This window comes from Pseudomonas paraveronii, assembly GCF_963681955.1.
Taxonomy (GTDB): domain Bacteria; phylum Pseudomonadota; class Gammaproteobacteria; order Pseudomonadales; family Pseudomonadaceae; genus Aquipseudomonas; species Aquipseudomonas paraveronii.
The window spans coordinates 2,797,769-2,854,587 of the sequence record NZ_OY817130.1 but is presented as its reverse complement, the minus strand read 5'-3'; the positions used below and the strand labels follow the sequence as shown (position 1 = coordinate 2,854,587).

Genomic DNA, 56,819 nt, shown 5'->3' with positions numbered 1-56,819 from the left:
CTTAACGGCTATGAAGTGCTGCGCCATCTGCCGGCTTGATGGCCGGGGGGGGGCTTAACGCCCGCCGCCCAGGTCAACGAACGTCCCGGTGGCATAGGAGGCCTTGTCTGACAACAGCCAGACAATCGCCTCTGCCACTTCATCCGGCCGGCCGCCACGGGCCATCGGGATCCCGGACTCCAGCTTGCTGACCCGGTCCGGGTCACCGCTCAGGGCGTGGAAGTCGGTGAAGATATAGCCGGGACGCACCGCGTTGACACGAATACCCTCGCCCGCCACTTCCTTCGCCAACCCTACGGTAAAGCTGTCCAGCGCGCCCTTGGAGGCGGCGTAGTCGACATATTCACCCGGCGAACCGAGACGTGCCGCCACCGACGACACATTGACGATACTGCCGCCCTGCCCGCCATGCCGAGGCGACATACGCAGCAGCGCGTGCTTGGCGCACAGGATCGGCCCGAGTACGTTGGTCTTCAGGACCTTCAGGATGCGGAACTCGGACATCTCATCAACGCGAGATTTATGCCCCACCGTGCCTGCATTGTTGACCAACGCCGTGACGCGACCCAGTTCAGTGTCAACGCGGTGGAACAATGCGATCACTTCGTCCTCGATGCTCACATCGGCGCGCACCGCAATGGCTTGGGCGCCTAGCGCGCGGACCTGTTCGAGAACGCGGTGAGCGGCTTCTTCATCCGACTGGAAATTGATGCAAATGCGATAGCCCTGGCGAGCGGCCAGCAATGCCGTCGCAGCGCCAATCCCACGACTGCCCCCGGTGATGATGAGGACTTTGTCCATGCCTACAGTCTCCTGAATCAACCAAATGTTTAGCGTTGGCGCCAAGAATACCCGTCAAGTGCTGTGCTTGTCAGGCGTCTGCGCTGGATGTCCGCCATAAAACCATCCTCCGGTAACAGATGCCGGCATCATGCGCAGCACAGTAATGTCCAGGTCAAAGCCGAGGGCGAACGGCAGCCTGAGCGCCAACATGCCGATAAAGAGCATGAACCACACGCCCACTCCCATCGCCAATGCCCCGCCCTGCATCCACAAATAGATCGCGCGACCCTTGGCCTTGGCGATGCGTCCAGCGGGGGGGAGTAACTAGCAATAAGCATGGGCCGACTCTAGACCGACGGGCTGAAAAAGCCCGCGCCGGATGGAAAAGTCGCGGATTGTAGAGAGACTAATTCTTGAACAGGTGATTAATTATCAGAGGCCCATTAATCGCATTTTGACGCGAATCTACCGACTCAGAGCCACCCGATAACTTGCAGGTATGGTCCTACAAAATATAGCGAACGGCCCGACATAAAAACCGGGAACTAATCCCCAAGCTCTTTCACCTCTATCGACCCACAGGTGAAAGGATGCCAAGCGATTTCCTGCGTAGCGGTGTGCCGGATGCGCACACCACCACCCGTCAACGACTGACGAGTCTATTGGACCTGCCCAAACTCTATCGAACCATCGACGCCGATCCCGCCATCGTTGGAGCCGGGGTGGTGCATATCGGCAGTGATTATCGGGTGACGGTGTTACGCGAGTTCATGCCGCTGTGCAGCATCAAGCCCAAGCGCGTGATTTTGCGGGAGGTGGCGGGAGGTGGCGGGACCGTTGGTGACTGCCGATGAATATGCGCAGTTGGCGGCAAGTTCGCCGCGAGAATCACAGCTATGGAAGGAGGCAGCAGGGATGGTGCTTTCCTGTGGAGGGGCTGTGATTGGCTATATCGTTGCAAAAACAGGCATTGCAGCGGCGCCTTTTACTGCCGGCCTCAGTCTCGCTGTGACCTACATTGCTTACACGGCTGCAGCTGCAAGCGCATTGCAGTGCGGCAATGGGCTATGGAGAACCGCCACAGAAATAACTAATCCCGCCCAGAACGACTATTACGACAGTCTAGCCTGGTATCAAGCCATGACCGTTGCTTTGGATGGTATTTCACTAATAGGAGCAGGGGCCACGACCTTCGCTACAGTCAAAACAGTGATGGCCATCAAAAGCTCGACGGGCCGCAACTTGACAGACATCTTGAGACGCATGAGCCGCCAAGAGCGTGCAAAACTGACCAATGAAGTTCTGCGGCTGCAAAACCCTCGCCATCCTCGCGAGATAATTCGTTTAAAGCAGCTTGCCGGGAAATTGCCTAAACGCTACAGCAATGCACAATTGCGTTTGGGTATCCTCACTCAGATCAGTGATCACGTTGGAGCCACTTTAGGTATTGGAGGCAGCACGCTTAGTGGAAACATCAACCATGTACTCATCGCGCTGTATGAAGAGTTCAACGATCATGACTTATAGCATTGACCCCTTCCGGGAATATCGAATTTGGCGCCGGTACGCGTATCGATTCCTGCCGTCCTTTGGCGGTGGTCTGCTGCTTGGCCTGAACAACATCACGACCAATATGGCGCTTAGCCTGCCTTATTACGCAGAGATCTTTCAAATGCCAACCGAATTGGCTTTCGGTATCGGCATGGCACTTTGTGTGATTTTTAACGTAGGGCAAATAATGTTATGTGAGGGATTTCGTTATGCGCCACGAATACTCGTACCCATAGCGATCGTAAACACCCTGCTCGCAATAGGTTATTTGAGCAGCCACCCGCTGACGCTGATCAGCGTGTTCCCTCTGTTTACAGCCCTACTCTACATCTTGGTCCTCAACTCAAAAAACCACCGCCGCTACACCAGCATGTTGCGCGTCAAACGTCGGCGCAAAATCAGAGCCAATGCGGCATTTCCGTAGCCAACCGCAGGAGAGTGGTTGAGCAGGCAACCCAACTACTTTCGGTCGCGTATGGCCTAGCAGGATCAATCCTTCTCGGCAATCGGCGTCTGCCCATCCCAACCGCCACCCAACGCGGCGATCAGTTGCACACTGGCCACCAATCGCGTCTGCAGCAAGGTCAGCACGGTGCGTTCGTTACTCAGCGCCGTCGCCTGCACGGTGACCACATCCAGATAAGCGATCAGCCCCGCCTTGTACTGATTCTGGGTCAAGCGCAGCGACTCGCGCGCGGCCTCCAGCGCTTCGTTGCTGACCACGGCTTCGTCTTCCAGCACCTTGAGCTGGACCATGTAGTTTTCCACTTCGCGGAAACCGTCCAGTACGGTCTGGCGGTACTTGGCCACGGTTTCATCGTAACTGGCGACGGTGCGGTCGACTTCCGCCGAGCGCTGGCCACCGTCGAACAGGGTCGTCGCCAGTTTCGGCCCGACCGACCAGAAGCGGTTCGGCAGGCTGATCCAGTCGGCGTAGGTGCTGCTGGAATAACCACCGGCCAGGCTCAGGCTCAGGTCCGGGTAATAGGCGGCCTTGGCCACGCCGATATCGGCGTTGGCGGCGATCACCGAGCGCTCGGCGGAGGCGATGTCGGGGCGGCGTTCGAGCAATTGCGACGGTAGGCTCACCGGGATCTGCGGCAAGGCCGGGATGTCCTTGCTGACGGCCAGGTTGAAGTTGGCTGGCGCCTCGCCGATTAACACGGCGATGGCGTTTTCCAGTTGGGCACGCTGCCAGATCAGGTCGATCAGGCTGGCCTGGGTGGACTTGAGCTGGGTTTGCGCCTGGGCCACGGCGTCCTTGCCGGAGACCCCGGCGCGGTATTGGTTTTCGGTCATCTGCAGGGAGCGCTGGTAGGTGTCCAGCGTGGCTTGCAGCAGACGGGTCTGCTCATCCATGACGCGCAGTTGCAGGTAGCTTTGCACCAACTCCGACTGCTGGCTCAAGCGCATCGCGGCCAGGTCCGCCGAGCTGGCTTCGGCGCTGGCTTCTTTGGCTTCCAGGCCCCGGCGCAACTTGCCCCAGACATCGGCTTCCCAGCTCACGCCCAACTGCGCGTTGAGGGTGTCGCGGATGCCGCTGCTGGAACTGCTGAGGCTGGCGTTGCTGCTGCCGGTGCCCTGGCTGGCGCGGGTTTTCCCGACACTCAGGTCCACCGTCGGGTAAAACGCCCCACGGGAGCTGCTCACCAGCGCCTGGGCCTGACGGAAGCGCGCTTCGGCCTGGGCCACGGTCTGGTTGGCGTTGTTCAGGCGCAGCACCAGGTCATTGAGCTGACGGTCGCCGTACAGTTCCCACCAGGCGCCACGGGCCAGTGCGTCGCTCGGCGTGGCCTGGCGCCAGCCCTCGGCTTGTTTGAACTGCGCAGGCTCGATGACGGCCGGACGTGTGTAGTCGGGGCCGACGGCGCAAGCGCTGAGCAACACCCCGCAGAGCAGCAGGCTGGCGACGCGGGAACCACGGGTCATGGCCAATGTGGCAAAGGTCGAATCGGTCATAGCGCAGAGTCCAGGGCAGCATCGGTACGCACGCCGCGCCAAGCGTTGAAACGATGGCGCGCGCGGTCGAGATAAAGGTAAACCACCGGAGTGGTGTAAAGGGTCAGGATCTGGCTGAAGACCAGCCCGCCGATGATGGTCAGGCCCAGGGGCTGGCGCATTTCCGCGCCTTCGGCCCTGCCGAGCAACAACGGCAAGGCGCCGAGAATCGCCGCCAGCGTGGTCATCAGGATCGGCCGCAACCGCAACAGGCAGGCGCTGCGAATCGATTCCAGCGGGCTCAGGCCGTCATGGCGCTCCAGTTGCAGCGCCAGGTCGATCATCAGGATCGCGTTTTTCTTCACCACCCCGATCAACAGGAACAAACCGAGCAAGGAGATCAGGCTGAACTCGCCGCCCAGCAGGTAGATGGAGAGCAAGGCCCCGACGCCAGCCGACGGCAAGGTCGAGAGGATCGTCAGCGGGTGGATGTAACTTTCATACAGAATGCCCAGCACCAGGTACACCGCCACCAGCGCGCCGAGGATCATGAACGGCTGGCCCTTCTGGGTCGCCGCAAAGGCATCGGCGGTGCCGGCCATCTTGGCGATGACGTCCTCCGGCAAGCCCACCTTGGCAATCGCCCGCTCGATGGCCGCAGTGCCCTGCTCCACCGTCACGCCGGGGGCTATGTCGAAGGCGATGTTTTCCGAGGCGAACTGGCCTTCGTGACTGACCCGGTCGTCCGCCAGGCTGTTCTCATAATGGGCAATGGTCGACAACGGCACCCGCGCGCCCGTGGAGGTGATCACCTGCATCTGGTTCAGGGTGATCGGGTCCTGGGCGTATTTCGGGTTGACCTCCATCACCACCTGATACTGGTTGAGGCTGTCATAGATCGTGGAGATCTGCCGCTGGCTGTAGGCGTTGTTCAGCACCGCGGTGACCATGTTCATGTCGATACCCAGGCGCTTGGCCTGGTCGCGGTCGACGACCAGCGTCACCTGGGCCGCACCCCGGCCTTCGCGGGCGTCGATGGCGGTGAGTTCGGGTAACGCACGCAGTGCGGCCACGACCTTCGGGTACCACAGGCGCAGCGCAGACAGATCACCGCTTTGCAGGATGTAGGAATACTGCGCACTGGTCTGGTCACGGCCACCACCAAATTGCAGGTCCTGGTCAGCCATCAGGAACAGCCGCCCGCCCGGCACCAGTGGCACGCTCTTGCGCAGGCGCTCGATCACCGCCTGGGCGGAGACCTTGCGTTCGCTGATGGGTTTGAGTCGAACCAGCATCACCGCGTTGTTGGTGCCGCTGTTGCCGCCGATGAAACCGGCCACGCTGAGCACCGCCGGGTCTTGCAACACGGCCTTGCGGAAAATTTCCATCTTCGGCTGCATCACGCTGAACGACAGCCCGTCGTCGCCGCGCACAAAGCCGATCAATTGCCCGGTGTCCTGCTGGGGCATGAAGGTTTTCGGCACCACCACATACAACGCGATATTCACCCCCACCGTGATCAGCAGGCTGAGCAAGGTCAGGCGCCGATGGCGCAGCACCCAGTCCAGGCTGGTGGCGTAGGCCGAGACCATGCGGTCGTTGACCTTCTGACTCCAACGCTGCAAACCGGTCAGTTGCCCTTTGATATGAGGCTTGAGCCAACGCGCGCAGAGCATCGGCGTGAGGGTCAGCGAGACCACCAGCGACACGATGATCGCCGCCGACAAGGTGATGGAAAACTCACGGAACAGGCTGGTGACGATCCCGCCCATGAACAGGATGGACAGGAACACCGCCACCAGCGACACGTTCATCGACAGCAAGGTAAAGCCGACTTCCTGGGCGCCCAGGTACGCCGCCTTCATCGGCGGCACGCCCTCGTCGATATGCCGGGAAATGTTCTCCAGCACCACGATGGCATCGTCCACCACCAGGCCGGTGGCGAGGATCAGCGCCATCAGCGAGAAGTTGTTCAGCGAGAAACCGAACAGGTACATCACCGCGAAGGTGCCCACCAGCGAGACCGGCACCGCCAGGGTTGGAATCAGCGAAGCGCGGAAGTTACCGAGGAACAGGTAGACCACCAGGATCACCAGCCCAACGGCAATCAACAAGGTCATTTCGGCCTCGTGCAAGGTGGCGGTGATCACCGGCGAGCGATCCATCGCCAGGCTCAGCTTGACGCTGGACGGCAGCACCGCCTGCAATGCCGGCAACTGCGCCTTGATCTGCCGGACGGTCTCGATGATGTTGGCACCGGACTGGCGGTTGATCACCAGCAGCACCGCCGAATCGTTGTTGAAGAAGCCGCTGTTGTAGCGGTCTTCCACACCGTCGCTGATCTTGGCCACATCGCCCAGGCGCAGGGCCGCACCGTTCTGGTAGCGGATCAGCAGCGGCTCATAGTCCTTGGCTTTTTCCAGCTGGTCGTTGGCCTGGATCTGCCAGTTGCGCTCGGCGTCTTCCAGCGAGCCCTTGGGCCGACGCTGGTTGGCGTTGGCGATGGTGTTGCGCACATCGTCGAGGGCCACGCCGTACTGGTCGAGCGCCTTGGGTTCGAGTTCGATGCGCACCGCCGGCAGCGAACTGCCGCCGATCTGTACTTCACCCACGCCCGGCACCTGGGACAGGCTTTGCGAAAGGATGGTCGAGGCCAGGTCGTACAGCTGGCCCTTCTGCAACACGTCCGAGGTCAGCGACAGCACCATGATCGGCGCCTGGGACGGGTTGATCTTCTTGTAGGTCGGCATACTGCGCATGCCGCTGGGCAACAGGTTGCGCGAAGCGTTGATTGCCGCCTGCACTTCCCGCGCCGCGCCGTTGATATCACGGTCGGAATCGAACGCCAGGATCACCCGGGTCGAACCCTGGCTCGACGAACTGCTCATGGTGGTAATGCCGGCAATCGCGCCGAATGAGCGCTCCAGCGGCGTGGCCACAGTAGACGCCATCACCTCCGGGCTGGCGCCGGGCAGGCTGGCCGACACCACGATCACCGGGAAGTCGATCTGCGGCAGCGGCGACACCGGCAGCAGATTGAAGCTGACCCCGCCCAGCAGCATGATCGCCAGGCTCAGCAGCATGGTCGCGACCGGGCGGCGAATGAAAGGTCCGGACAGGTTCATGACTCAACCGGCTCCAGGCGTTGCGGCTCTTTGCGCCAGCGCCGACCCAGGCGATCGAAGTACAGGTAGATCACCGGCGTGGTGAACAGGGTCAATACCTGGCTCACCAGCAAACCGCCGACCATCACCAGGCCCAGGGGTTGACGCAGCTCCGCACCGGAACCGGTGGCCAGCATCAACGGCACCGCGCCGAACAGCGCGGCCAGGGTGGTCATCAGGATCGGCCGGAAGCGCAACAGCGCCGCCTGGTAGATCGCGGTCTGCGGGTCGAGGCCCTGGTTGCGTTCGGCGTCGAGGGCGAAGTCGATCATCATGATCGCGTTCTTCTTGACGATACCGATCAGCAAAATGATGCCGATGATCGCGATCATGCCCAGGTCATTGCCACTGAGCAGCAACGCCAGCAACGCCCCTACCGCCGCCGAAGGCAGGGTCGAAAGGATGGTGACCGGGTGGATGTAGCTCTCGTAGAGCACGCCGAGCACGATGTACATGGTGACCACCGCCGCCAGGATCAGCAGCAAGGTGCTCGACAGCGAGGCTTCGAACGCCTGGGCTGCACCCTGGAACTGGGTCTGCACGCCCACCGGCATGCCGATGTCTTTCTGGGTCTGGTTGATCAACTCCACGCCTTTGCCCAACGCGACACCGGGGGCCAGGTTGAACGACATCATCACCGCCGGGAACTGGCCGATATGCGCAATCGCCAACTGCGCCTGGCGCTGTTCCACGCGGGCCAGGCTCGACAGGCGCACCTGGCCGCCGTCGGTGGTCTTGACGTGGATCTGGTTCAGCGCATCCGGCCCCAGGGTCTCGCCCGACTGGGCCTGCAACACCACGCGGTATTGGCTGGCCTGGGTGTAGATGGTGGAAATCTGCCGCTGACCGAAGGCGTCGTACAACGCATCGGTGATAGTCGACACGTTGACGCCCAGGCGCGAGGCGGCATCGCGGTCGATCACCAGGTACACCTGCAGGCCTTTGTCCTGCAGGTCGCTGGCGACGTCGGTGAGTTCCGGCAACTGGCTCAAGGCATGCACCAGCTTTTCGCTCCACAGCGCCAGCAACTCGGCGTCGGGTGACGACATGCTGAACTGGTACTGGGTGCGGCTGACGCGGTCTTCGATGGTCAGGTCCTGCACCGGCTGCATGTACAGGCGAATGCCCACCAGCTTGTCGATTTCCGGCTGCAGGCGGGTGATCACCTGGGCCGCGCTCAAATCCCGCTGCCCATGGGCCTTGAGGTTGATCAGCAAGCGACCGCTGTTGAGGGTGGCGTTATCGCCATCCACACCGATGTAGGACGACAGGCTTTCCACCGCCGGGTCGGCCAGGATGATCTTCGCCAGTTCCTGCTGACGCTGGCTCATTGCAGCGAAGGAAATCGACTGCGGCGCCTCGGAAATGCCCTGGATCACCCCGGTGTCCTGCACCGGGAAAAACCCCTTGGGCACCACCAGGTACAGCACCACGGTGAGGCCCAGGGTAGCGATGGCCACCAGCAAGGTCAGCGGCTGGTGCTTGAGCACCCACTGCAACTTGCGCCCGTAGGCCGCGATCAACCAATCGATCCAGGCCCCGCTGGCCTTGTAGAAACGGCTCTGTTCTGCTTCCTCGGGCTCACGCTTGAGCAGGCGCGCGCACATCATCGGCGTCAGGGTCAGGGACACCACCAGGGAAATCAGGATCGCCACCGCCAGGGTGATGGCGAACTCGCGGAACAGGCGCCCGACCACATCGCCCATGAACAGCAACGGAATCAATACGGCGATCAGCGACAGGGTCAGGGAAATCAGGGTGAAACCGATCTGTTTGGCGCCCTTGAGCGCAGCGGCCAGCGGGGTTTCACCTTCCTCGATATAGCGCGAGATGTTCTCCAGCATCACGATGGCATCGTCCACCACGAACCCGGTGGCGATGGTCAGGGCCATCAGCGTCAGGTTGTTGATGGAGAAACCCGCCAGGTACATCACGCCAAAGGTGCCCACCAGCGACAACGGCACGGCGATGGACGGGATGAGGGTGGCGCTGACGCGGCGCAGGAACAGGAAAGTCACCATCACCACCAGGGCAATGGCGATCAGCAATTCGTGCTGCACATCGGTGACCGAAGCGCGGATGGTCTGGGTACGGTCGGTCAGCACCGTCACATCCAGGCCCGCCGGCAGGTTATCGGTGATGCTCGGTAGCAGCGCCTTGATGCGGTCGACCACCTCGATCACGTTGGCACCGGGCTGGCGCTGGATATTCAGCAGCACGGCCTGGTTTTCATTGGCCCAGGCGGCGAGGCGTTCGTTTTCGGCGCCGTCGACGATCTGCGCGACGTCCTTCAGACGCAGCGGTGCGCCATTTTTGTAGGCCAGGATCAGTTCGGCATACTGCTGCGGCGACACCAGTTGGTCGTTGGCGTCGAGCATCGACACGCGGGTCGGGCCGTCGAAGTTGCCCTTGGGCTGGTTGACGTTGGACGCGGCGATCAGCGTGCGCACGTCCGACAGGTTCAAGCCGTTGGCCGCCAGGGCCTCAGGGTTGACCTTGATGCGCACGGCCTGGCGCTGGCCACCGGCGATGCTGACCATGCCGACGCCGCTGATCTGCGCGATCTTTTGCGCCATGCGCGTATCGACCAAATCATTGAGCTTGGGCAGCAGCATGGTCTTGGAGGTAATCGCCAGGGTCAGCACCGGCGTATCTGCCGGGTTGACCTTGTTGTACACCGGCGGCGCCGGCAAGTCCTTGGGCAGCAGGTTGGTCGCGGCGTTGATCGCGGCCTGCACCTGTTGCTCGGCGACATCCATATTGATGTCGAGGTTGAAGCGCAGGGTCAGCACCGACGCACCGCCGGAGCTGGTCGAGGCCATCTGGGTCAAGCCAGGCATCTGCCCGAACTGGCGCTCCAGGGGCGCGGTGACGGCGCTGGTCATCACATCCGGGCTGGCGCCGGGGTACAGGGTCATCACGCGGATGGTCGGGTAATCCACCTGGGGCAAGGCCGAGACCGGTAACAAGCGGTAGGAGATGATCCCTGCCAGGACAATCGCCAGCATGCTCAGCGTGGTGGCGACCGGGCGAAGGATAAACAGCCGCGACAGGTTCATGAACCGACCTTTTGCGCCTTGCCGGCGTCAGCGCCGGTCTCCCCTTTTGCGGCGGGCTTGCCTTGCAGGTGCTCGGTCGGGGTGGTCGGGACTTGACTGCTGTCGTTGACCACTTCGATTTCGCTGCCGTCTTTCAGGCGGTCGGTGCCTTCCAGCACCACGCGGTCGCCGGCGACCAGGCCTTGCTTGATCACCGTGTTGTCGCCGTCGGTATCGCCGACCACCAGGGGCTGCACCTTGACCTTCTTGTCGCCATCGAGCTTGTAGACAAACGTACCGGCGTTGCCGAACTGGATAGCGGCAGACGGTGCCAGCACCACGTTATGCAGGGTGTCGGCGAGCAAATGCACGTTGACGAACTGATTGGGGAACAGCGCCTGGTCCTTGTTATCGAAGCGTGCCTTGAATTTCAGGGTGCCGGTGGTGACGTCGATCTGGTTGTCCAGGCTCTGCAGCACGCCGGTGGCTTGACGCTTGGCGTCGCTGCGGTCCCAGGCTTCCACGGGCAGTTTGTTGCCGGCGTGGTAACGGGCGAGCACGGTTTCCAGGGTGCTCTCCGGCAGGGTGAAGGCCACGCTGATCGGTTGGGTCTGGGTGATCACCGCCAGCGCGGTGGTGTCGTTGGCGGCCACCAGGTTACCGACGTCGAGCTGACGCAGGCCGACGCGCCCGGCGATCGGCGCGCGGATCTTGGTGAATTCGAGGTTGAGCTTGGCGTCGTCCACTGCGCCCTGGTTGGTCTTGACCGTGCCCTGGTATTGCAGGACCAGCGCTTCGGCGGTGTCCAGGGTTTGCTTGGCGATACTGTCCTGGGCATACAAGCCGCGATAACGCTCGACGTCGACCTGGGCGTTTTTCAACTGGGCCTGGTTCTGCATCAGCGTGCCCTGGGCCTGGAGCAAGGCATTCTGGTAGCTGCGCGGGTCGATTTCCGCCAGCAGGTCGCCGGCCTTGACCATCTGCCCTTCTTCAAAGGCGATTTTCACCAACTCGCCGCCCACCCGGCTGCGCACATTGATGGTGTTGAGCGCGGTGACCGTGCCCAACGCCTTGTAGTACACCGGGAATTCCCCCAACACCGCCGGCGCCACACGCACCGGCACCGGGCCGGTGGAGCCGCCGAAGCCCGGGCGCGCCATGCCCGTTTTACCGGTACGGCCGGCTGGCGCTTCTGGATGGATAGCGCCGGTGGGCCAGAATTTCCAGCACAGGCCGGCGATAACCAGCAGCACGAGCAGGCCGAACAGCCAGCGACGGGAGTTGCGGGGGGAGGATTGCATGGAGTGATCAACCATTGGGCGCGAGAGCTTCTTCTTTGGGAGGCTGAAAGATAAGCACTGGGGCGCGTTAAGAAAAGCGCCTTTACCGGCTATTTACCTTGGGCTTACAACTTTTAACTGTTGAGCTTAGTCCACCGGCTATTTCGCTAAACATCTGACCAGCAAATAAAAACGGCCTGGACTAGGCCAGGCCGCAATTATGTACCGCGCAGTGTTACTGCATAACGACAGTAATGCGCAGAAACAGTTACTTCAAAACAGCCAGGGCTGCTTCGTAGTTTGGCTCTTGGCCGATTTCAGGGACCAGTTCGCTGTGCAGTACGTTGTCGTTTTCATCCAACACGACGACGGCACGGGCGGTCAGAGCCCGGAGTGGGCCGTCGGCAATCGAAACGCCGTAGTCAACGGCGAAATCAGCGTTGCGGAAGTCCGACAGGTTCTGCACGTTGTCCAGGCCTTCGGTGCCGCAAAAACGCTTCTGGGCAAACGGCAGGTCAGAGGAGATGCACAGTACAACCGTGTTGCTCACATTGTTGGCCTGGGCGTTGAACGTGCGCACCGACGTGGCGCAGGTCGGGGTGTCGACGCTTGGGAAGATGTTCAGCACTTTGCGCTTGCCGGCGAAGGTGGCCAGGGTCACGTCCGACAGATCGCCGGCGGTCAGGGTGAAGTCTGGCGCTTTGGAGCCGGTTTGCGGCAGTTCGCCTTCAACTTGGACTGGATTACCACGAAGGGTGACTTGAGCCATGAACGGAATCCTTATGCTGGTTTTGATTAAACGAATTCGAGAGGCGGAAGTTAACCACAAAGTGCCGTGACGACCTACCGCCTGACACAAATTGTCATGTCACGCCGGGCACGCGGGCGGTTGTGGTTTAATTGCGCGGTTTTCGTCCCCGCTCAAGGAATCCGTTGTTGATGAATCAGCCCGCCACCAAAGTCCTGGTCATTGGTTATGTCTGGCCGGAACCGCGTTCCTCGGCCGCAGGCGGGCATATGATGCAGATTCTCGAAACTTTTCTGACACAAGGTTGGGATATTACCTTCAGCAGCCCGGCGACCATTGGCGAACACAAAGCCGACCTACCGGCACTGGGAATCGCCGAATGCGCCATCGAACTCAATAACAGCAGTTTCGATGACTTTATCCGCGAACTGGCCCCGGACATCGTGCTGTTCGACCGTTTCATGATGGAAGAACAGTTCGGCTGGCGCGTCGAAAAGCACTGCCCCGCGGCCCTGCGGGTGCTGGAAACCTCCGACCTGCAAAGCCTGCGCGACGCGCGCCAACAGCGGTTCAAGGACCACCTCAAGGCCCAGCCGGACAACGACGACTTCAGCGCCTTGTTTGCACCGGGCCTGGAAGACGAGTTCCAGCGCATGGCCGACACCGACCTGGCCAAGCGCGAGATCGCAGCCATCTATCGCTGCGACATCAGCCTGATGATCTCCGACATGGAAATCCGCCTGCTCACCGAGCAGTTCAAGGTGCCCGCCGCCCTGCTCCACTGGTGCCCATTGATGCTGGAACCGCCGACCGAGGCGTTCGCACCGTTTGACGAGCGCGCGCACTTCCTCAGCATCGGCAACTTCCGCCACGCGCCCAACTGGGATGCGGTGCTGTGGATGAAGAACAGTGTCTGGCCGTTGATCCGCCAGCAACTGCCGGGCGCCCAATTGCATGTCTACGGCGCCTACACCCCGCCCAAGGCCACCGCGCTGCACAACCCGGCCCAGGGCTTTCATGTAATGAACTGGGCCGAAGATGCGCTGCAAGTGATGACGGCTGCGCGCATCTGCCTGGCGCCGCTGCGCTTTGGCGCCGGGATCAAGGGCAAGCTGGCGGATGCCATGCTCTGCGGCACGCCGAATATCACCACACCGGTCGGCGCCGAAGCCATGGGCGACGAGCAGCCATGGCCTGGCCTGATCGAACAAAGCGCCGCCACCCTCGCCGCCGCTGCGGTGGCGCTGTACCAGGACCGCGAGCGCTGGACCCAGGCCCAGGAGCACGGCCGGCAATTGCTGGCCCGCCGCTATGACCTGCACCGCCACGGCCCCGCACTGGTAGAGTGCCTGGAACACTGTCGCAGCCGCCTCGACGCGCATCGCCGGGACAATTTCACCGGCAGCATGCTGCGTCACCACGCCCACAAAAGTACCCAGTACATGTCCCAGTGGATCGAGGCAAAAAACCGTAACCTTTAAACGCTTGACGCTGGCCGGGTCGCACGCAACGGGGCATTATTCAAATCGCAACCACAATAAAGCGACGGCAGCATGACCCGAGCAACGCGAATCACCGACCCTTCCTACGAGCTGATGGACGATCACAACGGTCTGTCTATCATCTATCGCCAGCACGGTTTCCCTTGCCCCCTGGTGCGCTGGCATTTCCATAAGGAGTACGAGCTGCACCTGATCGTCGCCAGTTCCGGCAAGGTGTTCATCGGCGACTACATCGGCAACTTCTACCCGGAAAGCCTGTTCCTCACCGGCCCCAACCTGCCTCACAACTGGATCAGCCAGGTCGAGGAAGACGAAGTGGTGCCCAAGCGCGACATGCTGGTGAACTTCACCGATGAGCTGCTGGAGAACGGCAGTCACATTTTTGCCGAACTCAAGACCCTGGCACCGCTACTGGAACGAGCGCAATCCGGCATCGAGTTTCGCTGCAAAAAGACCATCGCCCAGGCCATGACCCTCATGCAACGCATCGAGGACGCTCAGGGCATGGCGCGCCTGGGGCACTTCTTTATCCTGTTGGAAGTGTTGAGCGCGTGTGAGGACTACCAACTGCTCTCCGGCGTGACCACGCCGCAACTGGCCGACGAACACAGCATCGACCGCACCAACCGGGCGGTGGACTACATCTTTGCGCATTACGCGCGGGAGTTGTCACTGGAGGAAGTGGCCGACTACCTGGGGATGAAACCGACGTATTTCTCGCGGGTGTTCAAGCAGGCCACCGGGCGCACGTTTATCGAGTTCGTCAATCGCCTGCGCATCAGCAAGTCCTGCGAACTGCTGGCCGATGGCGACAAGGCCGTCACCGATGTGTGCTTCGAGTCGGGGTTCAACAATATTTCCAACTTCAATCGGCGCTTCCAGCAGCTTAAAGGCATGACCCCTTCCCACTACCGGCGCCTGGCGGTGCAGCGGCTCACCGAACAGAACCTGGCTTAAGCGTTTCGGCTTTTTGTGGGCGAGTGCAAAAAAGTATCAGTCCCAGTGCGCCCAAGGATTTGTCACACCCCCCATTTGAGGGCTGTAATCAACGCACACTCTTCCTGGCTCAGCGTGGGAAGACACAACAACAATAATTGTCCTTCTGCAGCCCCTGGGCGCAGAAAAGGAGTGCGCGATGAAGTTCACAGCAAAAACACTGCTTGCCTGTTCTTGCATGACGGCCTGCATGACCCTCAGCGCCGTCAGCCTTGGCGCGCAAACCCTGACCATTGCCACCGTCAACAACAGCGACATGATCCGCATGCAAAAGCTCTCGAAGACCTTCGAGGCCGAGCACCCGGACATCAAGTTGAATTGGGTGGTGCTCGAAGAAAACGTCCTGCGCCAACGCCTGACCACCGACATCGCTACCCAGGGCGGGCAGTTCGATGTGTTGACCATCGGCATGTACGAAGCCGCACTGTGGGGCGCCAAGGGCTGGCTGGAACCGATGAAAGACCTGCCGGCATCCTACGACCTCGACGATGTGTTCCCTTCCGTGCGTGACGGTTTGTCCGTCAAGGGTTCGCTGTACGCCCTGCCGTTCTATGCGGAAAGCTCGATCACCTATTACCGCACCGACCTGTTCAAGGACGCCGGGCTGAGCATGCCCGAGCACCCAACCTGGACGCAGATCGGCGAATACGCGGCAAAACTCACCGACAAAACCAAAGAGCAATACGGCCTGTGCCTGCGCGGCAAAGCCGGTTGGGGTGAAAACATGGCGCTGATCACCACCTTGGCCAACGGCTACGGGGCGCGCTGGTTCGACGAGAAATGGCAGCCTGAATTCAATGGCCCTGAATGGAAGGACGCGCTGAACTTCTACGTCGACAATATGAAGAAGTCCGGCCCGCCGGGTGCGTCGAGCAACGGTTTCAACGAAAACCTCGCGCTGTTCAACAGCGGCAAGTGCGCGATCTGGGTCGACGCCAGCGTGGCCGGTTCGTTCGTCACCGACAAGACCCAAAGCAAGGTGGCGGACCATGTCGGTTTCACCTTCGCCCCGCACGAGAAGACCGACAAAGGCACCTCGTGGCTGTACTCCTGGAGCCTGGCGATCCCGACCAGTTCCAAGGCCAAGGACGCTGCCAAGCTGTTCACCAGTTGGGCGACTTCCAAGGAATACGGCGCTTTGGTCGCCAAGACCGACGGCATCGCCAACGTCCCGCCGGGTACGCGCAAGTCGACCTACAGCGACGAATACATGAAGGCCGCGCCGTTCGCCAAGGTCACCCTGGAATCGCTGAAAGTCGCCGATCCGACCAAACCAACGCTCAAACCGGTGCCGTATATCGGTATCCAACTGGTGACCATTCCAGAGTTCCAGGCAATCGGTACCCAGGTCGGCAAGTTCTTCTCGGGTGCGCTGACCGGTCAGCAAACGGTGGATCAAGCCTTGAGCGCCGCGCAGACCACCACCGAGCGTGAAATGAAGCGGGCCGGTTATCCCAAGTAACCCCCGATTCTGTAGGAGCGAGCTTGCTCGCGAAAAAGGTACATCCGACGCCGACATGCGCCTGAAATACCTTCGCGAGCAAGCTCGCTCCTACAGGAGTTTTGCGCACCTGCCTCTAATCGGTCTTGATCACCATGAATACAATACGCAAAAGCCGCCTGGCCAACCCCGGCTGGTTTCTCGTCAGCCCCTCGGTAGCCTTGCTGCTGCTGTGGATGATCGTGCCGCTGGGCATGACCCTGTACTTTTCGCTGATCCGCTACAACCTGCTCTACCCCGGCGAAAACCAGTTCGTGGGGCTGGAGAACTTCACCTACTTCATCACCGATTCGGGCTTCCTGCCCGGCGCCACCAATACCCTGTTGCTGGTCGGCAGCGTGCTGTTGATCAGCGTGGTATTTGGCGTGTTGATCAGCGCCCTGCTGGAGGCCAGTGAGTTCTTCGGCCGCGGCCTGGTGCGGGTGTTGTTGATCTCGCCGTTCTTCATCATGCCCACCGTCGGTGCGCTGATCTGGAAGAACCTGATTTTCCACCCGGTGTCGGGGATTCTCGCCTACGTGTGGAAGCTGTTCGGCGCCCAGCCCGTGGACTGGCTGGCGCATTACCCGCTGCTGTCGATCATCATCATTGTCTCGTGGCAATGGCTGCCCTTCGCCATCCTGCTGCTGATGACCGCCATGCAGTCTCTCGACCAGGAACAAAAGGAAGCCGCACGCCTCGACGGCGCCGGCGCGATTGCGATTTTCTGGCACCTGACCCTGCCCCACCTGGCGCGCCCGATTGCCGTGGTGGTGATGATCGAAACCATCTTCCTGCTCTCGGTATTCGCCGAAATTTTCACCACCACCAACGGCGGCCCCGGCTACGCCTCGACCAACCTCGCCTACCTGATCTACAACCAGGCGCTGGTGCAGTTCGACGTGGGCATGGCCTCGGCCGGCGGCTTGATTGCCGTGGTCATCGCCAATATCGCGGCGATCATCCTGGTGCGGATGATCGGCAAAAACCTGACTGACAAGCCTTGAGGGCCGCGCCATGACGCTTCAACAATCCCGCCGCCTGCAAAGCCTGTTACTCGGCACCCTGGCCTGGGCCATCGCGATTCTGATCTTCTTCCCGATCTTCTGGATGGTGCTGACCAGCTTCAAGACCGAGATCGATGCGTTCGCCACGCCGCCGCAGTTCATCTTCACGCCGACGCTGGAGAATTACCTGCACATCAACGAGCGCAGCAACTACTTCAGCTACGCGTGGAACTCGGTGCTGATTTCGTTCAGCGCCACCGCCTTGTGCCTGCTGATCTCGGTGCCGGCGGCCTACTCCATGGCGTTCTACGAGACCCAACGCACCAAAAGCACGCTGCTGTGGATGCTGTCGACCAAGATGCTGCCGCCGGTGGGCGTGCTGATGCCGATCTACCTGCTGGCCAAGAGCTTCGGCCTGTTGGATACGCGTATCGCGCTGATCATCATCTACACCCTGATCAACCTGCCGATCGTGGTGTGGATGGTTTACACCTACTTCAAGGACATCCCCAAAGACATCCTCGAAGCGGCCCGCCTGGACGGCGCCACCCTGTGGCAGGAAATGGTCCGCGTACTGCTGCCGATCGCCAAAGGCGGCCTGGCATCCACGGTGTTGCTGTCGCTGATACTGTGCTGGAACGAGGCGTTCTGGTCGTTGAACCTGACCTCGTCGAATGCCGCGCCGCTGACCGCGCTGATCGCCTCCTACTCCAGCCCCGAAGGCTTGTTCTGGGCCAAATTGTCGGCCGTCTCGACCCTGGCCTGCGCGCCGATCCTGATCTTTGGCTGGATCAGCCAGAAACAGTTGGTGCGCGGTTTGTCCTTCGGCGCCGTGAAATAACGGCTTTCCTATAAAAATTCCAAGCGGAGGCCCATCCCATGGCCAACCTGAAAATCAAGAATCTGCAAAAAGGCTTCGAAGGCTTTTCCATCATCAAGGGCATCGACCTGGAAGTGAACGACAAGGAATTCGTGGTCTTCGTCGGCCCGTCGGGCTGCGGTAAATCCACGCTGCTGCGGCTGATCGCCGGCCTGGAAGAAGTCAGCGAAGGCACCATCGAACTGGATGGCCGCGACATCACCGAAGTGACCCCGGCCAAACGCGACCTGGCGATGGTGTTCCAGACTTACGCGCTGTACCCGCACATGAGCGTGCGCAAGAACATGTCGTTTGCCCTGGACCTCGCGGGCGTCGACAAGCAGCTGGTGGAGAGCAAAGTCAGCGAAGCGGCGCGCATCCTCGAACTGGGCCCGCTGCTGGAGCGCAAGCCCAAGCAACTGTCCGGCGGCCAGCGCCAGCGCGTGGCGATCGGCCGAGCGATTGTGCGTAACCCGAAGATCTTCCTGTTTGATGAGCCGCTGTCCAACCTCGACGCCGCGCTGCGCGTGCAGATGCGCCTGGAACTGGCGCGCCTGCATAAAGAGCTGCAAGCGACCATGATCTATGTGACCCACGACCAGGTCGAAGCGATGACCCTGGCCGACAAAGTGGTGGTGCTTAACAGCGGCCGCATCGAGCAGGTCGGCTCGCCGCTGGACCTGTACCACCAGCCGGCCAACCTGTTTGTCGCGGGCTTTCTCGGCACGCCGAAGATGGGCTTCCTCAAGGGCAAGGTCACGCGGGTCGAGGGCCAGGGCTGCGAGGTGCAACTGGACGCCGGTACGCTGATCAGCCTGCCGCTGAGCGGCGCCACCCTGAGCGTGGGCAGCGCGGTGACCCTGGGTATTCGCCCGGAGCACCTGGAACTCGCCGCACCGGGCCAGACTAGCCTGACCGTCACCGCCGACGTCGGCGAGCGCCTGGGCAGCGATACCTTCTGCCACGTCATCACCGCCAACGGCGAGCCGCTGACCCTGCGCATTCGCGGCGACATGGCCAGCCAGTATGGCGAGACGCTGCACCTGCACCTGGACCCGGCGCACTGCCATCTGTTCGACACCGACGGCGTGGCCGTTACCCGCCCACTGCGCGCCGCCGCCTGATTTCGCGAGATTTGTGATGAAACTGAATAAACAGAACCTCACCCAACTGGCGCCGGAAGTGAAAATCCCGGCCTACGCCATTGCCGATACCCGTCAGGGCATCGCCCATATCGGCGTCGGCGGTTTCCACCGTGCGCACCAGGCGTATTACACCGATGCGCTGATGAATACCGGCGAGGGCCTGGACTGGAGCATATGCGGCGTCGGCCTGCGCGCCGAGGACCGCAAGGCCCGCGACGACCTGGCCGGTCAGGATTACCTGTTCACCCTGTATGAATTGGGCGACAGCGACGACACCGAAGTGCGCGTGATCGGCTCGATCAGCGACATGCTGCTGGCCGAAGACGGCGCCCAGGCGTTGATCGACAAACTGGCCAGCCCGCAGATCCGCATCGTCTCGCTGACCATCACCGAAGGCGGCTATTGCATCGACGACAGCAACGGCGAGTTCATGGCCCACCTGCCGCAGATCCAGCACGACCTGGCGCACCCGAAGGCACCGAAAACCGTGTTCGGCTTTATCTGCGCCGCGCTGACCCAGCGTCGCGCCGCCGGCACTCCGGCGTTCACCGTAATGTCCTGCGATAACCTGCCGCACAACGGGGCCGTCACGCGCAAGGCACTGCTGGCCTTCGCCGCCCTGCACAACGCCGAACTGCATGACTGGATCAAAGCCAACGTGACGTTCCCCAACGCCATGGTCGACCGCATCACGCCGATGACCAGCACCGCGCATCGCCTGCAATTGCACGATGAGCATGCTATCGACGATGCCTGGCCGGTGGTGTGCGAGCCCTTTGTGCAGTGGGTCCTGGAAGACCAGTTCGTCAACGGGCGCCCGGCCTGGGAAAAGGTCGGCGTGCAGTTCACCGCCGACGTAACGCCCTATGAAGAAATGAAGATCGGCCTGCTCAACGGCAGCCACCTGGCGCTGACTTACCTGGGGTTTCTCAAGGGGTATCGGTTCGTTCACGAGACCATGAATGACCCGCTGTTCGTCGCGTATATGCGCGCGTACATGGACCTGGACGTCACGCCGAACCTGGCGCCGGTGCCCGGCATCGACCTCACGCAGTACAAGCAGACCCTGGTGGACCGCTTCTCCAACCAGGCGATTGCCGACCAGTTGGAGCGCGTGTGTTCCGATGGCTCGTCGAAATTTCCCAAGTTCACCGTGCCGACGATCAACCGCCTGATTGCCGATGGGCGCGAGACCGAGCGCGCAGCGTTGGTGGTGGCCGCCTGGGCGTTGTACCTCAAGGGTGTCGATGAGAATGGCGTGGCCTACAAAATTCCGGACCCGCGTGCCGAGTTCTGCCAGGAGCTGGTGGGTGATGATGCGCGGATCAGTCAGCGCCTGCTCGGGGTGGAGGAGATTTTCGGCACGGCTATTCCCAAGTCGGCTGAGTTTGTGGCAGCGTTCGAGCGATGCTATGCGAGCCTGCGCGACAACGGCGTCACAAAAACACTGCAGCAACTCCTGAAGAAACCGGCTTAAACCTGTGGGAGGGGGCTTGCCCCCGATAGCGGTGGGTCAGTAAAGAACATTGACACTGAAACACCGCCATTGGGGGCAAGCCCCCTCCCACATTTGGAGCGCATTTACAATCCAACAACAATGCTGAGCAAACCCTCATGACCCAGCAAAACCTGTTCCTCGGCATCGACTGCGGCACCCAAGGCACCAAAGCCATCGTCCTCGACGCTTCCAGCGGCAAAGTGCTGGGCCTGGGCGCCGCGGCACACACGCTGATCAGCGGCGCCAATGGCCGTCGCGAGCAGCACACCCAGGAGTGGCTGGACGCCTTTACCGAAGCCACCCACCGCGCCCTGCAACAGGCCGGTGTGGACGGCCAGGATATCCTCGGCATCGGCGTGTCCGGCCAGCAACACGGCCTGGTGTTGCTCGATGACCACGGCCAGGTGCTGCGCCCGGCCAAGCTGTGGTGCGACACCGAAACCGCCGCCGAAAACGAGCGCCTGTTGCAGTACCTGGGTGGCGAAAGCGCTTCGCTGGAGCGTCTCGGCGTGGCAATTGCGCCGGGCTACACCGTGTCCAAACTGCTGTGGACCCGCGAGCAGCACCCCGAGGTGTTCGCGCGCATCGCGCATATCCTGCTGCCCCACGACTACCTCAACTACTGGCTCACCGGCCGCGCCGTCGCGGAATACGGCGATGCCTCGGGCACCGGCTACTTCAACGTGCGCAGCCGTGACTGGGACGTGGCGCTGCTCCAGCACATCGACCCCAGTGGCCGCCTGCAAGCCGCTTTGCCGAGGCTGATCGAAGCCGACCACGCCGTCGGCACGATCCTGCCGACCATCGCCGAACGCCTCGGTATCAACCCCGACGCCATCGTGTCCAGCGGCGGCGGCGACAACATGATGGGCGCCATCGGCACCGGCAATATCGCCCCCGGCGTGATCACCATGAGCCTGGGTTCATCGGGCACCGTGTATGCCTTTTCCGACCAGCCCAACGTGAGCCCCGAGGCGTCGGTCGCGACTTTCTGTTCCTCCAGCGGCGGCTGGTTGCCGTTGATCTGCACGATGAACCTGACCAACGCCACCGGGGTGATTCGCGAGCTGTTCGACCTCGACCTCAACGCCTTCAACGCCCTGGTCGAGCAGGCGCCGATCGGTGCCGACGGCGTGAGCATGCTGCCGTTCCTCAATGGCGAACGCGTGCCCGCCCTGCCCCACGCCACCGGCAGCCTGCACGGCTTGAGCATGACCAACCTGACCCGCGCCAACCTGTGCCGCGCCGTGGTCGAGGGCACCACCTTCGGCTTGCGCTACGGCCTCGACCTGTTGCGCCAGACCGGCCTGCACAGCCAGAGCATCCGCCTGATCGGCGGCGGTTCGAAAAGCCCGGTGTGGCGGCAGATGGTTGCCGATATCATGCACACCGAAGTGATCTGCACCGAACAAAGCGAAGCCGCCGCCCTGGGCGCGGCGATCCAGGCCGCGTGGAGCCAGTCCGGCGAATCCCTGGCCAGCCTGTGCGAGAAATGCGTGAGCGTCGACCCGGCCAGCCGTACCCTGCCGGTGGCCGACAATGTCAGCGCCTATCAACACGCCTACGAGCGCTATCAGCAGCACGTGGCAACCCTTTAAGAGCGAACGACTATGTATCTGGTGTGTGGTGAAGCGCTGTTTGATTTTTTCAGTGAGGAAGATCCCAGCGGGCAGGCGTCCAAGGTCAATTACAAGGCGATTGCCGGTGGCTCACCGTTCAACGTCGCCGTCGGTTTACGCCGGCTCGGCATCGAGGCCGCGCTGTTTGGCGGCGTGTCCACCGACTTCCTCGGGCGTCGCCTGTTGCAGGTGCTCAGGGACGAAGGCGTCAACCCGCAGTTCCTGGTGGAATTCGCCGCGCCGACCACCCTGGCAATGGTCGCCGTGGGCGCCGATGGCTCGCCGCAATACAGCTTTCGCGGCGAAGGCTGTGCCGACCGCCAATTGACGCGCGCGCACCTGCCGACCCTGGGCGATGAGGTTCGCGGGCTGCATGTGGGTTCGTTTTCCCTGGTGGTGCAACCGATTGGCGACACCCTGCTGGCCCTGGTCCAGCGCGAAAGCGGCAAGCGCCTGATCAGCCTCGACCCCAACGTGCGGCTCAACCCGCAGCCGGATATCCAGCTGTGGCGCGACCGCGTGGCCGAACTGGTCAAGCATGCCGACCTGATCAAGGTCAGCGATGAAGACCTGCACCTGCTCTACCCCGACCAATCGCCGGAAAGCGTGCTTGAGGGCTGGTTGCAACACCGCTGCCAGTTGGTATTCCTCACCCGTGGCAGCAATGGCGCCAGCGTGTTCAGCCGCCAGCACGGCCACTGGTCGCAACCCGCGCTGAAGGTGGTGATGGCCGATACCGTGGGCGCCGGGGATACCTTCCAGGCCGCGCTGATTGCCTGGCTGACCGAGCAGCAGTTGGATTCGGTCGAAGGCCTGCAACACCTGACCCGCGCACAAATCGACGCGATGCTGGGCTTTGCAATTCGTGCCGCCGCGCTCACCTGCGGCAAGACCGGCCCGGACCTGCCGTATCGTCAACAACTGGAATGAACCCGCGATCACCGGCTGCAGCGGGCATAAACAACATTGGGCCTGGTATTGACCAGGCCCATCCATCGACGATACCAACAGCCTTAATAGAGGGCGCGCCCTGCTGCTTTTTGCAGCGCTGGCCCATGCGATTGCTTGAGGTCCTCGCGCAACCCGGTGATCAGGTTGCAAATGGCTCGACTGCTGTCGAGTCTGTCAGCGTTGATACCTTTGACTTCCAGATGCACGCGGTCACGATCAAGGTCGTCATACACCTTGATCGTCAGCGAGGCATCTTCAGCTTTGGTGCATTCACACCGTTTAGGCAGGAAACTTCCTTCAATGATACTGCGAAGTTCTAATTCCGAAAGCATGGTCAACCTCTCCTTTCCAGACTGCCAATCGATTGTTATAAGTCTTGCAGGCGCAAGCCTGCCACGTCCTGCCAACCCTGGAAGACGCTTACAATCAATCAGCCTACTCGGCAAAATCCGTTCTCGTTGTAACTTTTCCTCATAAGCAATACACCGTCTTGTATAAATTGGCCCCACCTCAATTCACTCGACGGCCATCATCGGCGAACAGCTCCGATTAAACGTTTAACCCTGGCCTTGGTATTAACCAACACTGTGCGCTGCCGCTCTTTCAGCAACATGTCGCAAACTATCAAAGTTGATATTCGCCCCCGAGTTGATCGCCACCAGCGTCTGCCCGCGCACACGGTTTTGCGCGACATAGCTGCGAATGCCCGCCACGGCCAATGCGCCGGAAGGCTCGACGATGGAGCGCGTATCGTCGTAGATCAGCTTGATGGCACTGCACAGTTCGTCGTTGCTGACGGTGATGACGTCATCCACCCAATCCCGGCAGATTTCAAAGCCATAGGCGCCGATCTGCGCCACCGCCGTGCCATCGGCAAACCCGTCCACACTGGGCAGTACCACGCGCTCGCCGGCACGCAAGGCCGCTAACAGGCAACTGGAACCCTCGGGTTCGACGCCGACAATACGCACCTCGGGCCGCAGGTATTTGACGTAGGCGGCGATCCCGGCGATCAGGCCGCCGCCGCCCACCGGCACGAAGATCGCGTCCAGCGCGCCCGGTTGCTGGCGCAGGATTTCCATGCCCACCGTGCCCTGGCCGGCGATCACGTCCGGATCGTCGAACGGCGAGACAAAGGTGCAACCGGACGCTTCGGCCAGTTGCAACGCATGGGCCAGGGCAAACGGAAAGCTCTCACCGTGCAGCACCGCGTGCGCCCCTCGCGAGCGCACGCCGAGCACCTTCAACTCCGGCGTGCTGCGGGGCATGACGATCGTCGCCTTGATCCCCAACTCCCGCGCCGCCAGCGCCACGCCTTGCGCATGGTTGCCCGCCGACGCGGTGATCACGCCGCAGGCCTTCTGCTCGGCGCTAAGCTGCATCAGCTTGTTGTACGCGCCACGAATCTTGAAGGAAAAGGTCGGTTGCAGGTCCTCGCGCTTGAGCAGCACCTGGTTGTCGAGCAACAGCGACAGCGCCGGGGCGACTTGCAAGGGCGTGCGCACGGCCAAGTCGTAGACCGGCGCGGCAAGGATTTTTTTTACGTAGTGCTCAAGCAGTCCCGGGGCAGCGGTCTGTGGGACGGGGCAAGTGCGCATGGGTGTCTCCTGGCTTTGGTAAGGGCACCTGGAGACGGAAAAACAAAACCCGCCTCTAGGGCGGGTTTGGGTGCAGCCGAGCGCTATCCCGCCAAATGAGGAATGGCGGTAATAATGCTTGGCTGGCGATACAAGGTTTGAAATGTCATGTGACGAAATTACCCGGCGGCTGCCCGGCAAGTCAATGGCCAGGGGCCATTTAGCTGAGAGGGGCTTTACGAGTGACATACGAAACGTATACGCTTCGTATATCAATCCGACACAGTGAAGCACATGGGCATCGTCAAGATCAGCGACCAATTACACGAACAACTGCGCCTGGCCAGTGCGGCCATGGACCGCTCCATCAACGCCCAGGCCGAGTTCTGGATCAAGATCGGCCTGCTCGCCGAACTCAACCCGCACCTGCCCTACAACGAGCTGATCAACAAGCTGTTGCTGGACAAACCCGACCTGATCCGGGGGCGCAGCTGATGATCAAAACCACCGCACAACTCGCCGTGATGCGCGAATCCGGGCGCTTGCTGGCCCAGGTGTTCAGCATGCTCGACGGTTTTGTTGCCGCCGGGCGCTCCACCCTGGAACTGGACAGCGCCGTCGAAGCCTTCATCCGCCACGAGTTGAAAGCCCGCCCGGCGAGCCTCGGGCAATACGACTACCCCTTCTCCATCAACACCTCGATCAACGAAGTGGTGTGCCACGGCATGCCCAGCGCCACGCAGATCCTCAAGGACGGCGACATCATCAATATCGACATCACCCTGGAGAAAGGCGGCTTTATCGCCGACTCCAGCAAGATGTACATGATCGGCGCCGTCTCGCCGAAGGCACGTCGCCTGGTGGAGATGACCTTCGAGGCCATGTGGGCCGGTATCCGCCAGGTCAAACCCGGCGCACGCCTGGGCGACGTCGGCCACGCGATCCAGAGCCACGCACAGGCCAATGGCTACAGTGTGGTGCGCGAATACTGCGGCCACGGCATCGGCCGGCAGATGCATGAAGAACCCCAGGTCCTGCACTTCGGCCGCCCCGGTACCGGGCTGGAGCTGCGCGAAGGCATGGTGTTTACCATCGAACCTATGCTGAACCAGGGCAGCGCCAAGGTGCGCAGCCTGAAGGACGGCTGGACGGTGGTGACCAAGGACAACAGCCTGTCGGCGCAGTGGGAACATACCGTGGCGGTGACGGCGAACGGGTTCGAGGTGCTCACCCTGCAACCCGCTTCCTGAGCCAGCGCCCACAGGCGTGGGGCTTCACATCACATTCGCACCACCTGCCATCCGCTTGAGCCCGAGCACCATCAACCCGGCGCCCAGGCCCATCGCTAACAGAAACAGCGGGTACGACACCCACCACGGCGTACCCGCCGTCATCATGCTGAACTCCGACATGCCGCCGATGCTGGCGATCAGGTTGAGCGGCAGAAACACCACGTTGATCAGCGTCAGCTTGCGCAACAGGTTGTTCATGCTGTTGTTCATCAGGTTGCCGCGCGCGTCGATCAGCCCGGAGAACACGTTGGAATAGATCTCGGCCTGTTTGTAGCACTGGTGGTTCTCGATGATCAGGTCGTCGATCAGGCCGAGAATCTCGGCGCTGAAATGCTCCTTCTCGCCGTGGTTGCGCAGCCGCGACAGCACGGCGCCGTTGCTGTGCAGCGCGTTGATGTAATAGATCAGGCTTTCGCTGAGGTTGAACATCTGCATCAGATGATGGTTGCTCATGGACGCGTTGAACTGCTGCTGCAGCTCCCGCGCGACCAGCTTGATCACCTTGAGGTGGCCGAGGTAGTGGTGAATATTGTTGAGCAGCAGATCGAGCAGCACATCCAGCGGCGTGTGCAACGGACGCCGGGCGCCGAGCCCGGACAGCGGGGTTTCATCGGTGGCGATCACCAACAGCCGGCCGGGTGAAAACAGCAGGCCGCAGGACGACACTTCAAACACCAGGGTGCCACCGCCGGAGTAGTTCTCCGGGCGCTTCCAGATCAGAAACAGGTTGTCGGGGTGAAATTCGATGCGTGAGACTTCGTCCGGGTCGAGCGCCGAGGCCAGGGCATGCTCGTCCAGTTTGTGGTGCTCAAGCAGCCAGTTGCGCTCGGCATGGTCAGGGTTGCTGAACAACATGATCGGGGCCTCGTCGCCTTCCCCGCTGCGCAACTTTCCATCGATCAATTCAAAGCGCTGGATCATCGCGACTCACCAGACCTGGCCCTGACGCTTCAACTCAAGGCGCCGGACGAACTCCTCCAGCACCAGGCCATACAAGTCGTCCTGCAAGTAGGCATCTTCGATACCGGCATCCAGGTTGGGGTTGTCGTTGACCTCGATCACCACCACCTTGTCGCCCGATTGCTTGAGGTCCACGCCGTAAAGGCCGTCGCCGATCAGATTGGCAGTCTTCACGGCCAACTCCACCACGGCCTTGGGGGCTTCGTGGACCGCCAGGGTGCGGCATTCGCCGTTGATGTCCTGGCCGATGGCCTTGTGGTTGTAGATCTGCCAATGGCCCTTGGACATGAAGTATTGACAGGCAAAGATCGGCTTGCGGTTGAGTACGCCGATGCGCCAGTCGTACTCGGTGTAGAAAAACTCCTGGGCCAGCAGCAGCACCGAATGCTCGAACAGTTCAGCGGTGGCCTTGAGCAAGGCCTCCTGGCTTTCGACCTTGATCACCCCGCGGGAGAAACAACCGTCGGGGATTTTCAACACCAAGGGAAAGCCGAGGCGCTCGCCGACCCGTTCGAAGTCTTCCGGTCGCTCCTTGTAGAGAATCTCGGTGGCCGGCATGCCCAGTTGATGGCTGTTGAGCAGGTCGGTGAGGTAGACCTTGTTGGTACAGCGCAGGATCGATGCGGGGTCGTCCATCACCACCAGGCCCTCGCTTTCGGCTTTCTTGGCGAAGCGGTAGGTATGGTTGTCGACGCTGGTGGTCTCGCGGATCAACAAGGCGTCGTATTCGGCCAGACGTGCGTAGTCCTTGCGCTCGATCAGTTCCACATCGATGCCCAAACCTTTACCGACCCGGACGAAGTTTTCCAGGGCCTTGGCGTTGGAGGGCGGCAGTTGCTCCTGGGGGTCGTGAAGGATCGCCAGGTCATAGCGAGCCAATCGGCGCGAGCGCGGCTGACGCCAGATCTTGCGGCTGAAGTTGTCGAGGGCGTGGGCGAATTGATCTTCCTGGTCATCACGTAGTTTGTGTAATACGCCGGACTTGACCCCTTCGATATGCCAGCCGTTATTCTTTTTGAATTCAACTAACAAGATCGGACACGGGAACGCTTCAAACAATTGGCGCGCCAACTCCTGCAACGGATCAATATTGGTTCGACCAAAGTAAAGCGTCAGCGTAAAGCCTTCGGTATTGCTGTAAAGATGATGACTCAAGGCTTTATCGAGGGTTTTATCCAGGTCGTCCAGGGCCAGCCCATACAGTGACTTCTTGGTCAGTTCACTGATGGTGCGCACCGATGGAATCACCTTGTGCCCGCGTGCTTCGGCCAGTAGCGAACAGTAGTAACCGTGCCCCAGGTACTTGTAGCTGCGACACAGGTTGATCACCTGCACGCGCTTGCCGGTCTCGCTTTCGCGGGTTTGTTCGAGGTACTCCTGGGCCGTGACGATGTCTTCGCTAGGGAAGTAGGAGGCCCAGTCTTCCTTGCGTTCGACAATGATCACTACTTGACTTGCACCTCTGGGCGGAGCAGAAAAATAACCTTTGGAAGTTATTGTCGCCGCGACGCTTTGCTCGGATACTTCACGCCAATGACTTTGTACCGCAGACATAATATTTGATCCGCTTTAGAGAACTCGACCTTTTCTATTAAGCACGATCTTTTAGAGAAGTCCCGTTTCGTTACGTAACTTTTACGGCGGTCATATGGCTCTTTTCTTTCGCGTTGCAACCCCCTGCGATGTGCCGGCTTTGGTGGCACTGGAACAGCACTGTTTCACCACCGACAGGCTGTCGCCACGCAGTTTTCAATGGATGATCAGCCGCGCCCACGCCGAGTTGCTGGTGGCCGAACAGGACGGGCAATTGCTCGGGTATGCGCTGGTGTTGTTTCATCGCGGCACCTCCCTGGCGCGGCTGTACTCGATTGCCATCGCCGAACACGCGCGCGGCCTCGGCCTGGGCAAGCAGTTGTTGAGCCGCATCGAGGCCTGCGCGGTGGAGCACGACTGTGCGTACCTGCGCCTGGAAGTACGCACCGACAACCCCGGCGCCCTCGCCCTGTATGAGCGCAACGGCTACCGGCGCTTTGCGTTGATCAACGATTACTACGAAGACCACGCCCCCGCCCTGCGCCTGGAAAAACGCATCGTCCAGCACCAGGACGCGCGCGTGCAACGTGTGCCGTATTACCAGCAAACCACCGACTTCACCTGTGGCGCCGCCTGCCTGCTGATGGCCATGGGCGCGTTGCTGCCGGAACGCGTCGCCGCACGCCGCGAAGAACTGCAGATCTGGCGTGAAGCGACCACCGTGTTCATGACCGCCGGCCATGGCGGCTGCAGCCCCCAGGGGCTGGCGCTGGCCGCCTGGCGTCGGGGCTTTCGCGTGCGGATGCAGGTGAACGTGCGTGGGCCGTTGTTTCTCGACGGCGTGCGCGATCAGCATAAAAAGGACGTCATGCGTTTAGTGCATGACGCCTTCGAGGAAGAGTTGGCCGCCAGCACGGTCGAACAAGTACTCGGCGGCGCGCTGGATCTGCCCAGGGTACTGCGCGACGGCGGGCAGCCGCTGGTGCTGATCAGCAGCTATCGCCTGACCCGCTCCAAGTCGCCGCATTGGGTGATGGTCACCGACTGCGACGACGACTTCGTCTACCTGCACGACCCGGATGTGGACCACAGCCAGCACCGCCAGCCCCTGGACTGCCAGCACCTGCCGGTCAGCCACGCGGAGTTCGAGCGCATGTGCCGGTTCGGCAACAACAAACTGCGCGCGGCGGTGGTGCTGTTCAAGCCACCGGTTTGATCAAGGCGGTGAGCAGCGGCAATACGTGACCGCGTACCTTAGAAAGCCAGTTTATAGCCGATGGTCATCAGCATGATCGCCAGGCACGGACGCAGCACGCCGTCCGGGACTTTGCCGGCCATGTGGCTGCCGATGTAGATCCCCGGCAGCGACCCCATCAGCAAAAAGCCCAGCAGGTGCCAGTCCATATTGCCCATGCCGGCGTGGCCCAGGCCCGCCACCAGCGTGAGGGGCACGGCGTGGGCGATCTCGGTGCCGACCAGGCGCCGCGTGGCGAGGAAGGGGTAAAGGATAAACAATGCGACGGTACCGAGGGCACCGGCGCCGATGGAGGTCAGTGCCACCATGGCGCCGAGGACCGCCCCCGTGACCACCGTCAGCGCGTTCAGGTTGCGCGGGTGCATGTGGTAATCATCGCCGGCATGGCGCTGGGCGAAGGCCAACAGGCGATGCTTGAACAGAATGGCCAGGGCGGTCAGCAGCAGCACCACACCTAAGGCCTGTTTGATCACGGCGTTCATTGCGCTGGGGTCGGTGTGCAGGCTGGCGAGGAACCACAGGGTCAACAGCACGGCGGGCACGCTGCCCAGGGTGAGCCAGCCGGTGATCGTCCAGTCGATGTTCTTGTTCTTGCCATGCACCAGCACCCCACCGGACTTGGTGATCGCGGCGTACAACAAGTCGGTGCCCACGGCAGTGGCCGGGTTAATGCCGAACCACAGCAGGATCGGGGTCATCAATGAGCCCCCGCCGACACCGGTCATGCCGACGATAAAACCAACGATCAGGCCAGCAACTACGAAACCAACGTTACCCACATCCATTACAACTACCTGCGGCCATATAAAATTCTGGCCGCAGGATAGCGATTTTTCTTATAACCACTTATATCAATATGATCTGACTTTATGCCTTTTACGTCAGTCGGTGGCAAACGTAGGCCTGGGTCTGATAGGGAAAGGCCACTGTATCGTGGCCTTTCAGCGCCGGGTGAGTGGCGATCAGGTTGCGTAATTGCGCGGTGACCTCGGCTTTTTCAGCGGCGGGCAGTGCCGCGATAAAGCTGACGGAGAGGACGCGATCCATGATCACTTCCTGCGGACTGCCGACATGGTTGTAGGGAAAACACGTCATTTCGGGGGCGGAAAAATACTCGCCGGTGAACGCCTCGCGCCATTTACCGCTGTGAAAGCGCGGTGTATCGCCCTCGTAAGGCGTGATGATCGCGGTGATCGCCGCTACCCAGTCCACCGATTCATCCCGCACATTCCACACCAGGCCCAGACGCCCGTTAGGCTTGAGCACGCGGTGGATTTCCGCGAGCGCGGCCTGGGTGGAGAACCAGTGGAAGGACTGGGCGCAGACCAGCGCATCGGCGCAGGCGGACGCCAGGGGAATGGACTCGGCGGTGCCGTTGACCAGGCGTACATCCGGCAACAGCTTGGCCAACTGCGCAGCCATCGCCTGCACGGGCTCGATGGCAATCAGGCTCGGCGCCAGGGCGTTCAGCAGGCGCGTGAATTTGCCGGTGCCGGCGCCCAGGTCGATCACCGTCGACTGCGCGTCGATGCGCAGTACGTCAGCCAGCCAGCCCGTGAGTTGCCGTGGATAGTTCGGTCGGCCCTGGGCGTAAGTGACGGCCTGGGTCGAAAACCCCTGTTGCGCAGACGTGTGAACACCGGACATTGCCAATCTCTCCTCGGGTAAAGCGGGGGCACAGTGTGCGCCTTCCCACCCGGTTTTTCTAATCAGTCACACTGGGCAACCACACGCGAAACCGTGCGCCGCCGAGCGGTGAAGCCTGCGCGGTCAAGGTGCCGCCCTGGGCTTCGAGGGCACGTCGGCTGATCGCCAGGCCCAGGCCAAACCCGCCGGTGGAGCGGTCGCGGCTGCGGTCCAGGCGATAGAACGGCTCGAAGATGCGTTCGCGCTGCTCCAGCGGAATACCGATGCCATCATCGTCCACGCAGATTTCACAACCCTTGGGGCACACCTTGACCCCCACCTGGATGCGTTTGTCGCAGTAGCGCGTGGCATTGCGCAGCAGGTTTTGCAGGGCACGGGCGGTCAGGCGCGGGTCGAGGCTGAAGCGCTCGACGCTGCAGTCGAGCACCACGTCGATGACAATCTCGGGGTTCTCCAGCTCGTCATCGACGCTGCCCAGCACGCTGTCGATAAACTCATCGAGCACCACCTCGACCCGCTCCGGCAGTTGCGAAGGGTTTTGCAGACGGCTGTAGGACAGCAGTTCCAGCACCAGCTCATCCAGCTCACGGATATGCGCCACCAGGCTTTGCAGGCGCTCACGGCTGGCCTGGGGCAGGTCTTCGGACAGCGCCAGGGCCAGGCCGAAATCCAGGCGCGTCAGCGGGGTGCGCAGTTCGTGGGAGACTGCGTTGAGCAAGTCACGCTGCTGATTCAGCAGGTGTTCGATGTCGTCGGCCATGGTGTCGAACACCGTCGCCAGGCTACCGATGTTGGAACTCGGCGGAATGCGCGTGCGTTCGCAAAAATTACCCTTGCCCAACTGCGTGGCGGTGCTTTTCAGGCGCTCCAGGTCGCGCCAGTGCGGGCGCAGCCATACCAGCAGGCAGGCCAGCAGCGCGGCACCGATCAGTACGTTCATCGACCAGTACAGCAGGTTCATGTCCAACGGGTCCGGCGGGATCGTCAGCTTGACCGCGAACTGCGGGTTGATCGGCGCACTGACCTCGGCCATCCACCCCCACTCGCCCAGGCGGATCACCGGCTTGCCTTGGGCCAGCAGTTGCTCTTCTTCGGGGGTGTAACGGGCGTCCTGGTGCAGCAGCAGTTCAACCTTGAGCGGCGCGAAGTCGCGGCCCAGTTGCTCGGTGACCTGGGACCAGCGCTCCACCGGCGCCCGCTGGTATTGCTTGACGATGAGTGTCTGCAGGCCGCGGGACTGTTCGATGTTGTAGTCCACATAGCGGTGCTCGAACACCTGGATCACCAGCGTGGGAATCAGGTAGATCGCCGCACTGTAGGTGACGATCGTGATCAGATAGAGACGCAGCAGCACACGAAACATGGTTCAGCATTCCCACTCGGATCGGCTGAACAGATAGCCTTTGCCCCACACCGTCTTGATCTTGCGCGCCTCGCCGGCGTGGTCGTCGAACTTGCGCCGCAGTTTGGAGATAGCCACGTCCACCGAGCGGTCGGTGCCGTTGAACTCGATCCCGCGCAGGCGTTGCAGGATCTGGTCGCGGCTGAGCACTTCACCGGCATGCCGCGCCAGCACCACCAGCAGGTTGTATTCACCGCTGGACAACTCCACCGCCTGCTCGCGCCAGGTCACGGTGCGTTCCGACAGGTCGATGCACAGGTTGCCGATGACGACCTGGTCGTTGGCCACCTGCGGTTCGGACAAGCTGCGGCGGCGCAACAGCGTGCGTACCCGGGCCAGCAGCACGCGGGGCTCGCAGGGTTTGGTGACGTAATCGTCGGCGCCCATTTCCAGGCCCAGCACCTGGTCGTGGCTGTCGTCGCGGGCAGTCAGCATCAGGATCGGCAGGCCCGCCGAGTCGGCACGCAGCAAGCGGCACACTTGCAGACCGTCGAGGCCGGGCAGCATCAGGTCGAGGATCACCAGATCCGGCGGGTTGAGCCGCGCGCGTTCGCGGACATGGTCGCCCCGGCTGAGCACGCTGACGTGATAGCCATTGCGCTCCAGGTAGCTGGCAATCAGCTCGGAGAGTGCGGCGTCGTCTTCGACCAGGAGGATGTTGGGCATGGTGTTTCCAAATAATGCGGTTATGGGTCTTACACAAATCCCCTGTGGGAGGGAGCAAGCCCCTGCCCCATTTGATCTTCAGTGTTTGCAAGGTCGTGCAAGGATATACGCCCGCAGCCGAACATGGGCCGCGCCTTACATTTCTTCACAGACGACCTACACAGCTTCACAGCACCACGGCGCAGGTGCCATTAGGATGCGCCAGTCAATATTGGGATAAGAGCATGTCGAAGAATCTGTTTGCGCCGTTTTGCCTGCTGGCCCTGACACTCGCCCTGAGTGCGTGTGACCAGTCGTCCGCCGAGGCGCCGGAAATGCCCCTGGCCAACGTGCGCATCGAAACCCTTGCGGCCAAACCCCTGTCCATCAGCAGCGAACTCAGCGGGCGCATCGCCGCGCCGCGCATTGCCGAAGTGCGGGCGCGGGTCGCCGGCGTGGTGATGCAGCAGGTGTTCAAGGAAGGCCGTGACGTGAAACAGGGCGACGTGCTGTTTCGCATTGACCCTGCGCCGTTCAAGGCCGATCTGGACAGCGCCCTGGCCAACCTGAGCAAGGCCGAGGCCAATGCGTTCCAGGCGCGCCTGCAAGAACAGCGCTACAGCCAGTTGGTCGAAGGCAACGCCATCAGCGGCCAGGACTACGACAACGCCCGCGCCGCCCTGCGCCAGACCAACGCCGAGGTCGCCGCGAACAAGGCCGCCGTCGAACGGGCCAGATTGAACCTGGGCTACGCCACCGTCACCGCGCCGATTTCCGGGCGCATCGGGCGTGCGCTGGTGACCGAAGGCGCGCTGGTCGGCCAGAACGAGGCCACGCCGCTGGCGATCATCCAGCAACTGGACCCGATCCACGCCGACCTGACCCAGTCCACCCGTGAACTGAACGACCTGCGCCGCGCCTTCCGCGCCGGCAGCTTGAAGCAGGTCGGCCAGGACCAGGCCAAGGCCACGCTGATCCAGGACGATGGCAGCCTGTATCCGCTGCCGGGCAAATTGCTCTTCGCCGAGATCAGCGTCGACCCCGGCACCGGGCAAATCATCCTGCGCAGCGAGTTCCCCAACCCGGACCTCGACCTGCTGCCCGGCAGTTTTGTGCGCGTGCGCCTGGAACAGGCGGTCGACAAACAAGGTATCAGCGTGCCGCAACGCGCGATCACCCGTGACAGCGCCGGCATCCCGATGGTGCTGTTGTTGGACGCCGAACAGGTGGTGAGCCTGCAACCGGTAGAGCTGGGCGCGGTGATCGATGATCGCTGGGTCGTCAGCAGCGGCCTCAAGGCCGGTGACCGTATCGTCGTCGAGGGCGTGCAACACGCACGTCCCGGTGAAAAAGTCCTGGTGGATGACAGCCCGACGCCGCCCGCCCAGGCTTCCGGCCAATAAGGATCATTGACAATGCCGCAGTTCTTTATTGACCGCCCGATCTTCGCCTGGGTGGTCGCCCTGTTTATCCTGCTGGCCGGCGCCCTCGCGATCCCGCAGTTGCCGGTGGCGCAGTACCCCAACGTCGCGCCGCCGAAAGTCGAAATCTACGCGGTGTACCCCGGCGCCTCGGCGCAGACCCTGGATGAAAGCGTGGTCAGCCTGATCGAGCAGGAGCTCAACGGCGCCGATCACCTGCTGTATTTCGAATCCCAGAGCAGCCTCGGCTCGGCCACCATCACCGCGACCTTCCAGCCGGGCACGAACCCGGAAATGGCCCAGGTCGATGTGCAGAACCGCCTCAAGGCCGTGGAGCCGCGCTTGCCCCAGGCGGTGACCCAGCAGGGTTTGCAGGTGGAGAAAGTCTCCGCCGGCTTCCTGCTGCTGGTGACCCTGACCTCCAGCGACGGCAAGCTCGATGACGTAGCGCTCAGCGATTACCTGGCGCGCAACGTGATGAACGAGCTCAAGCGCCTCGACGGTGTAGGCAAGGCCCAGCTGTATGGCGCCGAGCGGGCCATGCGCGTCTGGATCGACCCGCAGAAGCTGATCGGTTTCAACTTGACCCCGGCCGACGTGAATGCCGCGATCAGCGCGCAGAACGCCCAGGTGTCGGCCGGCAGCATCGGCGATCTGCCGGGCACCAAGACCCAGGAAATCACCGCGGCGATCCTGGTCAAGGGCCAGTTGTCGACCCCGGCGGAATTCGCCGACATCGTGCTCAAGGCCAACCCCGACGGCTCCACCGTGCGCATCGGCGATGTGGCGCGGGTGGAAATCGGCAGCCAGGAATACCAGTTCTCCACGCGCCTGAACGGCAAGCCGTCCACCGCCGTCAGCGTCCAGCTGGCGCCGGGCGCCAACGCGCTGAACACCGCGAACCTGGTGCGGGCGAAGATGGATGAGCTGTCGCGCTACTTCCCGGCCAATGTCGAATACAAGATCCCGTATGACACCTCGCCATTCGTCAAAGTCTCGATCACCAAGGTGGTCTACACCTTGCTCGAGGCGATGGCGCTGGTGTTCGCGGTGATGTTCCTGTTCCTGCAGAACGTGCGCTACACGCTGATCCCGACCCTGGTGGTGCCGATTGCGTTGATGGGCTCCTTCGCCACCATGCTGTTGCTGGGGTTCTCGATCAACGTGCTGACCATGTTCGGCATGGTGCTGGCCATCGGTATCCTGGTGGACGATGCGATTGTGGTGGTGGAGAACGTCGAGCGGATCATGGTCACCGAGGGCCTGTCGCCCAAAGAAGCCACACGCAAGGCCATGGGCCAGATCACCGGGGCCATCGTTGGCATTACGTTGGTGCTGGTCGCGGTGTTTCTGCCGATGGCGTTCATGCCAGGCTCGGTGGGGGTGATCTACCAGCAGTTTTCGCTGTCGATGGCCACCTCGATCCTGTTCTCGGCGTTCCTCGCCCTGACCTTGACCCCGGCACTTTGCGCGACCCTGCTCAAGCCGATCGCCAAGGATGACCACCACACCAAGGGCGGGTTCTTCGGCTGGTTCAATCGGCGTTTTGAACGGTTCACCGACCGCTACGAAGGCTGGGTGGCGTATGCCCTCAAGCGCAGCGGCCGTTACCTGGTGATCTACCTGGTGCTGCTGGTCGGCCTGGGGTTGATGTTCAGTCGCCTGCCCTCCTCGTTCCTGCCGGTGGAAGACCAGGGTTACACCATCACCGATATCCAACTGCCGCCGGGCGCGAGCAAGAACCGCACGGTGCAGGTGGCCGAGCAGATCGAAGCGCACAACGCCGAGGAGCCTGGGGTCGGCGACACCACCATGATCATGGGCTTCAGCTTCTCCGGCTCCGGGCAGAACGCGGCGCTGGCGTTCACCACGCTCAAGGACTGGTCGCAACGCAGCAGCGAGGATTCGGCCGCCGAGATTGCCGACCGTGCCAACATGGCGTTCAGCGAACTGAAGGACGCGATTGCCTACGCGATCCTGCCCCCGCCGGTGGACGGCCTCGGCACCAGCAGCGGTTTCGAGTTCCGCTTGCAGGACCGTGGCGGCGTCGGCCATGCGGCGTTGATGGCGGCGCGCAGCGAACTGCTGGCGGCCGCCGAAAAAAGCCCGATCCTGGCCAACGTGCGCGAAAGCGCCCTGGCCGAAGCGCCGCAAGTGCAACTGCAGGTCGACCGCAAGCAAGCCAACGCGCTGGGCGTGTCCTTTGCCGATGTGGGCAATGTGCTGTCCTCGGCCATCGGTTCGGCCTACATCAACGACTTCCCCAACCAGGGCCGCATGCAGCGCGTGGTGGTGCAAGCCGAAGGCGACCAACGCAGCCAGGTCGCAGACCTGATGAAGATCAACGTGCGCAACAACGCCGGCAAGATGGTGCCGTTGTCCGCATTCGTGGAAGCCAAGTGGACTCAGGGTCCTTCGCAGTTGACCCGTTACAACGGCTACCCGGCCATCGCCATTTCCGGTGAAGCGGCACCGGGACACAGCACGGGCGAGGCGATGGAAGAAATCCAGCGCCTGGTCAGCCAACTGCCGGCGGGCCTGGGCCAGGAATGGACTGGCCTGTCGTTGCAGGAGCGCCTGTCCGGTGCCCAGGCGCCATTGCTGCTGGGCCTGTCGCTGCTGATCGTGTTCCTGTGCCTGGCCGCCCTGTATGAAAGCTGGTCGATCCCGACGTCGGTGCTGCTGGTGGTGCCGTTGGGCGTGCTCGGCGCGGTGTTGGCCGTGACCTTGCGCGGCATGCCCAACGATGTGTTCTTCAAGGTCGGGCTGATCACCATCATCGGCCTGTCCGCGAAGAACGCGATCCTGATCATCGAGTTCGCCAAGGACCTGTACGACCAGGGCGAAGACTTGCTCGACGCCACCGTGAAGGCCGCCCGGCTGCGCTTGCGGCCGATCATCATGACCTCGCTGGCGTTCATCCTCGGCGTGGTGCCCCTGGCGATTGCCACCGGTGCCAGCTCGGCGAGCCAGCAAGCGATTGGTACGGGCGTGATCGGCGGGATGATCACCGCAACGCTGGCGGTGCTGTTTGTACCGGTGTTCTTTGTGGTCGTCATGAAGTTGGTGCGCAAGCGTCCATAACCCGCGAAAAAATGCGCTATGGTGCTCACAACCGCCCTTGTTGTGAGCCCCCATGCCCTTCCTCGCCCGCACCCACCCTCGCCTCTCTTGCGCCGCCGTCCTGGGCCTTGCCGTTGGCATCCTGGTACCCGCCGATACACTCGCGAGCAAAGTCCTGATCGGCTGGAATGCCGGCGTCTGGATCTACCTGGTGCTGATGCTGTGGCTGACCATCCGCGCCAAGGCCGAAGATGTCAAACGCATCGCCGAGATCGAGGATGAGAACGCCGGCCTGGTGCTGTTCATGGTGTGCATCGCGGCCATCGCCAGCCTGGCCACCATCACCTTCGAACTGGTCGGCAGCAAGGACCTGAGCACCGCCGAGCGCCTGTTGCACTACGGCTTTACCGGCCTGACGATCATCGGTTCATGGTTGTTGATCGGGGTGATCTTCAGCGTTCACTACGCCCGGCTCTATTACACCTGGGCCGGCAAAGAGCCGGCGCTGCGCTTTGCCGAGGGGCTGTTGACCCCCAACTATTGGGACTTTCTGTACTTTTCCTTCACCATCGGCGTCGCCGTACAAACAGCAGACGTAGGCGTTGCCACCCGCGCCATGCGCAAGGTAGTGCTGGGGCAATCGCTGATCGGGTTTCTGTTCAACACGGCGATCCTCGGTTTCTCGATCAATATTGCGGCGGGATTGTTCAGTTGACGCTGCACAAACCTTCTAGACGCCCACGCATCAGTGGGCGCTAATAGCATCGTCTCTTCCGCCTCGGTGTTGTGATGGCCGCGCACAATTGGATCGATCTGTCCCAGGACGCCGACACCGGCATCGAAACCCTGCGCGCGCATTTCGAGGGCCATGCCTACGATCCCCACTGGCACGACAGCTACCTGATCGGCGTAACCGAACAAGGCGTACAGCAATTCAACTGCCGCCGCACGCGCCACAACAGCGTGCCCGGCCAGGTGTTCCTGGTGGAACCCGGCGAGCTGCATGACGGCGACGCGCCCACGGCGGACGGTTTTACCTACCACATGCTCTACCTCGACCCGCAGTGGTTGGCGCGGGAAGTGAGCGCGGTATTCGAAGAGGCTCCGGTCAACAGCCAGCTGAGCTTTGCCACGACCTTGACCAGCGACCCACGCCTGGCCCTCGCCACCAGCCAGGCCTTTCGCACCCTGCACAGCGGTGAGTTGCGCATCGTGCGGCAACGGGCCATGGACCAATTGCTCGAACGCCTCACCGGCCAGCTCCACTGGCGCACCCGTTACCGTGACGACCCACGCCTGCCGCTGGTCGCCCATAAGGCGCGGGAATACCTGCATGCCCACCTGCATCACGATGTGGGCATGGATGCCCTGGCGCTGGCCTGCGGTGTCGACCGCTTCCGCCTGACCCGTGCGTTCAGGAGCGCGTTTGGCCTGCCGCCCCATGCTTATCTGGTGCAACTGCGCCTGGCCCGCGCCCGGCACTTGCTGGCCAAGGGCGAACAACCGGCCGATGTGGCGATCACCCTGGGCTTTGCCGACCAGAGCCACCTGGGCCGCTGGTTCGTGCGCGCTTATGGCCTGACGCCGGCCGCCTACCGCAAGCGCTGCTCAAATCTTCCAGACAGGTGATACGCGGGCTTGTGAAGATCGACGCCATCGATGGGTCTGTCGGAGTCGTCCACCATGCTGTCCACGCTACTGCCTTTCATGCTGTTTGCCTTCGTCGCCTCAATCACCCCCGGCCCGACCAATATTCTGGTACTGAGTAACAGCGCACGCTTCGGTTTCAGGGCCACGCTGCCAATCATCCTGGGCGCCTGCGCCGGTGCTGCGCTGCTCGTGCTGGTGGTGGGGTCGGGGTTTGGCCGGTCCTTGGTGCAGCTACCCAAGGTCCAAACCGCCATGCAATGGATCGGCATCGCCTGGCTGAATTACCTGGCCTGGCAGATTTTCAGCGCCCCCGCCCAAGCCATCGAAGCGGATACACGCCAAAAGCCCCTGAGCCTGATCGGCGCCGCCAGCCTGCAATTGATCAACCCGAAAAGCTGGATGATGGCACTGGCGGTAGTCAGCGTTTTTGCCGGCAATGGTGCGGAGCGCCAGAGCCAGGTGGTCTACCTGTCCCTGGCATTTTTTCTGATCTCGCTCCCTTGCCTGGGCACCTGGGCACTGTTGGGTGCCGGAACCGCACAGATGTTGCGTTCGACCAATACCATGCAGCGTTTCAACCGCGGCATGGCTTTGCTGCTGTTGGCGGCGGCCTGGGTAAGCGTATTGGTCTGAACGCACCAGTCATCTGGCTTTGTCCTACAACTTCTTGACGACTTTCGTACTTTAGTGGTTTCCTGAAACCGGTTTCAGTCATTCCAATAAAAATAGAAGGTCGATGACCGTGAACAGTTTCTCTGCCGCCCAGCGCAGCCGCGTGACCATGCTTGACGTCGCCCAGCGCGCTGGCGTGTCCAAAGCCAGCGTGTCGCGCTTTATCGGCGACGACCGCGCCCTGCTCTCCGACGCCATCGCGCTGCGCATCGAGCAGGCCATCGATCAACTCGGCTACCGCCCCAACCAGATGGCCCGTGGTTTGAAACGCGGCCGCACGCGTCTGATCGGCATGCTGGTGGCCGATATCCGCAACCCCTATTCCATTGCCGTGATGCACGGCGTCGAAACCGCCTGCCGCCAGCACGGCTACAGCCTGGTGGTGTGCAACACCGACCGCGATGACGAGCAGGAGCGCCAGCATCTGGCGGCGCTGCGCTCGTACAACATCGAAGGGCTGATCGTGAACACCCTCGGCCACCACCTCGAACAACTGCTGGAGCTGCAACGGGAAATGCCCCTGGTGCTGGTGGACCGCAAGGTCGCGCCGTTGCACAGCGACCTGGTGGGTTTGGATAACCCGGCTGCGGTGCGCATGGCGGTGGAACACCTGGAGCAACAGGGCTACCGCGACGTGTTGCTGGTCAGCGAGGCCACCGACGGCACCAGCTCGCGCCTGGAGCGTCTTGACAGTTTCATGGCCGAAATTGCCCGCCGCCCGGCGTTGAGCGGCGCGGTGCTGGAACTGGATGACGCGCTGGAAAACCGCCTGCGCACCTTTCTCGCCAAACCCGGACCTAAAGCGTTGTTCTGCGCCAACGGCATCGCCGCACTGGCCTGCACCCGCGCGCTCAAGACCTTGGGCTGCAACCTGTTCGAGGACGTTGGCCTGATCGCCCTGGATGACCTGGACTGGTACCCGCTGGTGGGCACCGGCATCACCGCCCTCGCCCAGCCGACTCAGGCGATTGGCGCCAGTGCCTTCGACTGTCTGCTCAAACGGCTGCGCGGTGACAGGGCGCCGACGCGCACCCTGGACTTCCTGCCCGAGCTGATCATCCGAGGCTCGACAAACCCCGTGTAGTTGCCGGCTTGCTGGCGCTTAGCGTGAATAACACAAAAAAATGAAACCGGTTTCAGAGGGACACAACAATGCATGAATACCCCGTCTCCATCAGCCTTTCCAGCTACGGCGCCGACCTCGTGCGCCAGCAGGGCCAATTGAGTTTTGTCGCGCTGCTGGCGGCTGCCGGTGCCCGGCGCATCGAGTGGCGCGAGGAACTGCTGACTATTGAGCAACCCGCGCAACTGGCCCAGGCGGCTGCCGAGCAGGGCCTGGAGTGCGTGTTCTCATCCCCGTTGGAACTGTGGGTCGCCGGCCGCGCCCAGCCGAATGCCGAGCTCGCCGCCACCCTTGACCGCGCCCAGGCTTTTGGTGCGCGCTGGCTGAAAGTCTCCCTCGGCTACTTCACCGACACCAACGACCTGCAAAGCCTGCACGCCCTGCTCAGCCGCCACCCGGTCAAGTTGCTGGTGGAAAACGACCAGACCCTGCACGGCGGCCGCATCGAACCGCTGCAGCGCTTCTTCAGCGAAGTCGAGCGCCTTGGCCTGCCGGTCAAGATGACCTTCGACATCGGCAACTGGCACTGGCAGGACCAATCCGCCCTCACCGCCGCGCGCCTGCTCGGCCGACATGTCGACTACCTGCATTGCAAGGCTGTGACCCGTCGCGCGGACGGCAAGCTGGTGGCACTGCCGCCCGGCGCCACCGACCTGCATCTGTGGGAACAACTGCTGGGCCACATGACTCAAGGTATTACCCGGGCGGTGGAATTCCCGCTGCAAGGCGACGACCTGGTCGAAGTCACCGCCCAGCAGGTCGCCACCCTCGCCCTGCTTGGCCAACCCCGTGCGGAGTACGCCCATGTCTGAGATCGATATCCTGTCGTTCGGTGAAACCATGGCGATGTTTGTCGCCGAACAGACCGGCGACCTGGCCCAGGTTGGCCACTTCCACAAACGCATCGCCGGGGCCGACAGCAATGTCGCCATTGGCCTGTCGCGCCTGGGTTTCAACGTCGCCTGGCTGAGCCGGGTGGGTAACGATTCCCTGGGCCGCTTTGTGCTCGACACGCTCAAACAACAAGGCCTGGATTGCCGGCACGTGGCGGTCGACCCGCTGCATCCCACCGGTTTTCAGCTCAAGTCCCGCGAAGAAACCGGCGCTGATCCCCAGGTCGAGTACTTCCGCAAGGGCTCGGCGGCCAGCCACTTGTCCACTGCGGCCATCAGCCCGGCGCTGCTGGGCGCCCGTCACCTGCACGCCACCGGCATTCCGCCGGCCTTGTCCGAGGCCACGCGTGAGTTGTCCCGCGAGCTGATGACGCAAATGCGCAAGGCCGGGCGCAGCGTGTCGTTCGATCCGAACCTGCGCCCGGCGCTGTGGGCCAGCCAGCCGCAGATGATCCGCGAAATCAACGCCCTCGCAGGCTTGGCCGATTGGGTCTTGCCAGGCTTGAGCGAAGGTCGGCTACTCAGCGGTTTCGACGACCCGGCGGATATCGCCGCGTTTTACCTGGACCAGGGCGCCGAAGCGGTGGCCATCAAGCTCGGCCCGGAAGGCGCGTATTACCGCACCCAAATGGACCAGGGCTTTGTCGCCGCCGTGCGCGTGGACAAGGTGGTCGACACCGTCGGCGCCGGTGATGGCTTTGCCGTCGGCATGATCAGCGCCCTGCTCGAAAACCTCAGCTTCCGCGAGGCGGTACACCGCGGCAACTGGATCGGCAGCCGTGCCGTGCAGAGCCGCGGCGATATGGAAGGCTTACCCACACGTGCGGAGCTGCCGACCCGATCCGTTGCTTGACCCACTCCCTGTTGCCACAACTACAACAAGCTCAGGAGCAACCCCATGGATACCTTTAAACTCGCCACCCGCCGTTGGTGGTACATCATGCCCATCGTCTTTATCACCTACAGCCTGGCGTACCTGGACCGCGCCAACTACGGTTTCGCCGCCGCCTCCGGGATGGCCGAAGACTTGATGATCACGCCGGGCATGTCGTCCTTGCTCGGCGCCCTGTTTTTCCTCGGCTACTTCTTCTTCCAGGTGCCGGGGGCGATCTACGCGCAAAAGCGCAGCGTGAAGCAGTTGATTTTCGTCAGCCTGATCCTCTGGGGCGGCCTGGCCACCCTGACGGGCGTGGTGTCCAACGCTTACATGCTGATCGCCATTCGGTTCACGCTCGGCGTGGTCGAAGCCGCAGTGATGCCGGCGATGCTGGTGTACCTGTGCCACTGGTTCACCCGTGCCGAACGCTCGCGGGCCAACACGTTCCTGATCCTCGGCAACCCGGTGACCATGCTGTGGATGTCGGTGGTGTCTGGCTATCTGGTGCAGCATTTCAGCTGGCGCTGGATGTTCATCGTCGAAGGCTTGCCGGCGGTGCTGTGGGCGTTTATCTGGTGGCGCCTGGCCGATGAGCGGCCCAAGGATGCCAAGTGGCTGAACGACAGCGAAAAGCGCGCACTGGAAACCGCCCTCGCCGCCGAACAGGTGGGGATCAAAGCGGTGAAGAACTACGCCGAAGCGTTTCGCTCGCCCAAGGTCATCATCCTCGCGCTGCAGTTCTTCTGCTGGAGCATCGGCGTGTACGGGTTTGTGCTGTGGTTGCCGTCGATCCTCAAGGCCGGGCTGCAGATGAACATGGTCGAGGCCGGCTGGTTGTCGGCGCTGCCGTACCTGGCGGCGGTGATCGGCATGCTGGTGGTGTCGTGGGGGTCGGACAAGCTGCAAAAGCGTAAGCGGTTTGTGTGGCCGCCGTTGCTGATCGCCTCCATCGCTTTCTATGCGTCTTACGTGCTCGGCGCCGAACACTTCTGGTGGTCCTACACGCTGCTGGTGATTGCCGGGGCGTGCATGTATGCGCCCTATGGGCCGTTTTTCGCGATTGTCCCGGAAATCCTGCCGGCCAACGTCGCCGGCGGCGCCATGGCATTGATCAACAGCATGGGCGCGCTCGGCTCGTTCGGCGGCTCGTACCTGGTGGGTTACCTCAATAGCAGCACCGGTTCACCCGGCGCCTCTTACCTGCTGATGAGCGGCGCGTTGATGTTCTCGGTGGTGCTGACGATTTTCCTCAAGCCCGGCGCCAGCGACCGTGAGCGCGCGCCGTTGCATACCCTCGAATTAAAGGTGAAGACCGGATGAAAAAGTCTGTCGTGTTGTACAAAAAACTCTCCGCGCCGCTGATGGCTCGTCTGCATGCGCGCGCCGAGGTCACGCTGATCGACGCGCTCGACGCACCCGGCCTGGCCAAGCTGCGCGACGCCCTCCCCGGCGCCCACGGTTTGCTCGGTGCGAGCCTGCGCCTGGACGCCACCCTGCTGGACCTGGCACCGCAGTTGGAGGCGGTGGCCAGCGTGTCCGTCGGCGTCGACAACTACGACGTCGAGTACCTGACCCGGCGCGGCATCCTGCTCAGCAACACACCCGATGTGCTGACCGAAACCACCGCCGACACCGGCTTCGCGCTGATCCTCGCCACCGCGCGCCGGGTGGTCGAACTGGCCGATATGGTGCGTGCCGGCCAGTGGAATAAAAATATCGGCCCGGCGCACTTCGGCAGCGATGTGCATGGCAAGACCCTGGGCATCATCGGCATGGGCCGCATTGGTGAAGCACTGGCCCAGCGCGGGCATTTTGGCTTTGGCATGCCGGTGCTCTACCACAGCCACTCGCCCAAGCCGCAGGTGGAAAAACGCTTCGGCGCGCAGTACCGCAGCCTGAAAGACTTGCTGCAACAAGCGGACTTCGTCTGCCTGACACTGCCGCTCACCGCCGAAACCGAGCAGTTGATCGGTGCTGAAGAATTCGCGCTGATGGGGCCGCAGACGATCTTTATCAATATCTCACGCGGCAAAGTGGTGGATGAGGCCGCGCTGATCGAAGCCTTGCAGCAACACACGATTCGCGCGGCGGGGCTGGATGTGTTCGAGCGCGAACCGCTGCCCCACGATTCGCCGTTGCTGCGTTTGAACAATGTGGTGGCAACGCCGCATATCGGCTCGGCGACCCATGAAACGCGCGAAGCGATGGCCGAGTGCGCGGTGGATAATCTGCTCGCGGCGCTAGCGGGTCAGAAGCCGAAAAACCTGGTCAATCCAGGCGCCTGGGCGCAATAGCGCAAATGTGGGAGGGGGCTTGCCCGCGATTGCGGTGGGTCAGCTTTAAATGCGCTGACTGTCACACCGCTATCGCGGGCAAGCCCACTCCCACATTTTTTAGCGCATTTCAGGTCAGATAACGAACCTGGCCACCATCGCGTTCAAATCCACCGCCAGGCGCGACAGCTCATGGCTGGCCGCGCTGGTCTGGTTGGCGCCGGCCGCCGACTGGGTCGCCAGGTCGCGGATGTTGACCAGATTGCGGTCCACTTCACGCGACACCTGGGCCTGCTCCTCCGACGCGCTGGCGATCACCAGGTTGCGCTCGTTGATCAGGCTGATCGACTGGGTGATCTGCTCCAGTGCCACGCCGGCCGCACGGGCCAGTTCCAGGGTGTTATGGGTCCGCTGATTACTCTGTTGCATCGATTGCACGGCTTCACCGGTGCCGTTCTGGATACCGGCGACCATTTTCTCGATTTCCTGGGTCGACTGCGCGGTGCGATGGGCCAGCGCCCGCACCTCGTCCGCCACCACCGCGAAGCCGCGCCCGGCTTCACCGGCTCGGGCGGCTTCGATCGCAGCGTTGAGCGCCAGCAGGTTGGTTTGCTCGGCAATCGCCCGGATCACGTCGAGGACCTTGCCGATGTCCCGACCCTGGGTGGCCAGGCCTTCGATCAGCAGCGAGGTGTTTTGCACATCCTGGGTCATGGTCTGGATCGCGCCGACGGTCTCGACCACGCGGTCACGGCCTTCCCGGGCCGCTTGGTTGGACTGGGTGGAGGCTTCGGAGGTGGACACCGCGTTACGCGCCACCTCTTCCACGGCGGCGGTCATCTCATTGACGGCGGTGGCTGCCTGGTCGATTTCATTATTTTGTTGCTGCAAGCCTTTGGAGGCTTCTTCGGTGACTGCGCTCAACTCTTCCGCGGCCGAGGCCAATTGCGTGGCCGAACCGGCGATGTGCTGGATGGTCTGGCGCAGGTTGGTTTGCATGGTCGACAACGCGCTGATCAGCCGCGCCGGTTCATCCTTGCCATCATCTTCAATGACTTTGCTCAGGTTGCCGCTGGCAATGGTTTCCGCCACCTCCACAGCTTTGCGCAGCGGCGTGACGATGCTGCGGGTCAGCAACCAGGCCAACAGCACCGTGAGCAAGGCGGCGGCCACCGCGACGACGACGATGCCGGTGATCGCGCTGTCGTAGCTCTGGCCCGCCTGGTCGCTGGCTTGCTTGGCGCCGGCGGAATTGATGGCGATCAGCTTGTTCAACTGCTCGCCCATCTGATCGGTGCCGTTCTTGATCCGGGTATTGATCAAGTCGCGCATCTCATCGACCTTGTTTTGCTGGGACAGGGCCAGCATCTCGGCCTGGGCCGTCAGGTAGTTGTCCAAGGTGCCGACAAACGTCTTGTACAGGGCCGCTTCCTCAGGCACGGAAGGTAACGCTGAATAACCGGCCTGGGCGGCTCTGACCTTGTCGATCAGTGCAGCGATGCGCGTTTGCGCCTCTTGCAAAGCGGCCGGTTCACGGTTGACCAGCACGCGAAACGACAAGATACGCATGCGCAAGACGTTTTCCGTGAGATTGCCCAAGTAGGCCACGCTGGGCAGTTGGTTGCTGCTCATATCCACCGACGCCTGACGGATCAGCGTCATGCGATTGACTGCAAACACGCCCAATACCACCACCAACAACGCAATGAATGCGAAGCCAAGAGAAGCTCGAGGAGCAATATTCAGATGACGAAGAGACATAGAGGTATTCTCAAGAAGGAGTGTCTGCGCGCATCCGTGCAGCGGAATGATCAGTTGGCGTCAACACGCCACTCTGACCTTGGTCACCACTTGTTGTCATTGTTGGGTGGGCCTATAGACGATATCGGCAGGGCCAGCGGTTTTAGCAGGGCTTCCATAAATATTTTTTTACACTTCTGACGATCACCGGTTTCTGGCATCCTGCGTCTCCATTTTCTGACCCGAGCCCGCACTTTGTCTGACGCTCAAGCCCCGCGCCCGCGCTATAAATCCGACCTGATCTATGGCCTGGAAGACCGCCCGCATTTCACTGCGGCTATATTTGCCGCCTTGCAGCATGTGTTGGCGAGTTTCGTCGGCATCATCACCCCTACCTTGATCGTCGGCGGTGTGCTGGGCCTGGAAAGCGAAGTGCCGTACCTGGTGAGCATGGCATTGTTCGTGTCCGGGCTCGGCACCTTCGTGCAGGCGCGCACGTTCGGCCCGATCGGCTCGGGCCTGTTGTGCCTGCAGGGCACCAGTTTTTCGTTTATCAGCGTGATTCTCAGTGCCGGGTTCATGGTCAAGGCCCGGGGCGGCGGCACCGATGAGATTCTCTCGACGATTTTCGGCATCTGCTTTTTTGCGGCGTTTATCGAAGTCGTCTTCAGCCAGTTCATTGGCAAATTGCGCAAGCTGATCACCCCGGTGGTGACCGGCACCATCATTACCCTGATGGGGTTGTCGCTGATCAAGGTGGCAGTCACCGACATGGCCGGCGGCTTTGGCTCCAACGACCTCGGCGCCGCAAGCAATATGGGCCTGGCCGCGCTGGTGCTGCTGACCATCGTGATACTTAACCGCTTCAGCAACCCGTTCCTGCGCCTGGGTTCGATCGTGATCGGCCTGACCCTGGGTTTCGTCGTGGCCTGGTGGCTGGGCCGTGTGGATATGGCGGCCTTGCCCCACGTGCCGTTGATCAGCGTACCGGTGCCGTTCAAGTATGGGTTCTCATTCGACTGGGTGGCGTTTATCCCGGTGGCAGTGATCTTCCTGATTTCGCCCCTGGAAGCCGCCGGTGATCTGACGGCCAATTCGATGATTTCCCAACAACCGGTCAAGGGCCCGCTGTACATCAAGCGCATCAAGTCCGGCCTGCTGGCCGACGGCCTCAACTCGGCGATGGCCGCGACCTTCAACAGCCTGCCGATGGTGACGTTTGCCCAGAACAACGGTGTGATCCAACTGACCGGCGTGGCCAGCCGCTATGTGGCGTACTTCATTGCCGGCCTGCTGGTGCTGCTGGGGCTGTTCCCGATGATCGGCGCGGTGCTGCAACTGATGCCCAAGCCGGTATTGGGCGGCGCGACGCTGATCATGTTCGGCACCGTCGCCGTGGCCGGGATCAAGATCCTCGCCGAAGCCGGCCTGCACCGCCGCAATATGCTGATCGTGGCGATCTCCCTGGGCATGGGCCTGGGTGTCGCCGCCGTGCCGGAAGTGTTGCGCGACCTGCCCAAGGCGCTGCACAACATCTTCGAGTCGCCGATCACCGTGGGCGCGTTCTGTGCAATCCTGCTGAACATTTTCCTGCCGGAAGAGTTCTTAGCGCTGGAAGAAGATGAATTTGATCCGGAGTCCTCTACCCTCAAAGTGATGCAGGACCCGGACGTCACGCACTAGGAGCACCTTTGTATGCGCAAGCTCATGGTTCTATCGATACTGCTGCTGACCTTGAGCGCTTGCGCCCTGTTCCCCAACCGCGACCCGGTCAATATCAACGTGGTGGGCATCGAACCGCTGCAAAGCCAGGACCTGGAAGTGCGCTTCGCGGTGAAACTGCGGGTGCAGAACCCCAATGAAACGGCGATCGACTACAACGGCGTGGCCCTGGATCTGGAGGTCAATGGCCGGCCGCTGGCGTCGGGGGTGAGTGATCAGCACGGAAGCATCCCACGCTTTTCCGAGGCCATTCTGACGGTGCCGGTCAGCGTTTCAGCATTTTCCGTGTTGCGGCAAACCCTCGGCCTGAGCCAGACCCAGAGCTTGAACAACCTGCCCTACGTCCTGCGCGGAAAATTGGCCGGTGGACTGTTCGGCACCCTGCGCTTTGTGGATCGGGGGACGTTGGATCTGCCGAACACCGCTAGCTGGTAGACCTCAGGCCATGTGATCAGTCGGTCATGAAGCGCACGCCCGGTTTGGCCCGCTCATCCACGCTCAACTCGAAAATATCCGGCCGAGCGTAATGCCCCACCACGTCATAGTCATACCGTGCGCGCACCAGATCGTCGGTATTGATCTGCGCGGTCAAGAGCCCGGCTTCGCCCAGCAGCGGCCCGGCCAGGATGTCGCCCATGGGACCGACAATCACACTGCCGCCCGCAATCAACGGGCGGTCTGAAGGCCAGTTGGCCACCTCAACGCCCAGCGCAGCGGGCGACGCCTGTACCTGGCACGCACTGACCACAAAACAGCGACCCTCGTGGGCAATGTGGCGCATGCTCACCTGCCACATCTCGCGTTCATCCACCGTGGGCGCACACCACACCTGCACACCCTTGGCGTACATCGCCGTGCGCAGCAGGGGCATCATGTTTTCCCAGCACACCGCGCCGCCGATGCGCCCGACCGCCGCGTCGACCACCGGTAATGTGGAGCCATCGCCCTTGCCCCAGATCAGCCGTTCGGTGCCGGTGGGCATCAGCTTGCGGTGCTTGGCCACCAGGCCGTCCGCCGGTTCGAAATACAGCATGGTGCAATACAACGTGCTGCCACTGCGCTCGATCACGCCCAGGACCAGGCTGGCACCGGTGCGCGCCGACAAACCGGCCAACGCTTCGGTTTCGGCGCCGGGCACGTCGATGGCGTTGGCAAAATATCGCGCAAAGGCTTCGCGGCCTTCGGGCAGGCGATAACCGAGTTGCGTGCCGAAGCCTTCGCCTTTGGGATAACCGCCCAGCAGCGCCTCGGGCATCACCACCAATTGCGCGCCACTGCGCAGGATCGGATCTTCATAGGCCAGGATTTGCGCCAGGGTATCGGCCTTGCCGCCGGGCAAGGAACCGATTTGCAAAGCCGCCACAGTAGAAACAGGCATCAGGATCACTCCGAACAATGAGGGGTTGCCCATTCTCCGGCCAGCCCGGATCATGAATAAAGCCCACCCCAGTGCTGAATGATATGAGCCAGATAAATATCACCCAAGTCGACCTCAACCTGCTGAAAACCTTCGAAGCCCTGCACGACGAATCCAGCGCCAGCCGCGCGGCGTTGCGCCTGGGCGTGACCCAATCGGCGATCAGTGCGGGCCTGCGGCGCTTGCGCGAGGTGTATGGCGACCAACTGTTCGTGCGCACCGGCCGCGGCCTGGCGCCGACCTTGCGGGCCAATCAGTTGAAGCCGGTGATCAGTGAGGCGCTGGACCGCTGTCGGCAGAGCCTGGCGATGACCCACCCGGACACCCAGCACTATCAGGGACGCTCCGTGGTGCTGGGCTTATCCGACGATTTCGAGATTGCCTACGGCCGCCGCCTGATGGAGGAAATTGCCCAGCGCATGCCGAAATTGCGCGTAATTTTCCGTCAGACCCACAGCCAGATCGTCGCCGCCGCCCTGCTCGACCGCAGCCTCGACCTGGCGATTACCGCCGGAGGCTTTGCCGAACGCCGGTTGAGCCGGCAGGTGTTGGGGGAAGGTGATTACCGCTGCCTGGTCGACCCGCACAGCCTGGCGCCAGGCCAGCAAGGCATCGACCTGCAAGCGTTCGTTACCCGCGAGCATGTGCTGGTGTCATCCGGCGGGTTTATCGGGATTACCGATGAAGGGTTGGCAGCACAAGGGCTGAGCCGCCAGGTGTGCGCCTCCACCAGCCACTTCGCTGCGCTGCCGTTTCTGCTCAAGGGCAGCCAGGCGGTGGCGACCATTCCCGGGCACGCCGCCGAAGCCATCGCACGCATGACGGGCTTGCAGGTGCTGCCTTGCCCGTTGGCGCTGCCGCGCTACCCGGTGGAACTGGGCTGGCGCACCCAGGCTCAACTTGATCCGATGTTGCTGAAAGTCCGCGAAGCGATTGTCGCCAGCTTTACTTCGCCGCTGCCATCAGCTTGTTGACTTCGCTGCGCACCATATTGGAGAACTCCGGCGGCGACATGCCGTCGAGTTCCGCGCGGACCCATTCGGCCCACTTGCCCTTGCGCTTGGCGCGCTCGCCGAACAGGCGCGCGGCTTCGCCCTTGGCCTTGCCCAGGTTGCTTTGCCAGAGGTCATAGAGACGGGACTTTTCATCTTCCAGCTCGGCGCGTTCGGCGAGGGTCTTGTTGGCGAGATTGAAGCTCATGTTGAATTTCCTGCTGCACAAATAGGTGACATCTTACACTGTAGGTCTACGTTTCCTGATTCGGATTTCGCATACCCACAGCGGCCAGCAAAAAACTGCAACTTTTGCCGCCGCCCGACACTCCATTGTTCACTGTCACATTTACCTGCAAGGAGTCACCCAATGGCCCGTAAATCTGCCGCCCAAGTCGTCGAAGATCAAATCAAGGATCAAGCGTTCAGCGAACTGACTGCGCTGATCGAAGAGTCAGACAAACTGCTCAAAAGCAGCGCTTCCCTGGTGGGCGAAGAAGGTGAAACCTTGCGCGAGCAGGTCGCGATCAAGCTCAAGCAAGCCCTCGATTCGGTGTCCCATGTGCGCGAGCGCAGCAAGCCGGTGGTGGATGCCACCGAAACCTACATCGGTGGTCACCCGTGGCAGACCGTGGCGATTTCCGCAGGCTTTGGCCTGGTGGTCGGCCTGCTGCTCGGTCGTCGCAACTAATACTGTGCACCTTGCGTAGCCGCTGCCGCGCCCTGGCGAGGCTGCGGCTACGTGGTTTTCAGACGGCCCACTCACGCAACTGATTCAATGCGTGCGCATCCACTTCAATGCCTGCCTCCAACGACTTCGCCCGCGTGCGATGACGTCGATCCCCCGGCAACCGCCGCAACCCCGCCGCGTGCATCTGCCGCACCAGTTCCTGGCTGCGCTCGGCGAAGTTTTGCCCGGCGGTTTTGCTCGGGTCGATCAGAATCAACAGTTGGCCGGTCCACGGCGTGCGCGCCCCCGGGTGATCGGCCCAGTTGAACTCAAACGAGAAGTTGCCGCCGGTCAAGGCTGCAGCCAGTAACTCGACCATCATCGACAACGCCGAGCCTTTGTGCCCGCCGAACGGCAACAACGCACCGCCTTCGAGGATGGCCTTGGGGTCCTGGGTCGGCTGGCCGAGGCTGTCCACGCCCATGCCCGGCGGCAGACGTTCGCCCTTGCGCGCGGCGATCTGCACGTCGCCATGGGCAATGGCGCTGGTGGCTAGGTCGAAGACAATGGGCGCGCCGTCCGCGCGTGGTGCGGCAAACGCGATCGGGTTGGTGCCAAACAACGGGCGATCAGCGCCATGGGGCACCACGCAGGTCATGCTGTTGACCACGCTCAGCGCTACCAGGCCTTGCTCGGCGAAGGGTTCGACATCCGGCCACAACGCGGCGAAGTGATGGGAATTGTGAATCGCCAACAGCGCAATACCGGCGCTGCGGGCCTTGTCCACCAGCAGGGCTCGGGCCGCGGCCAGCGCCGGTTGGGCGAAGCCGTTCGCGGCATCGACCCGCACAAAGCCGGAAGCGACATCCGTGACCACCGGCGTGGCCTTGCCGTCGACCCAGCCGCTGTCCAGCGTGCTGACATAACCGGGAATCCGAAAGATGCCATGGCTATGAGCGCCGTCGCGCTCGGCGCTGGCGCAATTGTGCGCGAGGATCTGCGCCACTTCCGGCGACGTGCCGTGTTTCACAAACACCGCGTGCAGCAACCCCACCAGCTCGTTAAAACCGATAAACGCTGAAGAACTATCCACTATCGGGGACTGGGCAGACATCTGTAGCTCCGATTTTGTAATTGGAAGAGACAACTAGAATCCAGACCAACGATTAAACAACGCCTCCCGTGCCTGCTGTCAACGGGCGCTTGAGCTATCTGCTGCCTTGCGCGCTTCGCCGCCCATTACCGTGGGCCGCGACTCCGTCACCGAGCCGTTTTAGGCGTGTCCAACGAGAATAACGCTCAATTGATGTGCAATCGCCATCATCGCTGTTCTCGCCATCTGCCTCGGGAGGTTAGAATGTGGGAAATCAGGATGAATTAATGACCGAAAAGTCTGTTTCAGAAGCCGAATATGACGCCATCACCGACGCCGCCGCGGATTGGTGCATGCGCCTGCATGCAAGTGATTGCACGGCGGACGAACGACAGGCCTTTCAACGGTGGCACGATGCTCATCCGCTGCATGCTTTCGAGTACGCCGCGATGCTGGAAATCTGGGACGTTGCCGGTCACTTGCCACGCCACGCCCCTGCCCCCGTTTTAGTGCCGCTCAAACCGCGCAGCCGGTTGCGTACTTATGCCGTGGCAGCCTCGGTGTGCCTGGTGGCCCTGCCCCTGGCGGCGTTCACCGGCTGGGAAGCGGGGTGGTTGCCAAGTGCCTATGAACGGTTCGAAACCCGCAATGGTTTGCGCCAAGTCACGCTGGACGACGGCAGCCAGCTAGAGCTCAACCTGGGCACCGAACTGGTCTACGCCAATTACAGGGACCAGCGCAGGGTCACGCTGAGCAAGGGCGAGGCGTTTTTCAAGATCAGTCATGACAGCACCCATCCATTTGTCGTCAGGGCCGGTGAGGGACAGGTACGAGTAACCGGCACCCAATTCAACGTGTGGAAATACGAAGACCAGGTACGGGTGATGTTGCTCGAAGGCTCGGTGCAGATTTCCAGCGACCCGGCACACAGCAGCGTGCCACTGACCCAGGGCATGCAAGCCAGCTATCAACAGGGCGATACCACCCCGCGTGTGCGCTCGATCAACCTCGGCGACAGCGCCCTCGCCTGGCGCCAGGGTAAATTGGTCCTGGATAACCTGGCCCTGGCCGATGCGTTACCACTGATCAACCGCTACCTGAACAAGCCCGTGATGCTGGCCGATACCGACACCGGGACGATTCGTATCGACGGCACCTACAACATCAGCGAGGTCAACAACCTCGTGCCCTCCTTGCCCAAGGTTTTGCCGGTCTACCTGACCCAGAACCAGGATGGCAATCCCGTCCTCAACTCCATCCCACGTAGAGCGCCCAAGGGCTGAGCCTGTTGCCAGCATCCGTGGGTTTGCTTGCGCCTGCTGTGTCCATTTTTGAAACAGCTCTCTGTCCTGAACGACCCGGCCTGCGCGGATTCATCGTTTTGTCACACACAGTGTTACATCACTGATACAGGCTCCCGAACTCACCGCCTGCGGGCCAGGTATATCGGGAATTGCCGGCCGGCGTCGGCAGGTTGTATCAACGCTGAAACAGCGTGGCCATCACTTAGCCTGCTAAGTTTCATAGCTGTTTGATTAACAACAATAAATTGAAAGCGGCACGCCTCCTGCTCTATTCCTTACAGCGCTGTTTAGGGTCAGCGCTACGAATAAGGAATTTTGCCATGGACACACATAATCCAGGCTCACTGAGCCTCCTGCTGATTAGCTGCGTACTGAGTACCGGCGTGAGCCTTCCAGTGCTCGCGGCAGGCGATGGTGTGATCGTGATTCAACGTCAAGTCCAACCTTATGCGATAGGCCGGACACGCGGCACCGACCCTTACCCCACCACGGTCAATACCAATCCCTCGGCGACCATCAACAGCGAAGTCAGCGACAACGACTTCGCCGGTGTGAGCAGTGGCGTCAGCATCACTCGCAGCATCATGCCCAATGGCGAGCTGGCCGGTTTGACCAACACCAATAGCCTTGGCCTGGGCGCTGGCAGCGCAGCCGGCCATGGCGGCGGCGGTGTCGCCGGCACGGTCAACAGCGCGGTATCCAGCGGCCTCGCCCCGCTGAACAATATCGGCGGCATGATCGGGGGAGCGATGAAATGAACGCCTCCTGGATGCTCCTCGCCGTACTCAGCTGCACGGCGGCAATGGCCGACAGCAGTAATAACGCAACGATCGATAACTCGGCCAAGCAATACAACGGCGTCGTGACGCTCAACCAGGCCGCAGGCGACCAGCAACAACTGAGCAACAACGTCGCGATCGCGGTGGGCCACAACGCCCAGGCGAACATCGCCATCACGCAAAAAATCAGCGGCGCTGCCGCAGACCGCGCCATGGATGCCACAGCGGCGATCCACGGCACCTCCTTCAGCAATGGCAACGGTGTACTGAGTGTCAACCAGTCAGCCGGGGCCCAGAACCAGATGATCAATGCCGTGCGAATCAGCATCAACGCTGGCCCGCAGAGCATCGACGACAGTGTCATGTCGCAACAGAACGTTGCGCTTGCAACAGACTCCGGGTTGAACCCTACCACTGGCAGCCGCCAGGTCGTTACCAGCGACCAGGCCTTCACCGGCAGCCGTGGAGTGGTACAGGTCAACCAGAGCGCCGGGGTGGGGAACCGAGTGGCTAACACCCTGAATCTACGACTCAACTGATGGAGCTGAGTCGCCAGCTACACCGTACCAACACTTAACCAACTAAATAGAAGCAAGGAGATACACCATGAAACCTACAATGGCTCTTAAACCACTGGCTTTCGCTCTCGCTGCTCTCATGGCTGTTGCTGCTCAAGCGGGTCAGACTCATCATCATCCACAACCACCAACCGTCGCTGCCGCGGCCGCCAATGACGGTCAAAGCAACCATGGCAACGTGGTGATCAATGACAAAACCCAAAACAACGCGTCGGCCAACAGCTCCTACAACCACAGCAGCGGCGTAGCCAACGGCAACGTTCTCAGCGGTGACAACAACCAAGGCAAAAACGACGTAGTCGTTCAGTCTGCCGATGCTGATTTCGTGTTCGCCGCCGTGAACTCCGCACAATCGAACACCGGTAACCTGGTGATCAACAGCGGCACCAAAAACAATGCCTCTCTCAACGATAGCGGTAACAACGCTTCGGGCATCATTCAGTTGAACGCCGCCGCGGGCACTTCCAACCAAGCCAGCAACAGCACTGTCGTTCAGTCGAACAAAGACGGTTCTGGCGGCCTCGCAACCGTCAATGGCGTGCAGGAAGTATCCAGCAACCTGACGCTCAACATCAGCAGCGGCCACAGCTGGAGCGCCAAACCCGTTGTCAACAACGCCAGCGTGAACAACTCGATGAACTACAGCTCTGGGGTGTCGAACTCCAACGTTCTGTCGGGCAGC

At 61.9% G+C, this 56,819-nt stretch carries 51 protein-coding genes and 2 pseudogenes (2 of these 53 running past the window's edge); 34 read left to right on the top strand and 19 right to left on the bottom strand.

Annotated features, from left to right (window positions below):
• Positions 1 to 39: the 3' end of a hypothetical protein gene (locus U5A08_RS13000; protein ID WP_321851830.1), read on the top strand. Its footprint begins 339 nt before the window's first position; only the last 39 of its 378 coding nucleotides appear in the window; its start codon lies off the left edge, out of view; its stop codon occupies positions 37 to 39.
• Positions 40 to 54: 15 nt separating this feature from the next.
• Here the strand turns inward: U5A08_RS13000 and U5A08_RS12995 are convergent, their stop codons facing one another.
• Positions 55 to 801: an SDR family oxidoreductase gene (locus U5A08_RS12995; RefSeq protein ID WP_253395378.1), complete on the bottom strand. Its 747-nt coding sequence runs from the start codon at positions 799 to 801 to the stop codon at positions 55 to 57.
• A 102-nt stretch (positions 802 to 903) separates the two neighbouring features.
• Positions 904 to 1,095: pseudogene (locus U5A08_RS12990) on the bottom strand (MHYT domain-containing protein); the annotation flags it as partial.
• Positions 1,096 to 1,373: 278 nt separating this feature from the next.
• On the opposite strand from U5A08_RS12990, the gene U5A08_RS12985 reads away from it, so the two are divergent.
• From U5A08_RS12985 to U5A08_RS12975, 3 genes are read left to right on the top strand one after another with little or no spacing between them, the layout of a single operon-like run.
• Complete coding sequence (locus U5A08_RS12985; protein ID WP_321851828.1) at positions 1,374 to 1,637, top strand: hypothetical protein; 264 nt, start codon at positions 1,374 to 1,376, stop codon at positions 1,635 to 1,637.
• Entirely contained in the window at positions 1,624 to 2,310 is a 687-nt protein-coding gene (locus U5A08_RS12980; protein WP_321851827.1) for an NAD synthetase, read from the top strand. The genes U5A08_RS12985 and U5A08_RS12980 overlap by 14 nt, the downstream gene beginning before the upstream one ends.
• Positions 2,300 to 2,758, top strand: a complete 459-nt coding sequence (locus tag U5A08_RS12975) for a hypothetical protein (RefSeq protein ID WP_321851826.1) — start codon at positions 2,300 to 2,302, stop codon at positions 2,756 to 2,758. The genes U5A08_RS12980 and U5A08_RS12975 overlap by 11 nt, the downstream gene beginning before the upstream one ends.
• A 65-nt stretch (positions 2,759 to 2,823) precedes the next feature.
• Here the strand turns inward: U5A08_RS12975 and U5A08_RS12970 are convergent, their stop codons facing one another.
• The 5 genes from U5A08_RS12970 to tpx all read right to left on the bottom strand — a co-directional run bounded on the left by U5A08_RS12970 (position 2,824) and on the right by tpx (position 12,523).
• A complete protein-coding gene (locus tag U5A08_RS12970) occupies positions 2,824 to 4,293 on the bottom strand; it encodes an efflux transporter outer membrane subunit (RefSeq protein WP_301294975.1) in 1,470 nt (489 codons plus the stop codon).
• A complete protein-coding gene (locus U5A08_RS12965) occupies positions 4,290 to 7,397 on the bottom strand; it encodes an efflux RND transporter permease subunit (protein WP_321851825.1) in 3,108 nt (1,035 codons plus the stop codon). The genes U5A08_RS12970 and U5A08_RS12965 overlap by 4 nt, the downstream gene beginning before the upstream one ends.
• Positions 7,394 to 10,495, bottom strand: coding sequence for an MdtB/MuxB family multidrug efflux RND transporter permease subunit (locus tag U5A08_RS12960; protein WP_321851824.1), 3,102 nt, complete (start codon positions 10,493 to 10,495; stop codon positions 7,394 to 7,396). The genes U5A08_RS12965 and U5A08_RS12960 overlap by 4 nt, the downstream gene beginning before the upstream one ends.
• The gene (locus U5A08_RS12955) at positions 10,492 to 11,790 is read right to left on the bottom strand and encodes an MdtA/MuxA family multidrug efflux RND transporter periplasmic adaptor subunit (protein ID WP_321851823.1); all 1,299 of its coding nucleotides are present in this window, start codon (positions 11,788 to 11,790) and stop codon (positions 10,492 to 10,494) included. Before U5A08_RS12955 ends, U5A08_RS12960 begins: the two co-directional genes overlap by 4 nt.
• Positions 11,791 to 12,022: 232 nt before the next feature.
• Complete coding sequence (gene tpx / locus U5A08_RS12950) at positions 12,023 to 12,523, bottom strand: thiol peroxidase (RefSeq protein ID WP_321851821.1); 501 nt, start codon at positions 12,521 to 12,523, stop codon at positions 12,023 to 12,025.
• A gap of 170 nt (positions 12,524 to 12,693) precedes the next feature.
• Between tpx and U5A08_RS12945 the strand changes: the two genes are divergently transcribed.
• The 9 genes from U5A08_RS12945 to U5A08_RS12905 all read left to right on the top strand — a co-directional run bounded on the left by U5A08_RS12945 (position 12,694) and on the right by U5A08_RS12905 (position 23,538).
• Positions 12,694 to 13,983: a glycosyltransferase gene (locus U5A08_RS12945; protein WP_321851820.1), complete on the top strand. Its 1,290-nt coding sequence runs from the start codon at positions 12,694 to 12,696 to the stop codon at positions 13,981 to 13,983.
• Between the two features lie 72 nt (positions 13,984 to 14,055).
• Positions 14,056 to 14,961: an AraC family transcriptional regulator gene (locus U5A08_RS12940; protein ID WP_253395362.1), complete on the top strand. Its 906-nt coding sequence runs from the start codon at positions 14,056 to 14,058 to the stop codon at positions 14,959 to 14,961.
• A gap of 178 nt (positions 14,962 to 15,139) precedes the next feature.
• Complete coding sequence (locus tag U5A08_RS12935; protein ID WP_253395360.1) at positions 15,140 to 16,462, top strand: ABC transporter substrate-binding protein; 1,323 nt, start codon at positions 15,140 to 15,142, stop codon at positions 16,460 to 16,462.
• Positions 16,463 to 16,596: 134 nt separating this feature from the next.
• Entirely contained in the window at positions 16,597 to 17,487 is an 891-nt protein-coding gene (locus U5A08_RS12930) for a carbohydrate ABC transporter permease (protein ID WP_247403785.1), read from the top strand.
• A 10-nt stretch (positions 17,488 to 17,497) separates the two neighbouring features.
• Positions 17,498 to 18,328: a carbohydrate ABC transporter permease gene (locus tag U5A08_RS12925; protein WP_321851818.1), complete on the top strand. Its 831-nt coding sequence runs from the start codon at positions 17,498 to 17,500 to the stop codon at positions 18,326 to 18,328.
• A 38-nt stretch (positions 18,329 to 18,366) separates the two neighbouring features.
• Entirely contained in the window at positions 18,367 to 19,470 is a 1,104-nt protein-coding gene (locus U5A08_RS12920) for an ABC transporter ATP-binding protein (RefSeq protein WP_321851816.1), read from the top strand.
• A gap of 16 nt (positions 19,471 to 19,486) precedes the next feature.
• On the top strand, positions 19,487 to 20,968 hold the full coding sequence (locus tag U5A08_RS12915) for a mannitol dehydrogenase family protein (protein ID WP_321851814.1): 1,482 nt from the start codon (positions 19,487 to 19,489) through the stop codon (positions 20,966 to 20,968).
• A gap of 137 nt (positions 20,969 to 21,105) precedes the next feature.
• Complete coding sequence (gene xylB, locus U5A08_RS12910) at positions 21,106 to 22,587, top strand: xylulokinase (RefSeq protein ID WP_321851813.1); 1,482 nt, start codon at positions 21,106 to 21,108, stop codon at positions 22,585 to 22,587.
• 12 nt (positions 22,588 to 22,599) lie between these two features.
• Complete coding sequence (locus tag U5A08_RS12905; RefSeq protein ID WP_321851811.1) at positions 22,600 to 23,538, top strand: carbohydrate kinase family protein; 939 nt, start codon at positions 22,600 to 22,602, stop codon at positions 23,536 to 23,538.
• Between the two features lie 83 nt (positions 23,539 to 23,621).
• Here U5A08_RS12905 and U5A08_RS12900 read toward each other — a convergent pair whose 3' ends face one another.
• Entirely contained in the window at positions 23,622 to 23,891 is a 270-nt protein-coding gene (locus tag U5A08_RS12900) for a DUF1652 domain-containing protein (RefSeq protein ID WP_247408013.1), read from the bottom strand.
• Between the two features lie 264 nt (positions 23,892 to 24,155).
• Positions 24,156 to 25,157 (bottom strand): annotated as a pseudogene (gene ilvA, locus U5A08_RS12895) (threonine ammonia-lyase, biosynthetic); the annotation flags it as partial.
• Positions 25,158 to 25,430: 273 nt separating this feature from the next.
• Between ilvA and U5A08_RS12890 the strand changes: the two are divergent.
• Entirely contained in the window at positions 25,431 to 25,631 is a 201-nt protein-coding gene (locus U5A08_RS12890; protein WP_247407098.1) for a ParD-like family protein, read from the top strand.
• A complete protein-coding gene (gene map, locus U5A08_RS12885; RefSeq protein WP_253395345.1) occupies positions 25,631 to 26,386 on the top strand; it encodes a type I methionyl aminopeptidase in 756 nt (251 codons plus the stop codon). The genes U5A08_RS12890 and map overlap by 1 nt, the downstream gene beginning before the upstream one ends.
• A 24-nt stretch (positions 26,387 to 26,410) precedes the next feature.
• On the opposite strand, the gene U5A08_RS12880 is transcribed toward map, so the two are convergent.
• Both U5A08_RS12880 and U5A08_RS12875 read right to left on the bottom strand, forming a co-directional pair.
• On the bottom strand, positions 26,411 to 27,349 hold the full coding sequence (locus U5A08_RS12880; protein WP_321851807.1) for a magnesium transporter CorA family protein: 939 nt from the start codon (positions 27,347 to 27,349) through the stop codon (positions 26,411 to 26,413).
• Between the two features lie 6 nt (positions 27,350 to 27,355).
• Positions 27,356 to 28,942 (bottom strand): RimK family ATP-grasp domain-containing protein, encoded by a 1,587-nt coding sequence (locus U5A08_RS12875; RefSeq protein ID WP_247407095.1) that lies wholly within the window; start codon positions 28,940 to 28,942, stop codon positions 27,356 to 27,358.
• Positions 28,943 to 29,036: 94 nt separating this feature from the next.
• Here U5A08_RS12875 and U5A08_RS12870 point away from each other — a divergent pair, with 94 nt between their 5' ends.
• Positions 29,037 to 30,137 (top strand): peptidase C39 family protein, encoded by a 1,101-nt coding sequence (locus U5A08_RS12870; RefSeq protein WP_321851806.1) that lies wholly within the window; start codon positions 29,037 to 29,039, stop codon positions 30,135 to 30,137.
• A 38-nt stretch (positions 30,138 to 30,175) separates the two neighbouring features.
• Here U5A08_RS12870 and U5A08_RS12865 read toward each other — a convergent pair whose 3' ends face one another.
• The 4 genes from U5A08_RS12865 to U5A08_RS12850 all read right to left on the bottom strand — a co-directional run bounded on the left by U5A08_RS12865 (position 30,176) and on the right by U5A08_RS12850 (position 33,891).
• The gene (locus tag U5A08_RS12865; RefSeq protein WP_017848418.1) at positions 30,176 to 30,961 is read right to left on the bottom strand and encodes a sulfite exporter TauE/SafE family protein; all 786 of its coding nucleotides are present in this window, start codon (positions 30,959 to 30,961) and stop codon (positions 30,176 to 30,178) included.
• A gap of 91 nt (positions 30,962 to 31,052) precedes the next feature.
• Positions 31,053 to 31,823, bottom strand: a complete 771-nt coding sequence (locus U5A08_RS12860) for a class I SAM-dependent methyltransferase (RefSeq protein ID WP_253395339.1) — start codon at positions 31,821 to 31,823, stop codon at positions 31,053 to 31,055.
• A gap of 58 nt (positions 31,824 to 31,881) precedes the next feature.
• Complete coding sequence (locus tag U5A08_RS12855) at positions 31,882 to 33,186, bottom strand: ATP-binding protein (protein ID WP_253395337.1); 1,305 nt, start codon at positions 33,184 to 33,186, stop codon at positions 31,882 to 31,884.
• Positions 33,187 to 33,189: 3 nt separating this feature from the next.
• On the bottom strand, positions 33,190 to 33,891 hold the full coding sequence (locus tag U5A08_RS12850) for a response regulator (protein ID WP_321851804.1): 702 nt from the start codon (positions 33,889 to 33,891) through the stop codon (positions 33,190 to 33,192).
• Positions 33,892 to 34,115: 224 nt separating this feature from the next.
• Here U5A08_RS12850 and U5A08_RS12845 point away from each other — a divergent pair, with 224 nt between their 5' ends.
• The 10 genes from U5A08_RS12845 to U5A08_RS12800 all read left to right on the top strand — a co-directional run bounded on the left by U5A08_RS12845 (position 34,116) and on the right by U5A08_RS12800 (position 45,863).
• Positions 34,116 to 35,273: an efflux RND transporter periplasmic adaptor subunit gene (locus U5A08_RS12845; protein WP_321851802.1), complete on the top strand. Its 1,158-nt coding sequence runs from the start codon at positions 34,116 to 34,118 to the stop codon at positions 35,271 to 35,273.
• A gap of 12 nt (positions 35,274 to 35,285) precedes the next feature.
• Positions 35,286 to 38,375 carry a multidrug efflux RND transporter permease subunit gene (locus U5A08_RS12840; RefSeq protein ID WP_321851801.1) on the top strand — a complete coding sequence of 1,030 codons (3,090 nt, stop codon included), beginning with the start codon at positions 35,286 to 35,288 and terminating at the stop codon, positions 38,373 to 38,375.
• Between the two features lie 52 nt (positions 38,376 to 38,427).
• On the top strand, positions 38,428 to 39,069 hold the full coding sequence (locus U5A08_RS12835) for a DUF1345 domain-containing protein (protein ID WP_321851800.1): 642 nt from the start codon (positions 38,428 to 38,430) through the stop codon (positions 39,067 to 39,069).
• Between the two features lie 74 nt (positions 39,070 to 39,143).
• Entirely contained in the window at positions 39,144 to 39,983 is an 840-nt protein-coding gene (locus U5A08_RS12830) for an AraC family transcriptional regulator (RefSeq protein WP_253395326.1), read from the top strand.
• Positions 39,984 to 40,037: 54 nt separating this feature from the next.
• Positions 40,038 to 40,637 (top strand): LysE family translocator, encoded by a 600-nt coding sequence (locus U5A08_RS12825; protein ID WP_253395324.1) that lies wholly within the window; start codon positions 40,038 to 40,040, stop codon positions 40,635 to 40,637.
• Between the two features lie 103 nt (positions 40,638 to 40,740).
• Positions 40,741 to 41,760: a LacI family DNA-binding transcriptional regulator gene (locus U5A08_RS12820; protein ID WP_253395322.1), complete on the top strand. Its 1,020-nt coding sequence runs from the start codon at positions 40,741 to 40,743 to the stop codon at positions 41,758 to 41,760.
• Positions 41,761 to 41,828: 68 nt separating this feature from the next.
• Entirely contained in the window at positions 41,829 to 42,611 is a 783-nt protein-coding gene (locus U5A08_RS12815) for a sugar phosphate isomerase/epimerase family protein (RefSeq protein ID WP_253395320.1), read from the top strand.
• Entirely contained in the window at positions 42,604 to 43,545 is a 942-nt protein-coding gene (locus U5A08_RS12810; protein ID WP_253395318.1) for a sugar kinase, read from the top strand. Before U5A08_RS12815 ends, U5A08_RS12810 begins: the two co-directional genes overlap by 8 nt.
• Before the next feature lie 45 nt (positions 43,546 to 43,590).
• Complete coding sequence (locus U5A08_RS12805; protein WP_253395316.1) at positions 43,591 to 44,889, top strand: MFS transporter; 1,299 nt, start codon at positions 43,591 to 43,593, stop codon at positions 44,887 to 44,889.
• Positions 44,886 to 45,863: a 2-hydroxyacid dehydrogenase gene (locus U5A08_RS12800; RefSeq protein WP_253395314.1), complete on the top strand. Its 978-nt coding sequence runs from the start codon at positions 44,886 to 44,888 to the stop codon at positions 45,861 to 45,863. The genes U5A08_RS12805 and U5A08_RS12800 overlap by 4 nt, the downstream gene beginning before the upstream one ends.
• 114 nt (positions 45,864 to 45,977) lie before the next feature.
• On the opposite strand, the gene U5A08_RS12795 is transcribed toward U5A08_RS12800, so the two are convergent.
• On the bottom strand, positions 45,978 to 47,603 hold the full coding sequence (locus U5A08_RS12795; RefSeq protein WP_321851797.1) for a methyl-accepting chemotaxis protein: 1,626 nt from the start codon (positions 47,601 to 47,603) through the stop codon (positions 45,978 to 45,980).
• Between the two features lie 234 nt (positions 47,604 to 47,837).
• On the opposite strand from U5A08_RS12795, the gene U5A08_RS12790 reads away from it, so the two are divergent.
• Entirely contained in the window at positions 47,838 to 49,265 is a 1,428-nt protein-coding gene (locus tag U5A08_RS12790) for a nucleobase:cation symporter-2 family protein (protein WP_253395310.1), read from the top strand.
• A gap of 12 nt (positions 49,266 to 49,277) precedes the next feature.
• Positions 49,278 to 49,739, top strand: coding sequence for an LEA/WHy family protein (locus tag U5A08_RS12785; RefSeq protein WP_247407338.1), 462 nt, complete (start codon positions 49,278 to 49,280; stop codon positions 49,737 to 49,739).
• 16 nt (positions 49,740 to 49,755) lie between these two features.
• Here the strand turns inward: U5A08_RS12785 and U5A08_RS12780 are convergent, their stop codons facing one another.
• Positions 49,756 to 50,682, bottom strand: coding sequence for a carbon-nitrogen hydrolase family protein (locus tag U5A08_RS12780; RefSeq protein ID WP_253395305.1), 927 nt, complete (start codon positions 50,680 to 50,682; stop codon positions 49,756 to 49,758).
• A gap of 92 nt (positions 50,683 to 50,774) precedes the next feature.
• Between U5A08_RS12780 and U5A08_RS12775 the strand changes: the two genes are divergently transcribed.
• Positions 50,775 to 51,695 (top strand): LysR family transcriptional regulator, encoded by a 921-nt coding sequence (locus U5A08_RS12775; protein WP_253400383.1) that lies wholly within the window; start codon positions 50,775 to 50,777, stop codon positions 51,693 to 51,695.
• Here the strand turns inward: U5A08_RS12775 and U5A08_RS12770 are convergent.
• Complete coding sequence (locus U5A08_RS12770; RefSeq protein ID WP_017848398.1) at positions 51,667 to 51,921, bottom strand: hypothetical protein; 255 nt, start codon at positions 51,919 to 51,921, stop codon at positions 51,667 to 51,669. The genes U5A08_RS12775 and U5A08_RS12770 overlap by 29 nt on opposite strands.
• A gap of 162 nt (positions 51,922 to 52,083) precedes the next feature.
• Between U5A08_RS12770 and U5A08_RS12765 the strand changes: the two genes are divergently transcribed.
• Positions 52,084 to 52,404 carry an ElaB/YgaM/YqjD family protein gene (locus U5A08_RS12765; RefSeq protein ID WP_253395303.1) on the top strand — a complete coding sequence of 107 codons (321 nt, stop codon included), beginning with the start codon at positions 52,084 to 52,086 and terminating at the stop codon, positions 52,402 to 52,404.
• Positions 52,405 to 52,462: 58 nt separating this feature from the next.
• On the opposite strand, the gene U5A08_RS12760 is transcribed toward U5A08_RS12765, so the two are convergent.
• Entirely contained in the window at positions 52,463 to 53,497 is a 1,035-nt protein-coding gene (locus U5A08_RS12760) for an Ldh family oxidoreductase (protein WP_253395301.1), read from the bottom strand.
• Between the two features lie 266 nt (positions 53,498 to 53,763).
• On the opposite strand from U5A08_RS12760, the gene U5A08_RS12755 reads away from it, so the two are divergent.
• From U5A08_RS12755 to U5A08_RS12740, 4 genes are all read left to right on the top strand, one after another.
• A complete protein-coding gene (locus U5A08_RS12755) occupies positions 53,764 to 54,759 on the top strand; it encodes a FecR family protein (protein ID WP_321851795.1) in 996 nt (331 codons plus the stop codon).
• A gap of 341 nt (positions 54,760 to 55,100) precedes the next feature.
• Positions 55,101 to 55,538 (top strand): fibril amyloid chaperone protein FapA, encoded by a 438-nt coding sequence (locus tag U5A08_RS12750; protein ID WP_253395297.1) that lies wholly within the window; start codon positions 55,101 to 55,103, stop codon positions 55,536 to 55,538.
• Positions 55,535 to 56,098: a fibril amyloid subunit FapB gene (locus tag U5A08_RS12745; protein WP_253395295.1), complete on the top strand. Its 564-nt coding sequence runs from the start codon at positions 55,535 to 55,537 to the stop codon at positions 56,096 to 56,098. Before U5A08_RS12750 ends, U5A08_RS12745 begins: the two co-directional genes overlap by 4 nt.
• A 67-nt stretch (positions 56,099 to 56,165) precedes the next feature.
• Positions 56,166 to 56,819, top strand: partial view of an amyloid-like fimbrin subunit FapC gene (locus U5A08_RS12740; protein WP_108526584.1) — the 5' portion only. Its footprint extends 51 nt past the window's final position; the window shows 654 of its 705 coding nt (coding positions 1-654); it begins with the start codon at positions 56,166 to 56,168; its stop codon lies off the right edge, out of view.

Excerpts from the sequence above, each read along its gene's own strand:
- U5A08_RS12965 (WP_321851825.1), bottom strand. The coding sequence starts at position 7,397 with ATGAACCTGTCCGGACCTTTCATTCGCCGCCCGGTCGCGACCATGCTG.
- U5A08_RS12875 (WP_247407095.1), bottom strand. The coding sequence starts at position 28,942 with ATGTCTGCGGTACAAAGTCATTGGCGTGAAGTATCCGAGCAAAGCGTC.
- U5A08_RS12970 (WP_301294975.1), bottom strand. The coding sequence starts at position 4,293 with ATGACCGATTCGACCTTTGCCACATTGGCCATGACCCGTGGTTCCCGC.
- U5A08_RS12815 (WP_253395320.1), top strand. The coding sequence starts at position 41,829 with ATGCATGAATACCCCGTCTCCATCAGCCTTTCCAGCTACGGCGCCGAC.
- U5A08_RS12975 (WP_321851826.1), top strand. The coding sequence starts at position 2,300 with ATGACTTATAGCATTGACCCCTTCCGGGAATATCGAATTTGGCGCCGG.
- U5A08_RS12985 (WP_321851828.1), top strand. The coding sequence starts at position 1,374 with ATGCCAAGCGATTTCCTGCGTAGCGGTGTGCCGGATGCGCACACCACC.
- tpx (WP_321851821.1), bottom strand. The coding sequence starts at position 12,523 with ATGGCTCAAGTCACCCTTCGTGGTAATCCAGTCCAAGTTGAAGGCGAA.
- U5A08_RS12940 (WP_253395362.1), top strand. The coding sequence starts at position 14,056 with ATGACCCGAGCAACGCGAATCACCGACCCTTCCTACGAGCTGATGGAC.
- U5A08_RS12800 (WP_253395314.1), top strand. The coding sequence starts at position 44,886 with ATGAAAAAGTCTGTCGTGTTGTACAAAAAACTCTCCGCGCCGCTGATG.
- U5A08_RS12795 (WP_321851797.1), bottom strand. The coding sequence starts at position 47,603 with ATGTCTCTTCGTCATCTGAATATTGCTCCTCGAGCTTCTCTTGGCTTC.
- U5A08_RS12930 (WP_247403785.1), top strand. The coding sequence starts at position 16,597 with ATGAATACAATACGCAAAAGCCGCCTGGCCAACCCCGGCTGGTTTCTC.
- U5A08_RS12960 (WP_321851824.1), bottom strand. The coding sequence starts at position 10,495 with ATGAACCTGTCGCGGCTGTTTATCCTTCGCCCGGTCGCCACCACGCTG.
- U5A08_RS12880 (WP_321851807.1), bottom strand. The coding sequence starts at position 27,349 with ATGATCCAGCGCTTTGAATTGATCGATGGAAAGTTGCGCAGCGGGGAA.
- U5A08_RS12955 (WP_321851823.1), bottom strand. The coding sequence starts at position 11,790 with ATGGTTGATCACTCCATGCAATCCTCCCCCCGCAACTCCCGTCGCTGG.
- U5A08_RS12995 (WP_253395378.1), bottom strand. The coding sequence starts at position 801 with ATGGACAAAGTCCTCATCATCACCGGGGGCAGTCGTGGGATTGGCGCT.
- U5A08_RS12845 (WP_321851802.1), top strand. The coding sequence starts at position 34,116 with ATGTCGAAGAATCTGTTTGCGCCGTTTTGCCTGCTGGCCCTGACACTC.
- U5A08_RS12830 (WP_253395326.1), top strand. The coding sequence starts at position 39,144 with ATGGCCGCGCACAATTGGATCGATCTGTCCCAGGACGCCGACACCGGC.
- U5A08_RS12860 (WP_253395339.1), bottom strand. The coding sequence starts at position 31,823 with ATGTCCGGTGTTCACACGTCTGCGCAACAGGGGTTTTCGACCCAGGCC.
- U5A08_RS12865 (WP_017848418.1), bottom strand. The coding sequence starts at position 30,961 with ATGGATGTGGGTAACGTTGGTTTCGTAGTTGCTGGCCTGATCGTTGGT.
- U5A08_RS12835 (WP_321851800.1), top strand. The coding sequence starts at position 38,428 with ATGCCCTTCCTCGCCCGCACCCACCCTCGCCTCTCTTGCGCCGCCGTC.
- U5A08_RS12855 (WP_253395337.1), bottom strand. The coding sequence starts at position 33,186 with ATGTTTCGTGTGCTGCTGCGTCTCTATCTGATCACGATCGTCACCTAC.
- map (WP_253395345.1), top strand. The coding sequence starts at position 25,631 with ATGATCAAAACCACCGCACAACTCGCCGTGATGCGCGAATCCGGGCGC.
- U5A08_RS12920 (WP_321851816.1), top strand. The coding sequence starts at position 18,367 with ATGGCCAACCTGAAAATCAAGAATCTGCAAAAAGGCTTCGAAGGCTTT.
- U5A08_RS12925 (WP_321851818.1), top strand. The coding sequence starts at position 17,498 with ATGACGCTTCAACAATCCCGCCGCCTGCAAAGCCTGTTACTCGGCACC.
- U5A08_RS12935 (WP_253395360.1), top strand. The coding sequence starts at position 15,140 with ATGAAGTTCACAGCAAAAACACTGCTTGCCTGTTCTTGCATGACGGCC.
- U5A08_RS12770 (WP_017848398.1), bottom strand. The coding sequence starts at position 51,921 with ATGAGCTTCAATCTCGCCAACAAGACCCTCGCCGAACGCGCCGAGCTG.
- U5A08_RS12905 (WP_321851811.1), top strand. The coding sequence starts at position 22,600 with ATGTATCTGGTGTGTGGTGAAGCGCTGTTTGATTTTTTCAGTGAGGAA.
- U5A08_RS12945 (WP_321851820.1), top strand. The coding sequence starts at position 12,694 with ATGAATCAGCCCGCCACCAAAGTCCTGGTCATTGGTTATGTCTGGCCG.
- U5A08_RS12760 (WP_253395301.1), bottom strand. The coding sequence starts at position 53,497 with ATGTCTGCCCAGTCCCCGATAGTGGATAGTTCTTCAGCGTTTATCGGT.
- U5A08_RS12785 (WP_247407338.1), top strand. The coding sequence starts at position 49,278 with ATGCGCAAGCTCATGGTTCTATCGATACTGCTGCTGACCTTGAGCGCT.
- U5A08_RS12840 (WP_321851801.1), top strand. The coding sequence starts at position 35,286 with ATGCCGCAGTTCTTTATTGACCGCCCGATCTTCGCCTGGGTGGTCGCC.
- U5A08_RS12825 (WP_253395324.1), top strand. The coding sequence starts at position 40,038 with ATGCTGTCCACGCTACTGCCTTTCATGCTGTTTGCCTTCGTCGCCTCA.
- U5A08_RS12750 (WP_253395297.1), top strand. The coding sequence starts at position 55,101 with ATGGACACACATAATCCAGGCTCACTGAGCCTCCTGCTGATTAGCTGC.
- U5A08_RS12810 (WP_253395318.1), top strand. The coding sequence starts at position 42,604 with ATGTCTGAGATCGATATCCTGTCGTTCGGTGAAACCATGGCGATGTTT.
- U5A08_RS12765 (WP_253395303.1), top strand. The coding sequence starts at position 52,084 with ATGGCCCGTAAATCTGCCGCCCAAGTCGTCGAAGATCAAATCAAGGAT.
- U5A08_RS12850 (WP_321851804.1), bottom strand. The coding sequence starts at position 33,891 with ATGCCCAACATCCTCCTGGTCGAAGACGACGCCGCACTCTCCGAGCTG.
- U5A08_RS12870 (WP_321851806.1), top strand. The coding sequence starts at position 29,037 with ATGGCTCTTTTCTTTCGCGTTGCAACCCCCTGCGATGTGCCGGCTTTG.
- U5A08_RS12805 (WP_253395316.1), top strand. The coding sequence starts at position 43,591 with ATGGATACCTTTAAACTCGCCACCCGCCGTTGGTGGTACATCATGCCC.
- xylB (WP_321851813.1), top strand. The coding sequence starts at position 21,106 with ATGACCCAGCAAAACCTGTTCCTCGGCATCGACTGCGGCACCCAAGGC.
- U5A08_RS12900 (WP_247408013.1), bottom strand. The coding sequence starts at position 23,891 with ATGCTTTCGGAATTAGAACTTCGCAGTATCATTGAAGGAAGTTTCCTG.
- U5A08_RS12745 (WP_253395295.1), top strand. The coding sequence starts at position 55,535 with ATGAACGCCTCCTGGATGCTCCTCGCCGTACTCAGCTGCACGGCGGCA.
- U5A08_RS12780 (WP_253395305.1), bottom strand. The coding sequence starts at position 50,682 with ATGCCTGTTTCTACTGTGGCGGCTTTGCAAATCGGTTCCTTGCCCGGC.
- U5A08_RS12915 (WP_321851814.1), top strand. The coding sequence starts at position 19,487 with ATGAAACTGAATAAACAGAACCTCACCCAACTGGCGCCGGAAGTGAAA.
- U5A08_RS12820 (WP_253395322.1), top strand. The coding sequence starts at position 40,741 with ATGACCGTGAACAGTTTCTCTGCCGCCCAGCGCAGCCGCGTGACCATG.
- U5A08_RS12890 (WP_247407098.1), top strand. The coding sequence starts at position 25,431 with ATGGGCATCGTCAAGATCAGCGACCAATTACACGAACAACTGCGCCTG.
- U5A08_RS12755 (WP_321851795.1), top strand. The coding sequence starts at position 53,764 with ATGACCGAAAAGTCTGTTTCAGAAGCCGAATATGACGCCATCACCGAC.